The sequence below is a fragment of the Dyadobacter sp. genome (assembly GCF_039919315.1).
GTDB lineage: Bacteria > Bacteroidota > Bacteroidia > Cytophagales > Spirosomataceae > Dyadobacter.
Window position 1 is genome coordinate 1 of the sequence record NZ_JBDSFX010000086.1, and the last position, 53627, is coordinate 53627.

Genomic DNA, 53627 nt, shown 5'->3' on the forward strand with positions numbered 1-53627 from the left:
AAATTGGGTGTATTGGTTGCATTTGAAGGTGTAAATGGTAGCGATGTAAATGAATTAGGCAAAGATGTGGCTATGCAAATTGCTGCAATGAAACCTATCGCATTGGATAAAGACGAAGTTGATTCTGCAACGATCGAACGCGAAATAGAAATTGGAAAAGAACAGGCAAGAGCCGAAGGAAAGCCGGAAGCTATGCTTGAAAGAATTGCTCAGGGTAAATTACAGAAGTTTTACAAAGACAATACACTTTTGAACCAGGAGTTTGTAAAAGATTCTTCTTTGACTATACGTCAATTGCTTGAAAAAACTGCGAAAGGATTAACCGTTAAGTCTTTTAAGCGTATTGCCATTGGAGGATAAGTAAATTCCGTAATAAAATAATATTGACAACGCCTGGTATCTATTTGTATACCAGGCGTTGTTTTTTAATATTTACAAAAAATTAAGAAATAGTTTAATTTTTTGCACACACTATCGGCGACATTTTGGAATACCAATGCTTGAAACATTAGTTAACAATTATGCACGGCATAATTCAACGGACGAAGAATTAGTTAAGCTTTTCCTGGAATCCAAAGACAACCGCTATTTTGAAAAACTGTATGAAAGGTATTCATTTAAGGTTTATCAGAAGTGTTTGTCGTTAACCAAAGATGCCTCCAAGGCAGAAGACCTCACCCACGACGTTTTTCTCAAACTGATGTTCAAGATGAACACATTTAAGAAAGATGCCAAATTCTCAACGTGGCTTTTCTCAATCACCTACAATCATTGCATGGATCTGCTAAGATCCGGCAAAAAGCAAATCGTGACGGTACACGGGAAAAAAGCTGATTTTGTAGATGACTTCGACATGTATGACATTTTTGAGGAAGAAGAGATCAATACTCGGAAACTCAAACTAGCGCTCAAACAGATGAATGTAGAAGAAAAGGCTATGCTCTACCTTAAATATATGGATAACCGTAGCATCCGCGACATTGCCAAAATTTTCATGTTGACAGAAAGTGCGGTTAAGATGCGCTTGATGCGTACGCGGGAAAAGCTCAGGAAGAGGTATCAGGAGTGCATTCTATTTGGCTGATTTCTTTTAATCGAATTTTAAAATTCGTTACTTTAAGCGGGCCCTCTTCAACTCGTTCAAATAAAATGGTGGAAACGGAATTAATTGATTCACTAAATATATTGAAAATGAGCGGAAAACTCCAAAACGTAACCTTTGTTGCCCTTGCCTTATTTGTATTATCAACCTTACCCACATTCTCTCAAAAAGTTGACCTGAGTAACTCGTTAAATGCCGGTAAACTGAAAACGCCGGGTGATACGACGTGGAAAAAAATTGAATTCGGGGCTAATTTGAACCAGGGATCTTTCAGTTCTAACTGGACCGGAGGCGGTGTAAATTCAGTAGCATTAGGCCTTTTTTTTAATGCATTGAGTGAAAAGAAAAAAGGTAAGAATTCCTGGCGTAACGACTTCCAATCGCAGTATGGTATTGTCCGTAACAAAGGCCAGCAAAGCCGCAAGAATGTTGACAGGATTTTCTTTGATACCAAATATAACCGCGAATTGACTGCTGTATGGAGCCTTTTTGCCAATATTAACTTTCTTTCACAATTCGGTTCTGGTTACGAATATTCATCAGACCCTGACTCTGCGGATGTGAAGAAAAAGGTTTCCGGTATCCTGTCACCTGCATATCTTACCGAGGCAATAGGTATTGAATACCGGCCTGTTCCCTACTTTTTCATTGATTTTGCGCCAGGCGCATTGCGTCAAACAATCGTGGTGGATAAAGAATTGTACGTGAATACGCCGGACCAGAAAAACTACGGTGTTCCGATCGGCAAGCGGGTGAGGACGGAAGCTGCGCTCGTTCAAATAGTCGCCAATTTTGATAAGGATATCGCAAAAAGTGTCAACCTGAAATTCAGGTATTTGCTATTCTCCAGTTTCAAACATCCTCTCAATATCGATAATCGCCTGGACGCGATGTTGACCGCCAAAGTGAACAAATTTGTGAATGTGAACCTGGGGGCCATCGTTGTCTATGATGAAGATCAAAGCAATAAAGTTCAGTTCGCCCAGGCGCTGAGCATCGGCTTTTTATACTCTTTTTAATTTTCTCCCAACTAACCTCAACTTGTTATGCTAAAGGAATTCAAAACGTTCATCGCCCAGGGAAATGTATTGGATCTGGCCGTCGGTGTTATCATTGGTGCCGCTTTTGGGAAAATCACTACGTCACTCGTGGAAGACATTATCAACCCTATTCTTGGATTGGTGATTGGCGGAGTAGACTTTACCCAGCTGAAAATCGTATTGAAAGAAGCGGTAGGGAAAACACCGGAAGTCGCTATCAAATACGGAAATTTTATTCAGGTACTCATTCAATTTGTGATCATTGCCTGGGTAATATTCCTGATCGTGAAAGCTGCTAACAGGCTGAGATTTTCTGAATCATTGAAAAAAGAGTAGGAAAAGTCATTGAATAAATGGGTACAGAGAGGCATATCTGATATGCCTCTCTTTTTATTAAGGTTAATGCCGGGAGAGTAAAAAAAATTTTCAGCAAAAGATTTACCTTCGTGCTCTATGCTGGTTGTTCAACGTTTAAAAGAAGTCTTGTGCAAAATAAGGTAGTTATTTTGGGTGGAGGAGAAAGTGGCGCGGGAGCTGCTATCCTTGCCAAATCCAAAGGTTTGGATGTTTTTTTATCGGATAAAGGCCAGCTTAATCAAAAATACAGCGATATTCTGATCGCTGAGAACATTCCTTTTGAACAAGGGCAACATACTGACGAGAAGATCCTGGACAGTCATTTGGTTGTCAAAAGCCCTGGTATTCCCGACACGGTTCCGTTGATTTTAGCACTGAAAGCAAAGGGCATACCAGTTATATCTGAAATCGAATTTGCATCGCGCTACACCGATGCACAGCTCATCGCCATTACAGGCAGCAACGGTAAAACTACTACGACACTTCTGACGTACCATATTCTGAAAAATGCCGGTTTGAATGTTGGACTGGCGGGGAATATAGGCGAAAGCTTCGCGTGGCAGGTTGCTGAGAAGAAGTTTGATTACTATGTGTTGGAAATCAGCAGTTTTCAATTGGACAACATCATCGAATTCAGGCCGCACATTTCGGTTTTGCTCAACATTACGCCCGACCACCTGGATCGTTATGGGTACAGCTTTCAGAATTACATCAATTCCAAATTCAATATAGTACGTAACCAGAAGCAGAACGACCATTTGATCTATTTTGAAGATAGTGAGGTGATTTCGGAGGAATTTGAGAAAAGGAACATTTTACCGCATCAATGGGGCATTTCATTGGAAGAGAAACTCGAATCCGGCTCGTACCTGAACGGAGGCAAACTCTTTTCCCAAATCAATGGTAAAACCTTTGAACAGGATTTTGATAAACTGCCAATAAAAGGCCCGCACAATGCGATCAATGCGATGGCAGCGATTTCGGTAGCGCAGCTTGTGGGCATAAATTCCGCTGAAATCAGTGAGGGATTATTATCATTCAGCAATGCACCGCACCGATTGGAGGAAGTAGAAGTGATCAATGGTGTTACTTATGTTAACGATTCCAAAGCCACCAATGTTGATTCGGTTTTTTATGCGTTGGGGAGCTTCAACCAACCCGTGATTTTGATCGCTGGTGGAGTGGATAAGGGCAACGATTACGGTCAGATAGAGGAGCTGGTGCGTAATAAAGTGAAGGGTTTAATAGTTTTAGGTAAAAGTTTTGAAAAGTTGCAGGACTATTTCTCCGGTAAAGTTCCTCAGATTTACACGACGCAGGATGTGCAGGACGCTGTAAATAAAGGACAGGAATGGGGTGTTCCGGGTGATATTGTCCTGCTTTCTCCTGCCTGCGCCAGTTTTGATCTTTTTAAAAACTACGAGGACAGGGGAGATAAATTCAAGGCCGCAGTCAGAAATCTTATCAGTCAATAATCAATAAACCATTATTAACCGGTAATCGATATGGATTTCTTGCAAAGGTCGAGAGAGGATACGCAGGCATGGTTTGGCAAAAATCTGAAAGGAGATCCCTGGATCTGGGGCATTTGCATTATCATGCTTTTGTGGAGCATTGTGGTCGTGTACAGTGCCAGCGTAAAAGATGCGTACAGCCAGATGGACGGGAATACGGAGTATTATCTGTATAAGCACGTCCTGCTTTGCGTCCTATCATTGATGGTCATGTATTTTGTCCATCGCATTCCCTATATCAAGTTTGTGTACGTCACAAGGCTCGCGGTATGGAGCTCAATTCTGCTGTTAATCTTCACTATGTTCTTCGGAACCTCTGTGAATGATGCGGCTAGGTGGATTGAAATTCCCGTGATCGGTCAGCGGTTTCAGCCTTCGGAATGGGCGAAAGTGGCTCTTATCGCGCATTTATCATTAATTCTGGCCCGGCACATCAAAGGCGGCTGGAATACCAGGGAACTGTTTATGGAGCCGCTGGCGCTGGTAGGAGTGGTGTGTGGATTGATATTTACCAGTAATGTTTCCACGGCGGTCATGTTGGCGGGAATTTGCTTTCTGCTGATGTTCGTGGGGAAAGTACCCATTCATTATTTGTTATTTACGGCAATGGGGTTGGTATTTTTCGCAACTATTGCCATTCTTCTCAATTCTACCCAAAGATCCGGAACAGCGCAAAGCAGGATCTCTACATTTTTTGATAAAGACGTTGTCGTTTATCAATCTCAGCAGTCGTACATGGCGATGGCGCGTGGCGGGCTGTATGGGGAAGGCGTCGCCAAAAGCCGGCAGAGACGTTTCCTTCCCGAACCTCAGAAAGACTTTATTTTCGCAGTAGCGGTGGAGGAATATGGAACATTAGGAGGCACCATTCTCATTGTTCTGTATCTGATCCTGCTATACCGGGGACTCAAAGCCATTGAAGCAACGAAGCGACCATTTGGAGGACTGTTGTCCGCCGGATTAACATTCATTGTAGTCAGCCAGGCATTTTCAGCGATGGCGGTAACCGTTGGGCTGGTGCCTGTTACAGGGCAAACATTACCTTTTTTCAGCCAGGGAGGGACATCGTTGTTATTTACGGGCATTGCCATGGGCATGATCCTGAGTGTGAGCCGCGGCGAGACGCTCGAAGAGAAACGCATTTAAAATGTCAAAAAGAGTTATTATTAGTGGAGGTGGTACTGGCGGACATATTTATCCGGCCATTGCCATAGCCAGCGCATTGCAGCAAAAACATCCCGATCTGGAAGTTCTTTTTGTGGGCGCGCTGGGAAAAATGGAAATGGAAAAAGTGCCTCGTGCCGGTTACAACATTATAGGATTACCGATTGTAGGGATAAAAAGGGAGCTTTCAGTATCCAATCTTGCATTTCCTTTTAAGCTGGTCGATAGCTTGTTGAAAGCTAAAAAGGTGATCAGGGACTTTAAACCTGACGTCGCTGTGGGAGTGGGTGGCTTTGCGAGCGGACCGCTGTTAATGATGGCTTCACTGGCAGGTATACCCACATTGATCCAGGAACAAAATTCTTATGCAGGCATTACGAATAAATTGCTTTCCCGAAAAGCCAGCACGATTTGTGTAGCTTATCCTGGTATGGAGTCTTTTTTTTCCAAGGAAAAGATTCGGTTGCTGGGAAACCCGGTAAGAAGCGACATTGTGAACGTGTCTTCCAAAAGGAAAGAAGCATTGCTGCATTTTAAATTAAATGAAGGCATGAAAACGCTTTTTGTAATGGGCGGAAGCCTGGGTGCAAGGTCGATCAATGAGAGTATCAATGCAGGGCTTAACCAATTAGTTGATGCGGGTTATCAGATATTGTGGCAAACCGGCAAGACTTACATTGATACTGCGCAGGCAACGATTGCGGGTTTAGGGACGGGTCTGGTTAAGGCTTTTGATTTTATATATACAATGGATCTTGCCTATGCGATAGCAGATGTAGTCGTGTCCCGCGCAGGCGCGTTATCGGTCTCAGAACTTTGTCTGGCAGCGAAACCATCCATATTAGTACCCTATCCCGCAGCCTCAGAAGATCATCAGACCAAGAATGCATTGACATTGGTGGAACAGGACGCGGCGATCTTGATCAAAGATTCCAAGGCAAAGCAGGAACTTGTTCCCGCTGCATTGGAGCTGCTGAATGATATAGCAAAACAGGAGGACCTCAAAATCAATATCAGGAAATTGGCCCGACCAACGGCAGCGGAAGATATCGCGGAAGAAGTTTTAAAATTAATCAGGTAACAAAGAATCACGAATAGCATGTCATCTTCTATGACGAATTGGAAATACATTTATTTTGTCGGAATCGGCGGAATCGGCATGAGCGCATTGGCCAGGTGGTTTAAAGCCAATGGTTTTAATGTGGCTGGCTATGATAAAACGTCGACCGTCCTCGTCAAAAAACTGGTGGAGGAAGGCATCGAAGTAACACTGGAGGACGAGATAGCAAGTATTCCCGCAGCATTTATTGAAGACCCTGAGCATACCCTGGTCATTTATACGCCAGCCGTGCCAGTTCAGCACAAGCAAATGATTTATTTCCGGGATCAAAATTTCCTGATCCTCAAAAGATCTCAGGTACTCGGCTTGCTGACCAAGAATTTACGGACGATCGGCGTGGCGGGTACGCATGGAAAAACCACTACCTCATCAATGGTAGCGCACATTCTTCGCCATGCGGAGGTGAATAGTACCGCATTTCTGGGTGGTATTACGCAGAATTATGGTACCAACCTGCTGCTGAATGAGCCCACGGAAAATCTGGAAGAAGTATTCTGTGTCGTAGAGGCAGATGAATTTGACCGGTCATTTTTGACGCTTTTTCCTGAAATCGGCATCGTGACTTCCACAGATGCTGACCATTTGGATATTTACGGAAAACATGAGAATGTGCTGGAATCTTTTCGTGACTATGTAAGCCAGATTGATGACAATGGTGCGCTTTTTATGCGGGATGGGTTGGAGTTAACGGAAAGTACGAAGGCAAAAGTCTTTACATACTCGCTGAATACCGGGGCTTATCACGCAGCTAATATTCATATTCAGAATGCACGTTTTGTGTTTGACCTGGTTTATCCTGACGGTGTCATTAAGGACATTGCCATGAAAATTCCTGGTTACCACAACATTGAAAATTCAGTAGCGGCCAGCGCAGTAGCACTTTACATTGGCGTCGCTGCGGATAAAATAAAGGAGGCGCTTGAAAGTTATGGCGGAGTAAAAAGGCGTTTTGAATACCAGGTGGAGGAGAAAAGTCATGTATACATAGATGACTATGCGCATCACCCGACCGAAATCGAAGCATTTTTGTCGTCTGTGAAAGGATTATACCCGGGAAGACATGTGACGGCGATATTCCAGCCGCATTTGTTTACCAGAACCCGTGATTTTGCAGACGGTTTTGCAGAGAGTCTGTCTATGGCCGACCGACTTCTTTTACTCGAAATTTACCCGGCCAGAGAGCTGCCGATTGAGGGTGTGAATTCAGAAATGTTACTGGAAAAAGTAACTGCGGCAGATAAACAATTGGTTGCTAAAGATAATGTTTTGAATGTTTTAGCGGGTTTAAATACCGATATTGTGGTTACAATCGGGGCCGGAGACATTGATACTTTGGTAGAGCCGGTGAAGAACTTGCTTAAAAATCCATTTGCGAATAATTAGTCAAAGCATTTTTAATATTACTAAGATGTTACGTAAATTTGACTATTCATGGCTTTTGTTGAAACGTAGTTTGTGGCTTATTCTGCCGATTGCCGGTATTGGTATGGCAGAAAGCAGGCTGGGGCAACAACGTTGTGAGAATCTTGTCATTTCCATTGAGGGAGATTCCGGCACGCGCTTTCTGAATCAGATGGACGTACAAATGCTGGTTACCGAAAACGGGGGAGATCCGTTGCTGGGCAGCAGATTAAAAGACGTAGCTTTAAATGATCTTGAAAACAGGGTCAGAAGGAACAAATTAATAAAGAAGTGTCAGGTTTTTCGTGACCTTAGAGGAAATATAGTTGTAGAGGTAGAACAGGAGAAACCGCTCGCGCGCTGGATTAATACGTCGGACAATGGGGAATTGCGGAATACGTCGGGATACTATATTAACGATGAGGGCGTTTTTTTCCCGCTATCAGATAGTTATTCAGCCAGAACATTATTGGTTTCAGGGTCCTATTTCAATGATCCTAAAAGATTACAGAGTGTAAAAGGAGCTTCTTTTATGGAATTGCTGCATTTTTTAAATACAGACCCATTTTGGAAAGCGCAGATTGCCCAGCTCAATGCTGATAAGTATGGAGAGATTTCTTTGATGACGGTTTTGGGTGATCAGAGAATTGAATTTGGTTTGGCCGAAGATTATCAGGCCAAATTTAAAAAGCTTAGAATTTTTTATGAAAAGGTACTAAGTCAGGACTGGGGCAGATATAAAAAGATTAGTATTAAGTTTCAAGATCAAATAGTTTGTGAATAATAATTCACCATCAGCATGGCACACGACAAAATTGTAGTAGGAGTAGATATAGGAAGCACGAAAATAACCGTGATTGCCGCGCAGGGTGCCGCATCCGGATCCCGACAGAATAACATCGAGATTTTAGGATTTAGTGAAATTCCAGTGCCTTCGGGTGCAGTAGTAAACGGATCAGTAGAAAATATAAAACAGGTTGGTACTGCCATTCGGGAAGCACTTGCAGAGGCGTCTTTGCGCTCTGACCTTGATATTGGGATTGTAAATGTCAGCTTTGGAGGAACCCATGTAAAAATAAGTGCCCAGAGTGACGGTGTGATCAGGCCTTCGGCTTCATCAGGCGAAGAAGTAACACAAAGAGATGTGGATCAGCTGGTAGACGATATGTATCGTGCCAAGATAGAGCCAAACTACGACGTACTGCATGTGTTGCCGATGGATTTTGTGGTTGATAATTCCCTCGGTGTGAAGGAGCCGGTAGGTAGAACCGGGATCAAGCTCGGCGGAAATTTTCTGATTATTTCGGCCAATAACCAATCGATCCTGCGTACAAAGAAAAGCCTCGCAGATGCAGACCAGAATCTGAAATGTGATAAAATGGTGTTTGGGCCGCTGGCAACAAGCCTTGCGGTTTTGACAGATAACGAGATCAAGGCGGGAATTGCTTTGGTGGATATTGGAGACCATACTACGGACCTGATCATTTACCAGGACCGGATCATTCGCCACATTGCTACCTTCCCGATCGGCGGACGACACATTACCAGCGATTTAGCCATTGGTTGCGGCATTCAGTTTGAAAATGCAGAACAACTGAAAAAGGAATACGGCGTTGCCGTTTCTGCGGATATTCCCCTGAACATCGAAATTCTGGTAAATTTCCTTGCCGGAAGAGCTCCTAAGCAGGTTTTGAAGAAAAACGTCGCGTTGATCATTGAAGAAAGACTGAAAGAGATCGCAGCCATGGTTTATGCGGAAATCATCAAATCAGGCTATCTGGATAAACTGATCGGTGGTATTGTACTGACAGGCGGATCTGCGAACATTGATGACATTGAAGTTTTATTTGAAAGAGTAACTGATATGTCGGTACGGGTAGGATATCCCGAGAACCTGGAAAGGACGGCGAAGGCTGATGCAGTGAGCAATTCATCATTCAGCACGGCGATCGGACTTGCCTGGGCGGGTCTTAAATCCATTGACCCAAGAGTAAAGTCAGTATGTAAGCCTGCGACGGGGTTTAACGCCGGTGCTGGCATTGTACAGAAAGAGAAACCAAAAGAAGTGAAAGAGCCTGTGAAGAAGAATGGTACGTTTTGGGATAACATTAACAGCATTATCGGCAAAAAAGATGATAGTCTCGACGACTATTAATCATAAAAGAAGTTGCACACTCAATCAACCCCGGAAGATATGAATACAAGCTTGTTGCACTCGTTAGACCAGGACTATATAGTGAACGAAATCATAAAAGACCAGCCAAATGGCGAAAACCGCAGCGAACCAGCAATCATTAAGGTGATCGGGGTTGGTGGTGGAGGTAGCAATGCGGTCAACTACATGTTTGAGAAAAAAATCAAAGATGTAGAATTTGCCGTTTGTAATACTGACAGGCAAGCGCTGGCCAATAGCCCTGTACCTACTAAAATCCAGCTTGGAGCGACATTGACGCAGGGACTTGGAGCAGGTACGGATGCGACCAAAGGTAAAGAGGCCGCATTAGAAACCATTGAAGAGCTTAAAGGATTACTTGGAGGCGCTACCCAAATGGTGTTTATCACCGCGGGTATGGGTGGAGGTACTGGTACCGGCGCAGCTCCCGTCATCGCGCAGCTTGCGAAGGAAATGGGCAAGCTTACGGTAGCGGTAGTGACTGCACCTTACACCTGGGAAGGACTTGATAAGAAAGAACAGGCATTGGAAGGTATCGAACAGCTGAAAGAGTTCAGCGATACCGTTCTGGTGGTGTTGAATGATAAGTTGGAAGAGCTTTACGAGGACATGACGCTCACGCAGGCATTTGCAGAGGCGGACGGAATTCTTCTGAATGCTGTAAAAAGTATTTCCGAGATCATTACGACCAATGGTAATATCAATACTGATTTCAAGGACGTTGAAAAAGTGCTCAAAAATGCCGGACAGTCGGTAATGGGAACTTCGGAGGCTACCGGCGCTGACCGTGCACAGCTTGCCATTAAGGAAGCATTGGATTCTCCGCTTTTGAATGATCGTGATATTCGGGGTGCGAAACGTATCCTGGTGACTTTGGCGACGAGTAAGAAGAAAGAAGCTACTATGAAAGAACAGCGCGACATTTGGCGCTATGTACTTTCGCAGGTTGGCGGTGAGGCAAGAATGTTTAAGCTCGGAACTATCACAGACGATTCGCTTGGTGATAAACTACGGGTTACCATTGTTGCAGCAGGTTTTGACAGCATTGAATCCCCAATTCCGGGAATTGAACTAAAAAGCGCTCTGAAAGGAAAGCAGCCAGAGCCAGTTGTAGTAGTATATGAGGAGAAAGTGGAGGAAGTGGAATTTGAAGACGATCCTGAGCTTGTACTGACTGGTGAACTGGAAGAAAATACACCGACCGGCGCAATTGATCTGGTAATAGAAAAGGACATTGTTTCGCCCGGCTTCCAATCATTGCAAGGATCCATTACCGATATGGTCGAAAGCAGCGACTGGTCGAATGAAGAAACAGAAAAGCTAGAATTGATGATTTTATCATTCAAAGACGGGCTTGTCAAATACGCCGATCTGGAAGGCCCGGCATTCCGTCGTAACAGGGTAGAGCTCTGGAAAAGACCCGGGATTCCGGCCAGCGAAATGGAACAACATTGGTTGAAATAAGAGATAAAGAGGAGCAATTCGCTCCTCTTTATTTTTGAATGCTATATCCTAAAAATGAATGATCTGTCCAGCCTGAATCTCCAATAGTTCTTTGTACAAAGCATTGGAAATGATTTTGTCGCTATAATGGGAACGGATCTGCGCGAGCTTCACCCGTAGCGCTAATGTGTTCATTCCCAGGTAGCTGAATACATCATTCAAATGGCTCAATGCAATCGCTGCACCCTGCATATTGGAAGATAATCCGACCAAGGCGGCCTTTTTGTTGGCAAAGCTGTTGGGATAAGGCAGGCCGTCGATGAATGCTTTGAGGACGCCAGGATAGGAGCCATTGTATTCGGGAACCACGAACACAAATTTGTCGGTTTTTTCGAGCAATGATTTCAGGTCATTGAAAACTTCATTTTTGCCAGTGTTTTCATACAATGCGGAAACTGTAAAATCATTGGGCAGATTAACCAGATCGAGAATGATGCTGGAAGCATTCAACTGAGTTAGTATATCCTGATAATATTCGGCAATTTTTCGTGACATAGAATTGGGTCTGTTGGTTCCAACTATAATCACTATCGGAGAAGATTGTGTTGTCATTTGTGAGCAATGAATAAGTCCCGGGTTGTCAATTTTGCCGGTTCGGTATTAAGCTGATTATGTAACAAATTATGATCGGAATTGTTCATGCAAAGGGATTAGCCGTAGCCAAAACTACTGATCAATAAAATACGATACCAGGCTTGATTTCAGGATAGATGACAATTATTGTTATATTTGAGCCTAATATTCATCATAAAAATACCATAAACTGCTGTTATACAGTATTTTATTTAGATATTAACCCACTTACAAATATGTCCTGGTTTATTCGGAAAGAAAAAGGTATCAATACGCCCACCGAAATGAAGCGTGAAGCTCCGGACGGATTATGGTATCAGTGCCCCAATTGTAAAAAAATTACACCTACCAGAGAACATAAGCAGAATGCTTTTACCTGTCCCCATTGCAATTACCACGAAAAGGTAGGATCGGATGTGTATTTTAATCTTTTATTTGACGACAACGAATTCGTAGAGCTGGATCCTAATCTGACTTCCGGCGACCCATTGCATTTTGTGGATACCAAAGCTTATCCCGACAGGATTAAGTCTACTATGCAGAAAACTGGTTTGAAAGATGCTGTTCGCACCGGTCATGGCAAAATGAATGAGGTGGACATTGTCATCGCTTGTATGGATTTCAATTTCATAGGTGGCTCTATGGGATCAGTAGTTGGTGAAAAAATCGCGCGGGCCATTTCTTATGCACTCGACTATAAGATTCCATTTTTGATGATTTCCAAATCAGGTGGCGCGCGGATGATGGAGGCGGGTTTTTCACTCATGCAAATGGCCAAAACCTCAGCTCGTTTAGCGCAACTTTCAGAAGCGAAAATTCCATATATCTCACTTTTGACCGATCCTACAACAGGTGGTGTAACAGCTTCCTATGCGATGCTGGGAGACTTCAATATCTCAGAACCGGAAGCATTGATCGGATTTGCCGGTCCAAGGGTAATCAGAGAAACGATTGGTAAGGACCTTCCAAAAGGATTTCAGAGCGCAGAATTTGTGCTGGAACACGGGTTCCTTGATTTTATCGTTGACAGAAAAGACTTGAAAGATAAGTTGACCAGTCTCCTTTTTATGCTTCGTTAATATACTTATTCATCTGATATTGAAATGAGTAAGTAAGGAAAGAAAGCTTTACGGACAAGCCTCTTTCCTTCTCGTATCCGTTATATCATTGATCTTCCAGCCCGTTTTGGTTTGTATCAATGTGATCACATTCACACCGCAGTGTGAGAATTTTTCTCCGAGATGAAATTTATATGGTGCCCAGGCAATGGCCATGGGGCCATCAATGGAAATCTTCACATCGTAGATCGTTTCGTTCCAAACTTCCTTGTGTGGAGTTCCCACGGCTTTGATAAATCCACCGATGGCGCTTTTATGAATAACGACGGAATCAGCGCTGTTTTTAGAAATCGAGGTGAGTGAGCATTCATTGGTGAAAACACTTCTCAGCTTGGTAGAATCCCCCATTTTCATTCCTTCAAACAAACGGTCCACGACCTGGCGGACCGAAGCTGAGGCCTCCTGGGCGTAAGTACCGGTAGTGCCTAGCACACACACGAACAAGCTCATCAAAACACTTCGAACGGAATGATGGTTAACTTTCATTTGTTGGTATAGTTTTAACAAAAACTTAATTTTGATGCTCTTTGCTAATTCGGAGAATTAATATGTCAGAAAAAATAGTCAAAAAAGTAGATATAAAGAACAGGCGAGCATCATTTGAATACTTTTTCCTGGAAGATTTCACGGCTGGTATTTCCCTTACCGGTACCGAGATTAAATCGATCAGGCAGGGCAAAGTCAATTTCCAGGACGCTTATTGTCTGTTTATGGATGGAGAGTTGTTTATACGAAGTCTGCATATTTCACCTTATACAGAAGGTACGCATTATAATCACGACCCCATGCGTGACCGGAAATTGCTGATTACCAAGAGAGAACGCAAGAAATTGATAGAAGGCCTTAAAGATCAGGGACAAACCATTATTCCGGTGAGGTTATTCACCAGTGAGAGGGGATTTGCGAAGTTACATATCGCATTGGCCAAAGGTAAGAAGCTCTATGATAAACGCGACACGATCAAGGAGAGGGATATAAAGCGTGAAACAGACCGCATTAGCTACTAGTGATCAGTGCTTTGTAAAAATATTAAACCTGCGATATAACGCCTTTTTTGAGAAAAATCTTTCGCAATATTTGGAATAAATAGAGCGTTAATTTTGGTAAAAAATTCCTATATTGTCGGAATTAACTACCACAGGGCACATGGGTAAAGTACTGGTTCTTAATCAAGATTATAGTGCGTTAAGTGTTTGCACAGTTCCAAAGGCGTTTTTGTTAGTCTACATGAATAAGGCCGAAATGTTGGCCGAATCTCCACGACATTACCTTCGGACCGTCAACGACCAATTCCCTATGCCCGTCGTTATCCGTTTACATCGCTACATACATATCCCTTATAAAGGCGTGGTTATGACCAGGCAGAACCTGTTCAAGCGGGACGGCAACCGATGTCAGTACTGCGGAACGCATGATAATCTCACATTGGACCATGTGATCCCAAAGTCAAAAGGAGGGAAAACGACCTGGGATAACCTTGCCACCGCCTGTAAAAGGTGTAATTCAAGAAAAGGTGATCATACGCCGGAGGAGGTAGATATGCCATTGCGGCAGCGCCCTTTCCGGCCTTCTTTTTTAATGTTCATTCGTGATTTTTCCGGTTTGGCCGACGATGAATGGATGCCGTACCTCGGCGTGAAGGAAAGAAGTTATTAATCCTGTCCAATATTTTTCCTTCCTAATACGTGCTCAGGCTGCCGATAGCCTTATTCTCCACTTGTTTTCAAATTAATTCCCTGCGTTCATGGAATTGCGTTTGAAAAACCATAATTTTGCGCTCTCATTTTTCAAAAAATACTTGTTTAACTAATTTTCAGCTATTTAGCTCGATAGCCGATGTACTTCCAGAGCAATAATTCCTATTTATGTCTAAGGAAAAACAAAATCAACCACTTCCTGATTTCGATTGGGATAAAGCAGCAGACAAAGGTTTCGGTACAGGTTATTCAGTTGCCGACCGTGACCGTCTGGAACAAATGTATGAGACTACGATTTCTCCTGTACAGGAAAAAGAAGTAGTAAAAGGTATTGTAGTTGGAATTACAGACCGTGAGGTGATTCTTAACATCGGTTTCAAATCTGATGGTATCGTTTCATCCAATGAATTCCGCGATTTGCCGGGTATGAAAATCGGTGACGAAGTGGAAGTGTACGTAGAGAATCAGGAAGACGCTCAGGGTCAGCTTGTTCTTTCACGTAAAAAAGCAAAAGTAATTACTGCATGGGATAACATTCAGAAATCGTTTGACGAGGATGTGGTTATCGATGCAAATGTGAAGAGAAGAACCAAAGGTGGTCTTATCGTTGATATATTTGGTATTGAGGCTTTCTTGCCAGGTTCACAGATTGACGTGAAACCAATTCGTGATTTCGACATTTTTGTTGGAAAGCGTATGGAAGTGAAAGTTGTGAAGATCAACTACGCAAATGATAACGTTGTAGTTTCTCACAAAATATTGATTGAAAAGGATCTTGAAGCACAACGTCAGCAGATCCTGAATAACCTTGAAAAAGGTCAGGTACTGGAAGGCGTTATCAAGAACATGACAAACTTCGGTGTGTTCATCGATCTTGGTGGTGTAGATGGTCTGTTGCACATTACTGATATTTCATGGGGACGTATCAACCACCCATCTGATCTGCTTGCATTGGATCAGAAATTGAACGTGGTTGTTCTTGATTTCGACGAGGAGAAAAAACGTATCTCTCTTGGTTTGAAGCAACTTCAGTCTCACCCATGGGATTCTCTTGCAGAAGAAATCCAGGTTGGGTCGAAAGTTACAGGTCGTATCGTTAATGTTGCTGATTACGGCGCATTCCTTGAAATCAAACCAGGTGTTGAAGGTTTGATTCACGTTTCTGAAATGTCATGGTCTCAGCACCTGCGCAATCCTCAGGAATTCATGAACGTAAATGACGAGATCAGTGCAGTAGTATTGACACTGGATCGTAACGAGCGCAAAATGTCTCTTGGTATTAAGCAATTGACTGAGGATCCTTGGACACAAGCTTCATTGAAAGAGAAGTATGCGATCGGAACACGTCACAAAGGTGTTGTTCGTAACCTTACTAACTTCGGTTTGTTCATCGAACTAGAAGAAGGTATTGACGGTCTTGTACACGTTTCAGATCTTTCATGGACTAAGAAAATCAAACATCCTTCTGACTTCGTAAAAGTAAGTGACGAATTGGAAGTTGTTGTTCTTGAATTGGACGCTGACAACCGTCGTCTGGCTCTTGGTCACAAACAATTGGAAGAAAACCCATGGGATACTTTCGAAAGCATCTTTGAAGTGGGTTCTGTTCATAAATCCACGATCGTTGCGAAAGGCGACAAGTTTGCGACTCTTGAACTTCCTTACGGAATCGAGGGCGTTGCAGCTATCAAAAACCTGACGAAGGAAGACGGAACATTTGCGGAAGTAGGCGAAAGTCTTGACTTCACAGTTCTTGAATTCCTGAAAGACGAGAAAAAGATCGTTTTGACTCACTCCAAAGTGAAAGCTGCTCCGGCTTCGGAAGAAAAGAAGGAAGACAGGCCTGCGAAAGCACCTTCTACTCCTAAGGCAGCTGCTACCACTGAGACATCATCATCATCTGGCAAGGATGCCGAGAAATCCACATTTGGAGATCTTAGCGTTCTGTCTGCGTTGAAGGAACAGATGGAAGAAAGTGAAAAGAAAGGAAAAAAATAAGTAAAAGTGCGAAGTAGAGAGTTTTTTTTGATACTTTTGCACCCGGATTAGCTGTCAGCCTAATGGACGGCAGCTAATCCAAATTTGGTTCCGTGGCCGAGTGGCTAGGCAGAGGTCTGCAAAACCTCGTACAGCGGTTCGAATCCGCTCGGAACCTCCCTAACTCGAGCTGCGCTTTTGAATATTTCGGCGCACAAATAAATACTAAAAAAATACCATTTGGCAGAAACTTTAAGAAGGGTTTCCAAATGGTATTTTTTTTGTTAAATATCTGAAAATCAACCTCTGATCACGAACATATTAAATTAAGATTAAGGCTACAAATTAGACAAATTATAAATAAGAAGGCGGTTTAAAATATCCCTGAAATACTTTTGTGGATAAAAAATCGTGAACTAGTTTTGTCTGTTGAAGAATAATGAATAGTTGATTATGAATATACCATTCCGAAAGGACGCTAAGTTTTGTTCCTTCTTTAGTTACTCAAAATTTTTTGTAGCTATCGTCATAGCTCTCTTATTAAGTGTACCCAACTTAGTATTTGCACAAGATAGCACCGCCGCGGCGGCCCCTGCCGGTGGAGGTGATGCTGCTAAAGGCGAAACGATTTTCAAAAACAATTGTGCGCAATGCCACGCTCCTACTGACGAGCGTATTGTTGGTCCTGGTCTTAAAGGCGCCAGTGCCCGTCACGATTTTGCATGGCTTTCCAAATGGGTACGTAATTCGCAAGCTGTGATCGCTTCGGGTGATCCTTATGCCGTTAAAATTTACAATGAGTATTCCAAAGCTCAGATGACAAGCTTTCCCAACCTATCAGATGATGATATCAAGGGAATTTTTGCATATGTGGATAAAGCCGCAACCGCCGCTCCTGCCGCGGCGCCTGCTGGTGGTGGTGGAGCTACCGCTGCTTCTGGTGATGCAAAAGGTGGTGCACCATCTGATCTGTTCGTGATTGTTCTGGCGGCACTAGTCGTTGTGATGGTATTGGTACTCGGTGTCTTGCTGGTGATCGTATCATTGCTGTCGAAAGCTGTTTCGGGAGAAGCGGAAGAAGCTGGCAAGCCGGATTTCATGGCGCGACTTGGAGCATCATTGAAAAAAATATCTGTTGATCCTGCAATCAGGTCAGCTACGCTTTGGATTTTTGTTCTTTTAGTATTGAAAGCCACTATTGACGGTGCGTATAGTGTAGGTGTTCAGCAGGGATATGCTCCTAAGCAGCCTATCACATTCTCTCACAAATTGCACGCAGGCGAATACAAGATCGATTGTAACTATTGCCATACAGGTGTTAACCGTGGTAAGTCAGCGCACATTCCTTCTGCCAACATTTGTATGAACTGCCACGGCGTCATCAAAAAGGAATCTCCTGAAATTCAGAAAATTTACACTTCCATTGAAAACAATCAGCCTATTGAATGGGTAAGGGTTCATAACCTTCCTGATCTGGCTTATTTTAACCACGCTCAACACGTCAATGTAGGCGGATTAGAATGCCAGAACTGCCACGGTGAAGTTGAGAAAATGGAAGTGATACAGCAACGTTCGTCCTTGACGATGGGATGGTGTATTGATTGTCACCGTAAAACGGAGGTTAATACCAAGGACAACAAGTACTACGATAAGTTAGTACAATTGCACGCTGGCGAAAGCAAAGAAGCATTGAAAGTAGCTGATATAGGTGGTTTGGAATGCTCTAAATGCCACTATTAATCAATAGAAATTTAATACCAGAATACAACTCATTTGTATTGAATAAGTTTTATGGAAAATACTAATAAAAGATACTGGCGGGGACTTGAAGAGCTACGAAACGATGAAAAGTTTGTAAAGGATGCAAGCTCGGAGTTCGCAGGAGCACCCACTGAAAACCAGTATGAAAGTCTGGTGGATGGTGCAGGTACTCATCGTCGTGATTTTTTGAAAGTACTAGGCTTTGGAATGGCAGCAGTATCTTTGGCTGCCTGCGAAACGCCGGTTAAAAAAGCAATACCCTACATTAATAAGCCAGAAGGGGAGTTTCCAACCATTGCAAACTGGTACGCTTCGACTTACGCCGAAGGTGGTGACTATGCAAGCATTCTGGTAAAAACACGGGAAGGCCGACCCATTAAGATCGAAGCCAATTCACTTGCAAAATTTTCAAATGGTGTGAGTGCTCGTGCTCATGCGTCTTTGCTGGGGTTATATGATAATGAAAAATTAAAAGGCCCTAAAAAGGGAGACGATACAAAAGTTAGCTGGGATGCAGTTGACAAAGAAATATTAGAGCAACTTACGTCTATCTCTTCAAAAGGAGGAGCTATCCGGATTGTTTCTCCAACCATTTTAAGCCCTTCGACAAAAACGGTTATCGCTGATTTTACGGCGAAGTATCCTACTACAAAGCATATCGTTTATGATGCGAATTCCTCTGCTGCAATAGTAAAAGGGAATGAGCTTTCATTCGGAAAGGCAGTGTTGCCTTCCTACGATTTCAGTAAAGCGAAGCTTGTTGTTGGTATTGATGCGGATTTCCTGGGAACCTGGATTGCGCCTGAAACATATTCCGCTCAATTTGCTGCCACACGTGTTTTGAGCAGCGAGAAGGAAGGTAAAAAAGAAATGTCCCGCCATTACCAGTTCGAGGCGATTTTGTCATTGACTGGATCAAATGCAGATTATCGTACCGCTGTTAAACCTTCCCAATTAGGGTTGGTTGTTACTGCGTTGTATAATAAAGTAGCTGCAAAATTAGGCGGGAAAAGTATAGCGTCTGCTTCGATTGAGGTTGCAAACCTTGACAAAGCCGCTGCCGACCTGGTGGCTGCAAAAGGACAAGCTTTGGTTGTGAGCGGTATCAATGATCCTTCGGTTCAGGTTGTGGTAAATGCGCTGAACAGTTTGCTTGGGAGCTACGGATCTACCATTGACATTGACAATCCGGTTTATTTCCGTCAGGGAAATGACGTCGCGATGAATGAATTCATTGACGAAGTGAAAGGAGGAAAAGTAGCTGCTGTTATCGTTTACGGTTCTAACCCTGTGTACGATCACCCTCGTGGCGCTGAGCTTGTTTCGGCGTTACCGAAAGTAGCGTTAGGGATTTCTTTCAATGATCGTGCTGATGAAACTTCATCACTTCTGAAATATATCTGCCCTGCACCTCATTACCTGGAAGCATGGAGTGATGCAGAGCCGAAAGCAGGATTTTACAGCTTAGGTCAGCCGACTATCAGCTTGATATTCAGCACTCGTCAAGCTCAGTCAAGTTTGTTGAAATGGGCAGGATTGAAATCTGATTTTCAAGAATACATTAAATCGTACTGGAAACAGAATATTTATACACAAGGCGGTTCCGGGGATTATGAGAAATTCTGGGTGCAGTCTTTGCATGACGGTGTTTTTACAAGCAATCGTGCGGTAACAGCATCGGCGGCAACGTTCACCGGCAGTGTAGATGCGGCGGCGTCGAGTATAGCTAAGAAATATAAGGCAAGCTCGTCAGGTATTGAGTTAGCGATTTTCGAAAACGTAGGTATAGGTAATGGATCGGCAGCTAATAATCCTTGGTTGCAGGAGCTTCCAGAACCTGTCACAAAAGCATGCTGGGACAACCATGCAGGCCTTTCGCAGAAAACAGCTACCGAGCTCGGTGTAGTTCAGGGGGATGTTGTTAAAGTTGAATTGAAAGGTAAGTCAATTGAAGTGCCGGTAATTGTTCAACCTGGTCTTGCTCACGGTACAGTCGCAGTAGCGATAGGGTACGGTCGTGAGAAGGCTGGAAAATCTGCGAACGGAGTAGGTAAGAATGTTTATCCATTCGCATCATTCTCGGAAGGATTTTTGTCATTTGCTCCCGGCGAAGTGACAATATCTAAAACTGGCGATACCAGAGAAATTGCTCAAACACAAACACATAGTACTGTAATGAACCGTAAATCGGTGTTACAGGAAACCGTGCTTGCTCATTTCCAGAAGGATCCTCTTGCAGGCAGGTTTATTCCTCAAATCCAGACCTCAGAAGGAACGGTAGAAGCGACGGATCTGTCACTTTGGAATGGCCATCAATATAAAAACCATTCATGGGGTCTTGTAATCGACCTGAACACATGTTTTGGTTGTGGATCTTGCGTGGTTAGTTGCCAGGCAGAAAATAATATTCCGGTTGTAGGACGTCAGGAAATTATCAATAGCCGCGAAATGCACTGGCTGCGTATCGACAGATATTATAGCAGTGATGCTGATGTTGAAGATTTGAGAGGACTGGAAATAGCTTCGGAAAATCCTGAGGTAACATTCCAGCCAATGATGTGTCAGCATTGTAACAATGCTCCCTGCGAAACTGTATGTCCGGTACTGGCAACAACTCACAGCTCTGAGGGGTTGAACCAAATGGCGTATAACCGTTGTGTTGGTACAAGGTATTGTGCAAATAACTGTCCATATAAAGTACGTCGTTTCAACTGGTTCAAATATTTTGATAACGATAACTTCGATTACAACTTCAATAATGATCTTGGTAAAATGGCCATCAATCCTGATGTAACCGTAAGATCACGTGGAGTTATCGAGAAGTGCTCAATGTGCGTCCATAGAATACAGGATGCTAAATTGACTGCTAAAAAAGAGAGAAGACGTATTGTGGATGGAGAGGTAAATGTAGCTTGTGCATCGTCTTGCCCTACCAATGCCATCACTTTTGGAGATATGAATGATCCTGAAAGTAAGATCACCAAACTTCTGGCGGTAGAGCGTGAAGGGCGTGCCTTCCATATGCTGGAAGAGATCAATGTTCGTCCACAGGTTTCTTACCTTACCAAGGTTCGGAATAAGGATGTTGCGGCCAAAGCAGCAGACAAAAAAGAACACGCTTAATTTCCAGGAGATAGAATTTTTTGAAGATTAAATCATTATAAATAATAGTAGTATGCATGTTACTTCACCTGTAAGAGAACCGCTGATTCAAGGTGGGAAAACGTACGCAGACGTAACGGAAGATATATGCCGCCATGTAGAAGGCCCTCCCACCAAAGAGTGGAAGATTGCTTTTGGAATTTCTCTCTTGGTTTTGGCTTATGGCTCTGTTTGTCTAGCATGGACCTGGTGGGAAGGCCTTGGAGTATGGGGGCTAAATAAAACTGTGGGCTGGGCCTGGGATATTACCAACTTCGTGTGGTGGGTAGGTATTGGTCACGCAGGAACACTTATCTCTGCTATCTTGCTCCTGTTCCGTCAGAAATGGAGAACATCTATCAACCGTGCAGCGGAAGCGATGACGATTTTCGCGGTTCTTTGTGCTGCTTCATTTATCCTGATGCACATGGGCCGTCCATGGATGGCTTATTGGGCGCTGCCTTTGCCGAATGCATTCGGTTCACTTTGGGTTAACTTTAACTCTCCTCTTGTTTGGGACGTTTTTGCGATCAGTACATATTTCTCCGTTTCCCTCGTATTCTGGTACATTGGTCTGATTCCTGACCTTGCTACAATCCGTGACCGCGCTACGAGCAAAGTTTCGAGATTGATGTATGGTACCTTTGCAATGGGCTGGGACGGTTCAGCAAAAACCTGGTCACGCTACGAATATATTAGCTTAATTCTGGCCGGTTTGTCAACTCCACTTGTACTTTCGGTTCACACGATTGTAAGTATGGACTTTGCAACGTCGGTAATTCCAGGATGGCATACGACAATCTTCCCTCCTTACTTCGTTGCAGGGGCGATTTTCTCAGGATTTGCAATGGTTCAAAACCTGATGCTAATCACCAGGGTTGTATACAAACTGGAAGATTACATTACGCTGGAACACATTGAAACCATGAATAAGGTAATCACACTGACAGGTTCTGTGGTGGGTGTTGCCTACATCACGGAGTTCTTTATTGCATGGTATAGCGGTGTTGAATACGAATATTATGCATTCTTCAACCGTATGACCGGACCTTACTGGTGGGCATACTGGGCGATGATGACTTGTAACGTAATTTCTCCACAGCTTTTCTGGTCAAGAAAATTACGTCGCAGCATTACTTTTACATTCTTCATCTCAGTAGTGGTAAACATTGGAATGTGGTTTGAGCGATTTGTTATTATCGTGACATCTCTTCACCGTGACTATGTTCCGTCAAGTTGGGCAATGTTCTCTCCTACCAGATATGATATCGGTGACTATATCTTCTCATTTGGTCTGTTCTTCACATTGTTCCTGCTGTTTTCAAAGTATTTACCAGTTGTGAACATGGCAGAGGTGAAAGCGGTTATCCGTTCTACTTCGGCTAATCTTCCTGGCAAGATTGCAGGTGTGGCGAAGGTAAGACAACGCGGAGCTGCAGAGCCGGCTTTCAACAAGGATCAAGAGTAAAAGTAATTTCGTAAGAGCGATTACAGGCATTTAATATAAGTAGTAGTATGGCAGAATTATCTGGTAAATATTTAGTCGGAGTTTATGACGATGACGATACTGTTCTTCACGCAGTGCCAAGGCTTAGAAAGGCCGGGGTAAAAATAAAGGAAGTGTATTCTCCTTTTCCGATTCACGGATTGGATGAAGCATTAGGCCATCCGAGAACAAGAATCGGGATTGCCGCCTTTATGTTTGGTGTAACAGGATGCTGCGTTGCATTAACATTGATGATCTGGACGATGGGTATTGACTGGCCGATGATTGTCGGTGGAAAGGACCCCATTTCGATTCCTAACTATATTCCGATCACGTTCGAGTTAACTGTATTGTTTACAGCATTCGGAATGGTTACAACATTCTTTATCTCAAATGGACTGGGGCCGGGTACTCATTTTCATCCAAGATTTGACGTTCGTTCTACAGATAACAAATTTGTGATGGCGATTGACCTTGGCAGAAACTCCATGAGTGTAGAGGAAATATCACGTGCTTTAAAGGACAGTGGAGCGGAGGAAGTCAATATCAAGCAATTTTAATGGAGTTTAGAAAATGAAATTCAAAAGTTTATATAGATATCTGTTAGTTGCCGGAGTATTACTTACTGCCGCTGCTGGTTGTAAAAAGGACCCAAATAATCCGGGTACTGAATACGCGCCAAACATGTATTTGCCGGTAGGTTATGAACCTTATAAGCAAGAAAAGGCGAATCCAATCAATCCAATGGGATTGACAATGCGCCTGCCGGTGGCGGGTACAGTGGCAAGAAGAAACTACAAAACTTCTTTTGGTACTGCGGATTCGGCATTGGTAGATCTAATGGTTTACAACATTCCTGCGGACAGCATTGGAATCGCGGAGAGAGTTCTGAAAAACCCGGTTCCTTTGAATGAAAAATCATTGGCCGAGGGGAAAGTTTTATATGACCGTTATTGCCAGCATTGCCACGGAGCAACCGGAGCGGGTGATGGTAAAGTGGGAGCTATGTACAAAGGGGTACCTAACTACGCCAGCGACGCATACAAGAACTTGAATGAAGGGCATATTTTCCATGTCATTACACACGGAAAAGCGCGCATGTGGCCTCACGGCTCTCAGATTAATCCTGAGGAACGCTGGAAAATTGTACACTATGTACAAAAACTACAGAAAGGGGCTTAATTACAATTTTAATAACAGAGAAATTAAATTAGATAATGGCATCAGCACATTCGATTCCTTCTATTGAAGAACGGTTTGAATTTACATCGGGAGCTAAGCGAAATTTACTCATTGGCGGTGGCGTAGGACTGGCTCTTGTTTTGTTGGGAGTATACCTTGCAGCAAACGGCGGTGGCGGACATGAGGCAGCTGCCCACGGAGCAGAGCATGCCGCAAGCGCTGTTGGACACGCAACAACCGAGCATGCAGCCGCATCAGGACATGAGGCAGCCGCAGCAGGCGCACATCATGAAAAAGGTTGGATGACTCGTGTATGGGCAAATCTTTGGGTGAATGCCGTTTATTTTACCGGACTTTCAGTAGTAGGGATGTTCTTTATCTCATATAACTATCTGGCTCAGGCGGGATGGTCAGCAGTATTTAAAAGAATTCCCGAAGCACTTCCTGCATTCCTGCCTTTCACAGGTATTGTCATGCTGGTAACGTTTTTTCTGGGAGGCCATGACTTGTTTCACTGGACACATGAAGGACTTTATGAAGTGGGCGGACCCGAATATGATCCTATTATCGCAGGCAAAAGAGGCTTTTTGAATACACCATTCTTTGTAGGCCGTTTGATATTTTACTTCGCAGTATGGTACGGGATGTGGAGAGTAATACGAAACCTGTCATTGCAGGAAGATGAAATCGGCGGAACTGAATTTTACGAAAAGTCGATTCGTTTTGGAACTGCGTTTTTGGTAGTTTTTGGAGTAACATCATCTACATCTGCCTGGGACTTTGTAATGTCGATTGACACACACTGGTTCAGTACTATGTTTGGATGGTATACGCTGGCAAGCTGGCACGTAGCAGGTTTGGCTGTGATTACATTGACCATCGTCATGCTGAGAGAAAGAGGTTATTTGAGAGCGGTCAATTCAAGCCATTTACGTGACCTTGGAAAATTCATTTTTGCTTTCAGTATTTTCTGGACATATGTATGGTTTGCACAGTTCCTTTTGATCTACTATGCCAACCTTCCGGAGGAAACCATTTACTTCATTGAGCGTTTCAGAGGTTACGGAGGATATTACAAGGCTCCGTTCTTTATCACATTGTTTCTGAATTTCTTTTTCCCATTCCTGGTTTTAATGACCAGGGACGCGAAGTTCACACATTCAATTCTTAAGGTTGCTTGCTGGAGTGTGATCATCGGACATTATATGGATTTTTACACCAATATAATGCCAGGTTCAGTAGGAGCAGGCGCCGGATTCGGTCCGTTGGAATGGGGATTTTTCCTGATATTCCTTTGTGCGTTTGGTTATTCAATTGCTAGTCAGTTAGAAAAGGCGAATTTGATACCAAGAAATCACCCGATGTTGGAGGAATCATTGCATCACGATATCGCCTAATTGCAAAACCAGTTTATCATTATGTATATTATTATCGCATTAGTTGCTCTTGTTTTCGTGGTTCTCACAGGTGTTGTGATTTCCAGACTTCAGACTGTACTTAAAAGTGTCAATAAATCGGATTCTCCGGATGCGGAGCCATCGGGCAACAAATGGAATGGAGCGATGTTTATCGTGATTCTTATTGGTGGCGCGGTTAGCATTACCTGGTCATATCTTCACGCTCGTGAATTTTTCCTGCCTGAGGCGTCTTCGATCCATGGTCGCAGAACGGACGACCTGTTCTGGTTTTCAATGGGTATTCTGACGATCCCTTTCATCTTTGTTAACTTCCTGATTTTCTTTTTCGCTTGGAAATACCAACATAAGAAGAACCATCGCGCGTCTTTTTATCCTGAAAACCATAAGCTTGAGTTGATCTGGACCATTGTTCCGGCGATTGTAATGGCGTTACTGGTTTTTACGGGTTGGAAAGCATGGTCTGACATTACATCAGACGCTCCTAGGGACGCAGAAGTTATCGAGATCACTGGAAAGCAGTTTAACTGGATAGTTCGTTATGCGGGGGTTCATGATAACAAGCTTGGAGATTACAATTACAAACTGATTGATGCACAAAATGAAGTCGGTATCGATTTGTCAGATGAGAACTCGTTTGACGACTTTACGAACCCAAGTGAAATGCACATTCCGGTAGGGCGTCCTGTACTTTTGAAAATTCGTGCCCGTGACGTCTTGCATAGTGTGTTCATACCTCACATGCGTGTGAAAATGGATGCAGTGCCAGGTATGCCTACCAAGTTCTGGTTTGTGCCGGACAAAACTACTGCGGATATGCGCTCTGAGCTAAATAATCCAAAGTTTGACTACGAAATAGCTTGTACTGAAGTTTGCGGACAGGGTCACTTTTCTATGAAAATGAGATTGATCGTAGAAGATGAAGCTTCATATAAGAAATGGAGCGCTGAACAGGCAACATTCTTGCAGACTTATCCGGAATATCTTGCGAAAGTACCTGAGAATTTGAAAGTAAAGGCAATGAAATACTTGCCTGCCGAGGCCGCGTCACCAGCTGATAGCTCGTCCACATCTGCGGGCGGTGCAGGAGCAAGTACTAGTTTACGCTAATTTGTTAATTTAAATACATTAAAAGTATATGTCAGCTATTGAAGGATTGGAAACAGCTCATCACCACGAAACTGAGCATGAACACCACCATGAAGCACAAAACTTTTGGCAGAAATATATATTTTGTGAAGATCACAAGGTTATAGCGAAGCAGTATCTGATCACCGGGATTTTATGGGCTGTAATTGGCATTACAATGTCCGTGATCTTCCGTATCCAGTTAGGTCTGCCAGATTCTAATTTGTCATGGCTTAAACCTATTTTGGGAGGATGGATTAGTGAGTCGGGCAAATTGGATCCCAATTTTTACCTGGCTTTGGTGACTATGCACGGTACCATCATGGTATTTTTTGTATTGACTGCCGGTTTGAGTGGTACGTTCAGTAACTTCCTTATTCCATTGCAGATCGGTGCTCGTGATATGGCGTCTGGTTTCATGAACATGTTATCTTACTGGTTCTTCTTCCTGGCCAGTGTTATCATGTTTGTTTCCCTGTTTTTACAAACCGGTCCCGCCGCCGGAGGTTGGGTTATTTATCCGCCATTGAGCGCGCTACCACAGGCACACCCTGGTTCTGGAATGGGTATGACACTCTGGTTGGCAAGTATGGCATTGTTTATCGTATCTCAGTTGCTAGGAGGTATCAATTACATTACTACTGTCATCAACCTTCGTACACGGGGAATGTCATTTGACCGTCTTCCATTGACGATCTGGTCATTTTTGATCACTGCTGTTCTGGGTCTTATTTCTTTCCCGGTTCTTCTTTCATCTGTATTGCTGCTGATTTTTGACCGTCACTTCGGAACAAGTTTTTATCTGTCTGATATTTACATCAATGGTGAGGCTTTGCCAAACGTAGGGGGTAGCCCGATTTTGTTCCAACATTTGTTCTGGTTCCTCGGACACCCTGAGGTTTACATCGTTTTGTTACCTGGTTTGGGTATTACTTCGGAAGTTATCGCGACAAACTCACGTAAGCCTATCTTTGGTTACCGTGCGATGATCGCGTCCATGTTGGGTATCGCGTTCCTTGCGTTCATTGTTTGGGCTCACCACATGTTCGTAACCGGTATGAATCCATTCCTTGGATCAGTATTCATGTTCCTTACATTGATCATCGCGGTTCCGTCTGCAGTTAAAGGTTTCAACTACATCACTACGCTCTGGAAGGGAAATATCATTTTCACACCAGGTATGTTATTCTCTATCGGTCTTGTTTCTCTATTCGTTTCAGGAGGTTTGACAGGTATTATTTTGGGTAACAGTGCGTTGGATATTCAACTTCATGATACTTATTTCGTAGTAGCTCACTTTCACCTTGTAATGGGTGCGGCTTCTGCCTTCGGACTTTTTGCGGGGGTTTACCACTGGTTCCCTAAAATGTTCGGAAGAATGATGAATACGACATTGGGACAAATTCACTTCTGGTTCACATTCATTGGTATTTACCTGATATTTATTCCAATGCACTATGTAGGTATCGCTGGTTTCCCACGTCGTTACTACCAGTTTACCAGCTACGACTTTACGCATAAGTTTATGGACATGAATATGTTCATCTCAGTTGCGGCGATATTCTCGTTCCTTGCGCAGTTCATTTTCCTTTGGAACTTCTTTTACAGTATTTTCAAAGGTCGCAGAGCACCTCAAAATCCATGGAATTCGAATACTCTTGAATGGACGGCACCGATTCACCCGGGCCATGGAAACTGGGAAGGAGAAATACCAGCAGTATACCGCTGGTCTTACGATTACAGCAAACCAGGAGCTAAGGAAGATTTTATTCCTCAAAATATACCGTATTCTCAAACGCCAGAATCCAACTTCCCTCATGAAAATGAGTTGATCGCTACGGAAAAAGCAATTGAGTCACAAAACTTCAATGACCAGTTCAAAGCCTCGCATTGATTTTAAGGCCAATCGCCGGTTCCGGCGATTGGCCTTAAATACTGTCATTACACTCTATTTTCTAATTATCGCGGGTGGAGTAGTCAGGAGTACAGGTGCAGGTATGGGGTGCCCCGACTGGCCTAAATGCTTTGGTACCTGGGTGCCTCCGACAGAAGCGTCGCAATTGCCATCGAATTATAAGGAGATTTACGGTGCTAAATTAAAAGGGGAAGTGGAATTCAATCCGGTCAAAACCTGGATTGAGTATGTCAATCGCCTCCTGGGAGCCTTTACGGGAATAATGATTTTTCTTACCCTGCTGGCATCTACACCTTTTTTGAAATCTCGGAATAGGCACATTTTTCTTTTCAGTCTTGCCGCATTCATTTTGGTGGGTGTACAAGGCTGGCTCGGTGCTAAGGTAGTTTCCTTTGAATTATTGCCGGCAGTAGTGACATTACACATGTTATTGGCCATCGTAATTGTCTTCATGTTGTTATACCTGTACACATGGGCGGAGTACGCTGAGAGTAGCTTGAAATTGAATTCCGATAGCAAGAAAGGAATCAGCAGAATTGGACTAGCGGTAATGACATTGTCGCTGTTACAGATTTTATTAGGCACGCAGGTTCGTGAAGTAATGGATGAGGTGATTGCAAAGCTCGGTTACGGAGCAAGAAGCGAATGGATAGATTCTTTGGGGACCAAGTTCTACATTCACCGTTCTTTTTCAATTGTCGTCTTCGCATTGAACATTTGGTGGATTACGAAGATCATTAAATCAGAAGCCAAAGAATCGGTAACTGTGAAAATTGCGAAAGCGTGCTTTTGGATACTAGCAGCGGAGATAGCGACAGGAGTTATAATGGCTTACATGGGAGTTCCTCCTTTTGCACAGCCTTTGCATTTGACTTTTGCCATCTTACTAATAGGCCTTCAGTTTGTAGTATGGCTGGTGGTAAATGGAACGAAATATCTTAAATACAAAGAGAGTTTTCAAATCGGGTTATAAACCATTTGAAAGTAAATAATTGAGTAAAATGATTTCAGCGGAAGAAGGAGTAGGAGGTTTTGGAAGGATCAGAGAGGTAGCGGGAGTTTTATTTGAATTGCTAAAATTCAGATTGGCTTCCCTGATAGCGTTTTCGGGCGCGATGGGATATTGCCTGGGTACTGATCATGTGAAGACATCGGATCTTGTTCTTTTCGTTATCGCATCAATTGGTATAACCGGTGCAGCAAACATTATTAATCAAATTCTGGAAAAAGACTTTGATAAATTGATGAAAAGAACTGCTTCCCGACCATTGCCTAGCGGACGAATTACCAGTGAGCAAGCTGCATTGTGGGCCGTTTTTCTGGGAGTTTCATCGTTATTGATCTTTGTGTTGGTATTCAATCTGAGTACAGGACTGATATCGCTGCTTTCGCTGGTTCTGTATGGTTTTGTGTATACTCCTTTGAAAAGAGTAGGGCCAATAGCGGTTTTTGTAGGAGCATTTCCAGGAGCATTTCCTCCAATGATCGGCTGGGTGGCCGCAACGAATCATTTCGGACTGGAACCGGGGATTTTGTTTGCGATTCAGTTTTTCTGGCAATTCCCGCATTTTTGGGCCATTGCCTGGGTTTTGGATGAAGACTATAAAAGAGCAGGTTTCAAACTTTTGCCGGCTAACGGATTGAAAGACTCTGATACAACTTTGCAGATCATGATTTATACATTGTTTCTGCTGCCCATTGGCTGGTTACCGTATAAATTGGGAATGACGGGAATCAATTCGGCGTTCATCGCAACGATTTTTGGCGTATTATTTTTGGCGCAGACGTTTCATTTAATGAGAACTTGTACCGATAAAACTGCGCGTCAGTTGATGTTTGGGTCATTTATATATTTACCGATCGTGCAGATAGCATTCCTTTTGGATAAATTGTGAAATTGAAATAGTAGGTAAAATGGAGAATGTTCAAGAATATAAAATAGAAAAAGGGCCGAGGGAAACCTTGGCGATGGATCCAAAGAAGTTTATTCTCTGGCTATTTCTGGTGAGTATCATTATGCTATTCGCTTCTCAAACAAGTGCATATCTGGTTCGGAGAGCGGAAGGAAACTGGTTGGAATTTGAGATGCCGAAGATTTTCTGGTACAGTACAGCAGTATTGTTAATCAGCAGTATGGCCATGCAATGGGCTTATTTTTCGGCAAAAAAAGATCAGTTCAAACAATTGAAAATAGCAATTTCTATTACTTTTGTGCTAGGTCTGATTTTCCTCTGGATGCAGTTTGAAGGATGGAAACAGCTTGTTGCAATGAATGTATATTTTGTTGGAAATCCGTCAGGCTCGTTTTTCTATGTATTTACCGGTCTGCATGGTTTTCACCTCATTAGCGGACTCATTGTTTTATTAGTATCATTGGCTTCTGCTTTTCGTTTTAAAGTACATGCCAAGAATTTGAGAAGAATTCAGATCTGCGCCACCTATTGGCATTTTTTAGATATACTCTGGTTATACCTTTTTGTTTTTTTATTGACCTTTAATTAATAATTTTTACCAATGGCTGCAAATGTAACAACACCTGGCGCGGTAGAACCCAAATTGTGGATGGGGGGTATCGAGCCTATGAAAGCAAGTTACGGAAAACTGATGATGTGGTTTTTCCTCATCTCAGATACGTTTACTTTCTCCGCCCTGCTGGTGGCATATGGCACAGCCCGGTTCAGTTTCCCTGCATTTACGGGGGAACATTCGGAATTTACATTTTCAAATATGTACTGGCCTGTTCCAGAACGGGTATATGAGTCGGTACCATTCCTGCATGGAGTGTCCCTGCCATTGGTTTTTGTCGGTATCATGACATTCATTCTTATCGCGAGTAGTGTGACAATGGTACTTGCCGTAGAAGCGGGTCATCGTATGGACCGTGCGAATGTTGAGAAATATATGCTTTGGACGATTTTAGGAGGATTTACTTTTCTTGGATGTCAGGCTTGGGAATGGTCTCACTTTATCCACGGAACGGAAGCAGGTAGTGTGATGAAGGTGATTGAAAACGGTACTTGGATTGAGAAGACTATATTTGGCGCGAATCTGACGGAAAACCAATATGGCCCTCCTGCATTTGCAGACTTCTTCTTCTTTATTACAGGCTTCCACGGAACGCACGTTTTTAGTGGTGTGATTTTGAATATCCTTATTTTCTTCCGTTCAGCTACTGGTTTTTATGACAAAAGAGGAAGCTATGAAATGGTAGAGAAAGTAGGTCTTTATTGGCACTTTGTGGATTTGGTGTGGGTGTTCGTTTTTACATTCTTTTACCTGGTTTAAGTTACTGAACAATATAATCTTTAAGTAAAAATGGCAGAAGTACATCATATTCACAATCAGGATCCTAATGCGGGTGCGGAACAACGCAAAGCAATTTGGAAAACGTTTTGGATTCTATTGGTCCTGACAACGCTTGAATTCGTGATCGCTTTTACAGTTCCTCACGGTGTTTTGAAAATCAGTATTTTCATTGTAATGACCATCGTGAAGGCATTCTATATTGTTGGCGAGTTTATGCACTTAAAACATGAAACAAAGTCATTGATCTGGTCCATCATGGTACCGATTATCTTTGTTGCCTGGTTGATACTTGCATTAATGCTGGAAGGCAATGCTATTTTCGAGGCTATTTTCGATTAAGAAGTATACATGAAAAATTTTCCCAAGGCCGGATTACTGATTGTCACATTAGTAATTCCGGCTTTGATTTTTGCTTTTCTGAGGTTCTTTGCGACCAACCACTACGATCTTTCCTATTTCAATCCGGAACTGGATGCAAATGGAAAGGTAGTTGTCCAAAACGGAGATACGCTTTTTCGTAAAGTCTCTGGTTTATGTGCAGACACTGACAATAGCGGTATAAAGGGATTAACCGTAGTGAGTTATTTGCCAGAGATACGCGATGATAGTTCCAGTTTGGCATTGTCTCAGCTTCAAAGAATATTTGATATAAGAAGCGATATTACGGATCTGAGCATTGTTTCCGTTGGTATAAAAGCAAACGATAACAAGCAGGATTTACCCGAGCAAATAGGAAAACCGGGCTGGGCTTTGATCACTGCTACAAGGGAACAGATTGATACTTGTTTCGTTAAAGAACTTGGATTTAACCTGAATCCGGTAAGCAAATTCAAACCAAATAGTCTGGTACTGATTGACAGGCAAGGATATGTCAGGGGATATTATAATGGTGCGGATGTGAAGGAAACGGATCGTCTGATGGCCGAAATTAAGATTCTTGATTATGAAAGTAAAACGAGTGCACGTTAATAATTATGGCAACATTAGTAATAGAAAAGAAACCAAAATACGAGCGCATCATCAATGTACTTGCGATTGCAATTCCGGTAGCTGTTGCGGTCCTGCTTGGCATACGCCAGAAGATTGACTTGGGTGAATGGACAAAGGTTTTACCACATGTGATTGGGGTAATCAATTCTCTAACCGCCGTTTTGTTGTTATTGGGATACTATTTTATCAGAAACAATAACCTCACGGCGCATAGGCAGATGATGACAGCTGCTTTTTTACTAGGCGCGGTGTTTTTGGTTTGCTACATTTTGTACCACGTTTCGAATGAATCGACTCCTTACGGCGGACAAGGTGCTATCAGGCCTGTTTACTATTTTTTACTGATTTCGCATATTTTGTTGTCGATTGTGGTCGTTTGGTTTGTGTTGCGTGCAGTTTATTTTGGCTATACCAATCAGATTACGCAGCATAGGAAAGCAGTGAAATGGGCGCTACCTATTTGGCTGTATGTGAGTATAAGTGGTGTTATCGTTTATTTGATGATTAGTCCTTATTACGTATGAAAAAATTTGCAGTGATATTCGGTTTAATGTTGCTATTCGTGATGGTGGGAGCAGACAGCTGGGCGCAATGCGCAATGTGCCGCGGATCAGTTGAAAGTTCAATGGGCAATGGGCGGAACAATGTTGGGGTTGGCTTGAATACCGGCATTATGTTTTTGTTTGTCATGCCTTATTTGCTGGTTGGTGTCATCGGATATTTGTGGTATCGTAATAGCAAGCAAAATCAAAGGGAGAGAGAATTTATATCGTCCCGCGTGAATCAGGCTTTTCACAACTAGGATCTTTATTCATATCGAAGAAGCGAAATCAGTCAACGGTTTCGCTTTTTTTATGCCTAATCGGTAATCAGAAATACCAGGTACACAAGGTAGAAAAGTGATTTGAAGCCTTTAATCAAAAACTTTCCTATGCGGCCTATCCTATTAATTCTGTTATTATTAAAATGTTTTTTGCTCAATGCACAAGATATTTCGACTGCCAAACCATGGACTTTCTGGTGGTGGATGGGTAGTGCGGTTAACAAGCCCGACATTACGAAGCAGCTGGAATATTTTGCAAAATCAGGAATCGGCGGAGTCCATATTATACCGATCTACGGAGTAAAGGGGTACGAAACTCAGTCTATTTCATTTCTGAGCAAAGAGTGGCTGGAAGTGATGGAGCATACGGTACGGGAAGGGAAACGACTCGGGTTAGGTGTGGATATGACGACCGGAACCGGCTGGCCTTTTGGGGGGCCGAATGTGTCCGTTGAATCCGCTGCGAAGAATATGACGGTTCTGAATGGTAAACTTGTTGTAACTCCTACCAAGCAAAAAGTAAAGCGTGCTGCTCCGGGAGGAGATGGATTTGTGCTGGATCCATTCAATGCAACGGCAATGGAAAAATACTTATCGAGGTTTGATTCCGCTTTTACCAAAACCAAGGATTTACCAAGATCAATGTATAATGACTCTTATGAGGCGTATGGAGCGAACTGGACAGACGATTTTGCAGCCCAATTTAAAAAAAGAAGAGGATACGATCTTGAAAAGAATTTGACACTTTTGGCGGATACGACTAATCAAAGCGATGGAGTACTAGTCAGAATAGATTATCACCAAACCATCGCTGAGCTGCTATTGGAACGGTATGCTTTGCCTTGGACCAAATGGAGCACGGCGCATGGTTTCCTGACCAGGTACCAAGCTCACGGCTCACCCGGTAACCTACTGGATCTTTATGACGCTGCCGACATACCCGAGACAGAATCATTCGGAACGAGCCGCTTTCGAATTCCAGGACTGAGAGTGGATCCGGATTATTCCATTGACCAGTTTGGAACTCCCAATGTGCTGGCTATGAAGTTTGCGTCTTCGGCTGCTAATTTTTCCGGAAAGAAACTGGTCAGTTCAGAAACAGGAACCTGGCTTGCGAATCATTTCAAAGTTTCATTGTCCCAGATCAAACCACAGATTGACGAACTTTTTACGGCAGGTATCAATCACATTTTCTATCATGGAACCACCTATTCTCCGGAAAATGAGCCTTATCCGGGATGGTTATTCTATGCGTCTACCAACTTTGGGAAGAGCTCACATTTCGCTGAGCACTTTTCTCTATTAAACAGATACGTACAGCGCTGCCAGGAGCTTCTTCAAAATAGCACACCAGACAATGATGTACTGGTCTATTTTCCGGTTCATGATCTTTGGTCTACCCCTGCAAAGTCTTCGGGTAATGTGCATTTACTGGAAGTCCATCACGTAGATCGCTGGCTACTCGATTTGCCATTTGGAAAACTCACACAATGGCTTTGGAAAGAAGGATACGCATTCGACTACGTATCGGATCTACAATTGACCAAATTGAAAACCGACAATAACGGTGACCTTAATTCGGGAAGTACTTCTTATAAAACATTGCTCATTCCCGCTAGCACTTATATGCCGGCGGAAACAGTTGCAGAATTAAAGCGTCTGGCTGCGGCGGGTGCGAAGATTGTCTTTGAAAAACAGTTACCATTGAAAGTTACCGGGTATGCTGAACACGCAACCAGACAAAATGAGTTTTCCGCAGAATTGGAAAAGCTTATGGGAACTCCCAGCGTACTTGTTTCAAATAATCTTGAAAAAGACTTGAAAACAAATGGTGCGATTGCAGAGGAATTTTCGAAAAAGGGCCTAACATTCATTCGTAAAAAGCAAGGTAGCAGCGTGCTGTATTTCGTTGCCAATCTAGGGAATACCTTTCAAGAGGGTTGGGTTCAAATCGGAAAGGGGCCAATGGTTTCAAAAAATCACCCTATCCATGGAGAATCATTAATGCATGGTCGCGATACCAAAGAAGGTGTGGAGATATACCTAGTATTACCTCCGGGCGAGTCCTGTTTTTTAGAGGGCGGATCAGACGGCTCGGAGTTTCGTTTTATAGAATCGAAAGAAAAGCGATATCCTATTGCAGGAGAATGGCAGATCAAGTTTGAAAAAGGTAAGCCATCTCTACCGGCCTCAGCCAAAGTTAAAGAATTGAAATCGTGGACGACATTGCCAGACTCTGCGGAATATTTTTCAGGAACTGCTACCTATCAAATCAGATTTGATGTACCGGCCAATGTACTTAAAAGAGGGGCTTACGGATTGGATCTGGGTGATGTGAGAGAGGTAGCAAATGTCAAATTGAATGGTAAGCCGCTTGGTACTGCCTGGCATATTCCCTTTCAAGTCAGAATTTTCGAAAAATTAAAATTAAAAGGGAATATTCTGGAAATAGAAGTAACCAATCTGTCAGCCAATTATATGCGGCTCCGTGACCAGCAGAAGCCTGACTGGAAGAAATTTTATGATATCAATATCGTAGACATTACGTATAAAAAATTCGATGCTTCCAAATGGGTCCCGATGCCTTCGGGTTTGCTGGGACCGGTGACATTGATTTATAATTAATCTATTCCCACAAAGGATAGTGCTCCAACTGAATCTGCCTGCCAAAAAAGATATTGGTCGACTGCTCAAAGGAAAGGGTGTAATCGGATACATAAAATTGTCTCTTTCCTGATCCTTTTTCATTGACGAGATAATGTTGTTCCAGCCAGGCTTTTAATGATCTGGCAACAATTTCAGACGTATCCAATATTTCCACTTTATCTCCGTAAAAACTACTGATCTGGTTCTTAATCAGCGGATAATGCGTGCAGCCAAGGATAAGGGCTTCAATAGATGCAATGGATTGATCGGATAAATAGCTTGCTATAATGCTTTCACTGATGTTGTTATCAAAAAAACCTTCCTCGATCATGGGCGCCAGCAACGGAGTAGCAAGCGATTTTAGATTGATATTTTTGCCCAGCGCGTCTACTTTCTTTTTGTAAACATTGGAAAGAACTGTCTGCTTTGTCCCGATCAAACCAATCGTCTTGCCGTCGTAATGCTCCTTAATGTAGTCAACCACTGGATCTATCACATTCATAACCCTGGCTTTGCTTCCAACATATTCTTTTACTAATTCATAAGCTGCTGCGGAAGCTGAATTACAGGCGATTAGAATTAGTTTACAATTTTGCTGCAAAAGCATATTGCAAATTTTAATAGAGTAGGCCTGAATAGCAGCTGTGGATTTGTCTCCGTATGGAAGATGGGCGGTGTCGCCGAAATAAATCGTGTTTTCCTGAGGTAAAAGTCTTGTGACTGCACTGGCAACGGTCATACCGCCGATACCACTATCAAAAATTCCTATCGGAGCCGAAGAGTCAAGCATGGGAGAATGTAAAGCGGGTGCTTTACCTGTTAAATGGATATTTACCCAAAGCTAAAAAAAATCTGAAAAAACTTTTTAGATAGATGCAACCTCATGGTCAGGAATACGCATCTTGTAGTTGAAACCACCAAAAAGAATGGGTAGAATTCTATCACTATTTAGCCAGGAAGCACAGCTTGTCAAAGCGCTACGGAAGGAAGATCCGAAAGCTCAGCGACAAGTCTATGATAAATACAGCACTCGCATGCTGGGTTTATGCTTTCGCTACATCTGTGATGATATGGCTGCTGAGGATGTGATGGTGGAGGGGTTTTTGAAGGTATTCGGGAAGATTGAGCAGTTCAATAGTGACGGAAGTTTTGAGGGATGGATCCGGAGAATAATGGTTAATGAAGCGCTGGGCTATCTGAGAAAACAAAAGAAGGTATTGGAAGACACATTGTCTGACGAGGCGAATAATATACCGGACTATGCCCATGCAGACCAGAATTTGGAGACACAGGAATTGTTGAACCTGATCGAAGGATTGCCTGTCGGATACAGGACAGTTTTTAACTTGTACGCAATCGAAGGGTATGCCCACAGCGAAATCGCTCAAATGTTGAATATTACAGAAAGCACTTCCAAGTCACAGCTGCACCGCGCAAGGGCGCTTTTGCAACGAATGGTTTCTGATTGGGAAAATGATTTTAAAAAAAAAGTAGATTATGAAAAAGCATCCGGTTGATGATCTTTTCAAACGCAGGCTAACGGAATTGGAGAAAAAACCATCTTCGGATGCCTGGCTCAAAATACAAGAAAGAAGTAAAACGCAACGGCGAAATGTCGGATGGATATGGTACGCTGCGGCCAGTGTTCTGATTGTGCTGTTGGGGGGATACCTAGTTTGGAGAAGTGACGTCAATGGTTTGATACAGCCAGACAATAATCAGGAGGTAGTTGCGAAAGTCAATTCGAAGGAGCAGGCTGCACCGATAAGGAAAATTGAGCGAGAGGAGAATGCTCAAACTCAGATTGCTGTGGTGGAAATCGAGAAGAAGCATATCATTTCGAAGAGCATTCCAGCCACCAACCATGAAAAGAGTTACAGAACTGAAAAAGCACAACCGGAAAGGATTGCAAATACGCAAAAGCAAATAGCTGTCGCAGCACTTGAAAAGAATGAGTTCGCTGATATCGACCAGTCAGATCATCATAAAAGCCCTTCAATCACCCCTAACATTGAAGAAGTAAAAATATTACCTGATGAGCCAGCTGTTAGTCGGGTAAGTAAGCAAGATGCAGAACCCACACGAACTATTATTGTGGCCGTTGAACCGAGCGGGGATGAATTGGACGGTAAACCTAAAAATTCCAGATTATCAAGAGTATTTCGTCAGCTTAAAAATGCGAGAGCGGGCGAACGGGTAGACTGGGAAGAAGTGGGTTTTAATCCCAAAACATTGGTAGCGAAGGTAGACGACCGCTTGCATGGCCGCGATGAGAAAGCATCAGAAAAAGATCAAACCCCAAAAGAAAGAACAAAATTATAATCTGTTATGCCATGAAAACTAAAATAGGTGCCGCGATAATCTTAATATTTTCATTTGTGAGTGCGGGCGCAAATCATTTGAGCAGGCCGAGTGAAAAAAATAGTTCTGAGAAGGACTCGATCATTGTAACATTTGGCGACAAGACTCGCCTGATTATCTACGGTGAAAACCGAAAGGAGCTGGAAAAGATTATGAAGTACGATCTGAATGCGCTTCTCAAAGACTTAAAGGTGCGCCTTGATAGTACCGATGCTGATACGACCTATCTTAAAGAAGAATTTGAGGGTAACACTTATCTGAAAAGCAAAGAGGATAAAAGTGAGAAGGATTACGTCCGGATCGGCCTGAGGGGGATTCACATCAAAGACGGGGATACGCAGGTTACCATTGATTCGAAAGGTGTCGAAGTCAAAGACGAAGATAGCTCCGATTCGTCAGACTCTACTTATCGAAGAACCGGAAAGCGTTTTTACAAATCCAATCGAAATTCCAGCCCGCGTAAAGGATTCAATATCGCAGTTGGTCTTAATGCTTATGGCACTAACGAAGCCACAGCGGGTTATAACAAATCCGACTATGATCTAAAACCTTTCGGATCAAGGTTTATAAGTTTGGGATACATCGCGAGTACCACCTTGGCAAGAGGAGAAAATGCAAGATTTCACCTGGATTTTGGAGTGGACTTTTCATGGTACAATTTAATGTTTGACGGTAACAATACCATTTCGAAAACCGATAACCGTGTTGAATTTCCCCTGGTGACCGATGATGCGGGAAAAGAGGTTGAGATGAAAAAAAGCAAGTTGGTCGTTCCTTATGTTAATCTATCTTTCATGCCGACCATTAGTTTTCCGCATTCATTCATTTCTTATCTCAGTGCAGGAGTGTATGGAGGTTACAGGATCGGCAGCTATACCAAATTGCGTAGAGAAGGCAGTAAGGATAAAGATCATGTACGGAAGAATTTTTATCTGGAAGAGATGAGGTATGGCTTAGCAGCGGAAATAGGCATCAGAAATTTCCCGGATCTGTTTGTTAACTACGACCTCAACAACCTCTACCTGGCAAACCGCGGACCTTCGGTTAGAATGCTGAGCTTCGGTGTAAGGTTATTTTAAAATTAAAAAAAGTGTGAATAGTGGCTGGATTCGATGGTTTTCGAGTCGGCCACTATTTTTATTTATTTTTTTTTCAAAACAATTTGAGAATTTAAGAAAAGGGTATAATTTTGCGACTCCAAAAAGTGAGACAAACGGTTTTCACGGTTGTGTTGAAATGTTGAATGGGGGTGTACCAGAGTGGCCAAATGGGGCAGACTGTAAATCTGCTGGTGTACGCCTACGGTGGTTCGAATCCATCCGCCCCCACAGTTTATGCCAAAATTTGCTCTTGAAATACCAGTCAGGAACAGGCAAAAACAATGCGGAAGTAGCTCAGCTGGTAGAGCGATAGCCTTCCAAGCTATAGGTCGCGAGTTCGAACCTCGTCTTCCGCTCAATAGAAAACACCATCGAAGCGATTAGCGAAAACATTCAACTGAAACTTTTTCGCTAATCGCTTTTTGGTTGTTAAATAAATTTTGCCGTTGTAGCTCAGGGGTAGAGCACTTCCTTGGTAAGGAAGAGGTCAGGGGTTCAAATCCCCTCAATGGCTCAGGAAGATAATAGAGCATTTCCTTGGTGAGGAAGAGGTCAGGGACGGTCCGCCGCGCGGTTCAAATCCCCTCAATGGCTCAGGGAATGTTTTTAAAACGTTCTTTCGCTTTTAGTTGTTAGTACTTGATTGGCAGTTATAAGTGAAGATTTTGATCCTTGTATTTGTTTAATTGGTTTTGAAGAGCTTGGTATTGTAAGCTAATACAGGATCAATCATTAGTGTTTAATAAATTCGTAATAACTTTTAATTTTAAGCGTACTTAAGTCATGGCAAAAGAGACGTTTGACCGCTCGAAACCCCACGTAAATATTGGTACTATCGGGCACGTTGACCACGGTAAAACTACCCTTACTGCAGCTATCACAACTGTGTTGGCTAAAAAGGGTCTAGCTGTACTACGTGATTTCTCATCAATTGATAATGCTCCTGAAGAGAAAGAACGTGGTATCACAATTAACACATCCCACGTTGAGTACTCGACAGCAAACCGTCACTATGCTCACGTTGACTGTCCAGGTCACGCGGATTATGTAAAGAACATGGTAACTGGTGCTGCCCAGATGGACGGTGCTATCATCGTAGTTGCTGCTACTGATGGACCAATGCCACAAACTCGTGAGCACATTCTTTTGGCACGCCAGGTAGGTGTTCCTCAGCTTGTTGTATTCATGAACAAAGTGGATATGGTTGATGATCCAGAACTTCTTGAACTTGTTGAAATGGAAATCCGTGAGCTTTTAAGCTTCTATGATTACGATGGAGACAACATTCCTGTAATCCAAGGCTCTGCTTTGGGTGGTTTGAATGGAGAAGAAAAATGGGTTAAAACAATCGAAGAATTGATGGATGCTGTTGACAGCTACATTCCAATTCCTCCACGTATGACTGATCTTCCTTTCTTGATGCCTGTTGAAGACGTATTCTCGATCACTGGTCGTGGTACTGTTGCAACTGGTCGTATCGAACGCGGTATCATCAACTCAGGAGAAGCAGTTGATATCCTTGGTATGGGTGCAGAAGGTCTTAAATCAGTTGTGACTGGTGTTGAGATGTTCCGTAAGATCCTTGACCGTGGTGAAGCTGGTGATAACGTTGGTCTTCTTCTTCGTGGTATTAACAAAGAAGATATCCGTCGCGGAATGGTAATCTGCAAACCAGGTTCTGTGAAACCTCACGCTGCATTTAAAGGCGAGGTTTACGTTCTTTCGAAAGAAGAAGGTGGACGTCACACTCCATTCTTTAACAAATACCGTCCTCAGTTTTACTTCCGTACCACGGATGTAACTGGTGAAATTACCCTTCCAGCTGGTGTTGAAATGGTAATGCCAGGTGATAACATCACAATTGAAGTGAAATTGATCAACAAAATTGCTATGGAAAAAGGTCTTCGTTTCGCGATTCGTGAAGGTGGACGTACCGTAGGTGCTGGTCAGGTTACAGAAATTGTTGATTAATCAACATAAAGAATACTAAAACAAGTGCATTTCTTCATGAGATGCACTTGTTTTTTGTAAATAAATTGTATCTTTGCAGCCCGAAAGAAACGGTTGCGTGATAAACGGGTGTAGTTCAAGGGTAGAATAGCGGTCTCCAAAACCGTTGATGGGAGTTCGAATCTCTCCACCCGTGCATAATCAAAAGGACAAATGGAAAAATTTACTTCTTTTTTGAAAGCGTCTTGGGAAGAAATAACCCAACATGTAACATGGCCTCCTTTTAATGAGCTTCAGGCCAACACAACTCTAGTGCTCGTCGGCTCCCTCATTTTTGCCTTTGTGGTAGGTGTGATGGATTTCGTCTTTGAGAATGCACTGAAACTGTTTTATCAGTCTTTCTAAGGCTATTTTATTATCGCGGCACAACCCCTTAATGGTATGAGTAGTCTAAATTGGTTTGTATTAAGAGCAGTGTCCGGACAAGAGAAAAAAATCAAGTCCTACATTGAAAACGAAATAACACGTCAGAAGCTTAATGAATTCGTTCCTCAAATACTTATTCCTTCGGAAAAGATATATGAGATGCGTAATGGAAAGAAGCGTGTTAGGGAAAAGAACTTCTTCCCAGGATACATAATCATTTCGGCTGACTTGTCTAAGGGTGAAGTATTGCACATTATCACTAGTATTCCAGGTGTGATTGGTTTCTTAGGAAATGCGGAAGGCAATTCAAAAGTTCCGGTACCGCTGCGTCAATCCGAGATCAACAGGATTTTGGGTAAAGTTGATGAAGCCGAACAACACGAGGAAGCGCCGAGCATGTCATTCATTAGGGGTGAAACTGTGAAGGTGGTAGATGGTCCTTTCAGTGGATTCATCGGACTGGTGGAAGAAGTATTTGATGAGAAGAAAAAACTCAATGTAGTTGTAAAAATATTCGGGCGTAATACACCCGTGGAACTCAGTTACGCACAAGTAGAAAAGGATAGTTGAGCGAATAGCGGGCAGGGTAAGCTTCCACTTGCATGTGAGCCGTTAATCAAACAATGAACCGACAAATTCCAAAACAATGGCAAAAGAAATAGGTGGATACGTCAAACTTCAGGTAAAAGGTGGCCAAGCCAATCCTTCACCTCCGATTGGACCTGCATTAGGTTCCAAGGGTTTGAATATCATGGAGTTTTGCAAGCAATTCAATGGCCGTACCCAGGATAAAATGGGTGTGGTATTGCCGGTAGTTATTACATACTATAAGGATAAGTCTTTTGACTTCGTCATTAAGACCCCCCCGGCCGCGATTCTGCTTCTGGAAGCATCAAAAGTAAAAGTTGGTTCGGCTCAGCCAAACCGTTTGAAGGTAGGTTCAGTATCATGGGATCAGGTTCGTACGATCGCTGAGACTAAGATGCCAGATCTTAACTGCTTTACAATTGATTCTGCTATGAAAATGATTGCGGGAACGGCTCGTAGTATGGGTATTACCGTAGCAGGCAAAGCCCCGTGGGAAGAAAACAACTGAGCGTAGATTAATTAATACGCCAAAGAAACAAAGAACATGGGAAAACTGACCAAAAAGCAAAAAGAAGCTCTTTCGAAATTCGACGCAAATCAGGCTTACTCACTAGAGGCAGCAGCGGACGTACTTAAGACGATTTCTTATACCAAATTTGATTCTTCCGTAGATATCGACGTCCGTCTGGGTGTTGATCCTCGTAAGGCTGATCAAATGGTGCGTGGCGTGGTAACATTGCCACACGGAACCGGAAAAGAAGTTCGTGTATTGGTTTTGTGTACTCCGGATAAGGAGGCAGAAGCGAAAGAAGCAGGAGCAGATTTTGTTGGTCTTGACGAGTATATCACTAAGATAGAACAAGGCTGGACTGACATTGACGTAATTATCACAATGCCGAGTGTAATGGCAAAGGTGGGACGGTTAGGTAAAGTATTGGGTCCTCGCGGTCTGATGCCAAACCCTAAATCAGGAACGGTAACTCCGGACGTAGCGAAAGCTGTTAAAGAAGTAAAAGCAGGTAAGATTGATTTCAAGGTTGATAAAACAGGAATCATTCATACAAGCGTTGGAAAAGTTTCATTTGGAATCGACCAGCTTACACAGAACGCTCAGGAAGTTATCAATACCTTGGTTCGCCTGAAACCATCTTCGGCAAAAGGTACTTACGTAAAGAGCATTCACTTGTCAAGCACGATGAGCCCGGGTGTTACTATTGATAAAAACACGATTCCAGGATTATAATATGACACGGGAAGAGAAAGCAGTAATTATAGACGAATTAAGTCAAAAATTCGCTAGCACTCCATACTTCTATATAACTAACGCAACCGGCATGTCCGTTGGCGAAGTTAACACACTAAGAGGCCTATGCTTTGAACGTGGAATTGAGTATCGTGTTGTGAAGAATACATTGATTAAAAAAGCATTAGAAGCATTAGATACAGATTATTCCTCTTTTGACGAAGTCTTGAAAGGAATGTCGGGAGTAATGTTTCACCCGGAGTCAGGTAAAGTACCTGCGCAATTGATTAAAGAATTCAAGAAAAAATCAGGTAGCGACAAGCTTAAATTTAAAGGAGCTTCTGTTGACACTGCGATTTTTGTTGGTGAAAGCCAGCTTGATGTTCTGATCTCTCTGAAATCGAAACAAGAAATGATTGGAGAGATTATCGGATTGCTGCAATCGCCTGCTAAAAATGTTATCGGCGCTCTTCAAAGCGGAGGAAACAAATTGGCTGGCATTCTCAAAACTTTATCTGAGAAAGAAGACTAATTAAATAGCCAGGCTTAGCTCCCCGGGTAATTAAAAATGGAGCTTTTAAAATCATCTTATTGTATAATCAAAAAATCTAAATAAAAATGGCAGATTTGAAAGCTTTCGCAGAACAGCTTGTTAACCTAACGGTTAAAGAAGTGAACGAATTGGCTACAATTCTTAAAGACGAGTACGGTATTGAGCCTGCAGCTGCTGGTGCAGTTATGGTAGCAGGTCCTGCTGGTGGTGCTGGTGCTGATGCTCCTGTTGTTGAAGAGAAAACATCTTTTGATGTAATCTTGAAAGCTGCTGGTGCAAGCAAACTAGCTGTTGTGAAATTGGTTAAAGACCTTACTGGTCTTGGACTGAAAGAAGCAAAAGAACTAGTTGACGGTGCTCCAAAACCTGTTAAAGAAGGAGTTGCGAAAGACGAAGCAGAAGCTTTGAAAAAACAACTTGAAGAAGCAGGTGCAGAAGTTGAAGTGAAGTAATTTGCTTTTCAACAACAACCTATAATTCTAAGGAAATAGGCCTGGCTAGCGTCAGGTCTTTTCCTATTTTGCCTATTACCAAACGAAAAGATTCTTTTTGACGTTTGGATTAAGGGTGTACCATCAAGATTCTCAGGTACCCATCTTCTTTCCAAATAATTTGCCCGAAACACTTCTTTACTCGTAGAAAAGATAGAAAAGGGGCGATTATTAATTCTCTACGAGGCATTAGATTAGGTTAAAACTAATTAATACCATGCGTGCTGTAAAGGTTACTTGTCCGCATTAGTTTTTCTGCTAACCCAAATCAAACATAGCCTTGGCTACAATTAAAGCAACACCTAGAAAAAATTTCTCAAGGATTAATCAGATTATCGATTATCCGGATCTTTTAGGAATCCAGGTACAATCGTTCCGTGATTTCTTCAGTCTGGATACTTCTGTAGAAGATCGTTCAGGAGAAGGTTTGTACAAAGTTTTCGCTGAAAACTTTCCAATTGCTGATTCACGCGACAATTTCGTGCTGGAGTTCATTGATTATCTTCTTGAACCGCCGAAATATTCAGTCGATGAATCCATTGACCGCGGGCTGACTTATGCAGTACCGTTGAAAGCAAAGTTACGGTTGATCTGTAATGATGCGGATCATGAAGAATTCGAAACCATTGAGCAAGAAGTGTTCCTAGGAAATATTCCTTACATGACTGAGCGTGGTTCATTCGTAATCAATGGTGCAGAGCGCGTAATCGTTTCTCAATTGCACCGTTCACCAGGCGTGTTCTTCTCTATGAGCAAGCACACCAACGGTTCGAAATTGTATTCAGCTCGTATTATCCCATTCAAAGGTTCATGGATCGAATTCTCAACGGATGTGAATAATGTCATGTATGCATACATCGACCGTAAGAAGAAATTCCCAGTCACAACACTTCTGAGAGCAATCGGATTTGGTTCTGATAAAGACATTCTTGACCTGTTCGGATTGTCGGAAGAAATCAGCGCTACTCCTGCAAACCTTAAAAAGGCAGTGGGCCGTCGTTTGGCTGCAAGGGTTTTGAGAACCTGGACAGAAGATTTCGTGGATGAGGATACAGGTGAGGTTGTTTCGATTCAGCGTAACGAGGTATTGTTGGAGCGTGATTCAACGATCTCTGCTGAAGATATCGAAGTGATCGTGGAGTCAGGACAGAAATCTGTCATTCTGCATAAAGAGGATATGAATGTTGCGGATTATAACATCATTTATAATACGCTGCAAAAAGATAGCTCAAACTCGGACAAAGAAGCCGTTGAGCAAATTTACCGCCAATTGCGTAACGCAGAGGCACCAGACGAGCAAACAGCGAGAGACGTTATTCAAAGCTTGTTCTTCAGTGATAAGCGTTATGACCTTGGGGATGTTGGCCGTTACAGGATCAACAAAAAGCTAGGTTCTGACACTAGTCTTGACGTTCGTGTTCTGACAACAGGGGATATCGTTTCTATCGTTAAGTACTTGATCGGTCTGATCAATGCTAAGGCAGTAGTCGATGATATTGATCACTTGTCAAACCGTCGTGTTCGAACCGTTGGAGAGCAGCTTTATGCGCAATTTGGAGTAGGTCTTGCCCGTATGGCGCGTACCATTAAAGAACGTATGAATGTGCGTGATAATGAAGATTTCAAGCCTGTTGATTTGATCAACGCGCGTACGTTGTCTTCGGTAATCAACTCATTCTTTGGTACAAACCAGTTGTCACAGTTTATGGATCAAACCAATCCATTGGCTGAGATTACCCACAAGCGTCGTATGTCCGCACTTGGGCCTGGTGGTCTTTCGCGCGAAAGAGCCGGCTTTGAGGTTCGTGACGTTCACTACACCCACTACGGTCGTCTATGTACGATTGAGACTCCGGAAGGACCTAACATTGGTTTGATTTCATCACTTTGCGTTTTTGCCAAAGTAAATGGAATGGGCTTTATCGAAACGCCTTACCGTGTTATCGATGGCTCTGGTAAACTGACCAATGAGCTTATATACATGACTGCCGAAGAAGAGGACTCCAAGTACATTGCACAGGCAAATGCCTCTGTGGATGACAAAGGAAACTTCACGGTAGATAAAATCAAGACACGTTTTGAAGGTGACTTCCCAATGGTTGATCCTTCTCAAGCGTCGTTTATGGATGTTGCAGCCAACCAGATCGTATCTGTGGCAGCTTCTCTTATTCCATTCCTTGAGCACGATGATGCTAACCGGGCATTGATGGGATCTAACATGCAGCGCCAAGGCGTTCCATTGTTGCGCCCACAAGCGCCAATCGTTGGAACAGGTCTTGAAAAGCGTGTTGCAATGGATTCACGTGCATTGGTTGTTGCAGAAGGAGACGGGGTTATCGAATTTGTTGATGCCAAGAAAATTGTTGTTAAATATGACAGAACAGATGCAGAACGTCTGGTAAGTTTTATCGAGGACAGCGTTTCTTACGATCTTGTTAAATTCCGTCGTACCAACCAGGATACTTGCCTTAACCTTCAACCAATGGTTCTTAAAGGACAAAAGGTGAAGAAAGGCGAAGCACTTTGCCAGGGTTACGGAACTCAGGGTGGAGAACTTGCATTGGGTCGCAACTTGTTGGTAGCATTCATGCCTTGGCAGGGATACAACTTTGAGGATGCGATTGTAATTTCTGAGAAAGTAGTTCGTGAAGATATTTTCACTTCGATTCACATTGAAGAATTCGAATTGGAAGTTCGTGATACAAAACGCGGAGAAGAAGAATTGACAGCTGAAATTCCAAACGTAAGCGAGGAAACTGTTAAAAATCTTGACGAAAATGGTATCGTTCAGGTTGGTACTGAGGTAAAAGAAGGAGATATATTAATTGGTAAGATCACTCCAAAAGGAGAATCAGATCCAACTCCTGAAGAAAAACTACTTCGTGCGATCTTTGGTGATAAAGCCGGTGATGTGAAGGATGCTTCCAAAAAAGCACCGCCATCAATGAAAGGTGTGGTTATCGATACCAAACTTTTCTCCCGTCCTACCAAGGAAGAGCGTGCTAAACATAAGGATGAGCTTCGTCTGTTAATGAAAAAATACGGCCGTGAGCTGACTGCGCTTCGTGGTCGTATCATCGACAAACTGGTTTCTCTGGTTGACGGAAAAACCAGCCAGGGCGTTAAGCATAAATTTGGTGATGAGTTGATCAGCAAAGGAATGAAGTTCAATGTGAGAAATATCTCAGAAAACTTGTTCCCTGCCAACAACCCATACCGTGACGAAAGCCAGTATGCAGTTGTTGAAGAAGTTAACCTTATCGGTGACGTCCTAACAGACTCTTGGACTGAGGATAGCGATACCAACGGCCAGGTTTCATTGGTTTTGAAAAACTACCTGAATTCACGTAGCGAATTGATGGGCCGTTTCAAGCGCGATCGTTTTGCACTTGAAGTAGGTGACGAACTTCCTGCTGGAATTGTGAAATTGGCGAAAGTATATATTGCCAAGAAACGTAAGTTGAAAGTTGGAGATAAGATGGCGGGTCGTCACGGTAACAAAGGGGTAGTAGCCCGTATAGTTCGTGATGAAGATATGCCATTCCTTGAAGACGGAACACCAATGGATATCGTGTTGAACCCGCTTGGGGTACCTTCACGTATGAACATCGGTCAGATATATGAAACCATTCTTGCATGGGCAGGTCTGAAACTAGGTCGTCGCTATGCCACTCCGATCTTCGATGGAGCTACTGAAGCAGAAGTTGCGGCTGAATTGAAAGAAGCCGGCTTGCCAGATTGGGGACGTACATTCCTGTATAATGGATTGAGTGGAGAGCGTTTCGATCAGCAGATTACAGTTGGATTGATGTACATGATGAAGCTGGGTCACTTGGTTGACGATAAAATGCACGCGCGTTCTATCGGGCCTTACTCGCTTATTACGCAGCAACCATTGGGTGGTAAAGCACAATTTGGAGGTCAGCGTTTTGGAGAAATGGAAGTGTGGGCATTGGAAGCATTCGGTGCATCCCACATTTTGCAGGAAATCCTGACGGTCAAATCCGATGACGTGGTTGGCCGTGCCAAAGCATACGAAGCAATCGTGAAAGGTGAAAACCTTCCGAAACCAAATATTCCGGAGTCATTCAACGTACTTGTTCACGAGCTTCGTGGACTAGCATTGGAAATTACGCTGGACTAATTTTTAGTCGTAAGCGGTGCACTTTTCAATGCACCGCTTAGAAATGCAATCAAAATTGAGTTTCGACTAACAGACAAACGACTTTTTAATTATGTCTTTCAAAAAGAACAAAAAACTTAATAGTGATTTTTCCAGAATGACCATCAGTCTGGCTTCACCTGAGTCTATCCTTGAGAGCTCATTCGGTGAAGTAACCCAGCCTGAAACCATTAACTATCGGACTTATAAGCCGGAAATGGGTGGTTTATTCTGCGAACGTATTTTCGGGCCCGTAAAGGACTGGGAATGTCACTGTGGGAAATACAAACGTATTCGTTATAAAGGTATCATCTGCGACCGTTGCGGTGTAGAAGTTACTGAGAAAAAGGTACGTCGTGAGCGTATGGGACACATTGAGCTTGTGGTTCCTGTTGCGCACATCTGGTACTTCCGCAGCTTGCCGAACAAAATCGGTTACCTGCTTGGATTGTCTACCAAAAAATTGGATCAAATTATCTACTACGAGCGATATGCCGTAGTTCAGCCTGGTATCAAAGAAGAGGATGGCGTTAGCTACCTTGACTTCCTTACTGAGGATGAGTACCTGGATATCATTGACAAGCTTCCTCGCGAAAACCAAATGCTTCCGGATGCGGATCCAAATAAGTTTATCGCGAAAATGGGTGCTGACGCGCTTGAAATGCTTCTGAACAGGATCAAACTGGATGAGCTTTCATACGAACTTCGTCACCAGGCAGCAACAGATACTTCTCAGCAGCGTAAAGCAGAAGCTTTGAAGCGTCTTAAAGTTGTGGAAGCTTTCCGTGATGCGAACACCCGTATCGAAAACCGTCCTGAGTGGATGGTGATCAAAATGGTACCTGTTATTCCACCAGAACTTCGTCCGCTTGTGCCTCTGGATGGTGGTCGTTTTGCGACTTCCGATTTGAATGACCTTTATCGCCGCGTAATCATCCGGAACAACCGTTTGAAACGTCTGATAGAGATCAAGGCACCCGAGGTAATTTTGCGTAACGAAAAACGTATGTTGCAGGAAGCTGTTGATTCGCTTTTCGATAACAGCCGTAAAGTAAACGCGGTACGTTCAGAAGGTAACCGTGCATTGAAATCACTTTCTGATATGCTGAAAGGTAAGCAAGGACGTTTCCGTCAAAACTTGCTCGGTAAGCGTGTCGATTATTCAGGTCGTTCGGTAATCGTCGTTGGACCTGAATTGAAACTGCACGAGTGCGGTTTGCCGAAAGATATGGCTGCTGAATTATTCAAGCCGTTTATCATTCGTAAGCTGATCGAACGCGGAATCGTTAAAACTGTAAAATCAGCTAAGAAGATCGTAGACCGCAAGGATCCAGTGATTTGGGATATTTTGGAAAACGTATTGAAAGGACACCCTGTTCTGCTTAACCGTGCTCCAACGCTTCACCGTTTGGGTATCCAGGCGTTCCAGCCAAAGCTGATCGAAGGAAAAGCGATCCAGTTGCACCCATTGGTGTGTACTGCATTCAACGCTGACTTTGACGGTGACCAGATGGCCGTTCACGTGCCATTGGGTCAAGAAGCCGTTTTGGAAGCTTCGATGTTGATGCTTTCGTCACATAACATTCTGAACCCTGCCAACGGTGCACCGATTACGGTACCATCACAAGACATGGTTTTGGGTCTGTATTATGTAACAAAAGGTCGCATTAGCACTCCTGAGTATCCTATTATTGGAGAAGGAATGATTTTCTATGGTCCTGATGAAGTAATTATCGCGATCAACGAAGGCAAACTTTCGAAACATGCTAACATCAAATGCCGTCTGAGAGTACGGAATGATGATGGTACTTTTGAAATTAAGCTGATAGACACCGTTGCCGGACGTATCCTGTTCAACCAGGCCGTTCCAGCAGAAGTAGGTTATATCAATGAACTGTTGACCAAGAAAAAATTACAACAGATCATTGGTTTGGTATTCAAACTGGCGGGTGTTGCCCGTACAGCTCAATTCCTTGATGAAATCAAAGAACTTGGTTTCCAAATGGCCTTCAAAGGTGGTTTGTCAATGGGATTGAATGACGTAATGGTACCAGACGAAAAGGTGAAACTGATCGAGCAGGCGAAACTGGACGTTGAAAACGTTTGGAGCAACTACTTGATGGGTCTTATCACTGAAAACGAACGTTACAACCAGGTTATCGATATCTGGACACGTGTTAACTCACGTATCACAGAGACTTTGATGAAACAACTGGAAACAGATCAGGGTGGTTTTAACTCTATCTATATGATGATGCACTCTGGTGCGCGTGGATCACGTGAGCAGATTCGTCAGCTGGGTGGAATGAGGGGTTTGATGGCCAAGCCTCAGAAGAACATCGCTGGTGGTGCAGGTGAAATCATCGAGAACCCGATCCTTTCTAACTTTAAAGAAGGTCTTGACGTTCTTGAATACTTTATCTCAACACACGGTGCTCGTAAAGGTCTTGCCGATACTGCCTTGAAAACTGCGGATGCTGGTTACCTGACCCGTCGTTTGCATGATGTGGCGCAGGATGTAGTGGTTATCGAAACGGATTGCGGATCACTTCGTGGTATTGCGATCTCCGCTTTGAAAGACAACGAAGACATCGTTGAGCCATTGTCAGAGCGTATCCTGGGTCGTGTGAGTGTTCACGATGTATTTGATCCTTTGTCCAACGAAATGATTCTGGCTTCCGGTCAGGAAATTACGGAGGAAATCGCTTCCTACATTGACGAAACGAGCATTGAAACCGTTGAAATTCGTTCAGTACTGACTTGCGAAACGCGTAATGGTGTTTGTGCGAAATGCTACGGACGTTCTCTGGCTTCGGCATACATGGTTAACATCGGAGAAGCTGTGGGTGTAATTGCATCGCAGTCAATCGGGGAGCCTGGTACGCAGCTTACACTTCGTACATTCCACGTCGGTGGTACTGCTTCCAACATTTCTGTTGAAGCAAACATCAAGGCGAAGTTTGACGGAACCATACAATTTGAAGAATTACGTTTGGTTGAATCTGTTAACTCCGAAGGCGATGCGATTACAGTAGTAATGGGCCGTTCAGGTGAAGTTAAAATTGTTAACGTAGAAACAGGTCAGCTTCTGATCTCTAACAACGTTCCTTACGGTGCTCAGCTTTTGGTAAAAGAAGGCGATAAGGTATTCAAAGGACAGGAACTTTGTACATGGGATCCATATCACGCAGTTATTCTTTCAGAATTCACCGGTGTTGTTTCATTCGACGCTATTGAAGAAGGAATTACATACCGTGAAGAATTTGATGAGCAAACAGGCTTCCAGGAATCAGTGATCATTGAAACACGTGATAAAACCAAAAACCCTGCATTAGTGGTAAAAGGTAAGAGCACGCTGTTGAAAGATCAGAGTGAAAAAGGGTATAACCTTCCTGTTGGAGCTCGTTTGGTTGTGAAAAACGGTACAGCGATTAAAGCTGGTCAGCCATTGGCGAAAATCCCTCGTGTCGTTGGAAAAACCCGCGATATTACGGGAGGTCTGCCACGTGTAACGGAATTGTTCGAAGCGCGTAACCCATCCAACCCAGCAACGGTTTCTGAAATCGATGGTGTGGTATCATATGGTGGTGTGAAACGTGGTAACCGCGAGATTCATATCGAATCAAGAGATGGTACGCAGCGTCGTTACATGGTAGCTCTTTCGAAACACATTCTGGTTCAGGATGGTGATTTCGTAAAAGCAGGTGATCCGTTATCTGACGGAGCCATCACGCCAGCTGATATCTTGTCTATCAAAGGACCAACTGCTGTTCAGGAATATCTTGTGAATGAAATTCAGGAGGTATACCGTCTGCAAGGTGTGAAGATCAATGATAAGCACATTGAGTGTATTGTACGCCAAATGATGCAGAAAGTAGAGATTCTCGATGCAGGTGATACCAACTTCCTTGAAATGCAACCTGTTGACCGTGTTGTGTTCCGTGAAGAGAATGATAAGATCCTGGATATGAAAGTGGTTGAAGACTCTGGTAGCTCTGAAACATTGAAACCGGGTATGATCATTTCAGTACGTCGTTTGCGTGATGAAAATTCAAGCTTGAAACGTCGTGACTTGAAACTGGTTACTGCCCGTGATGCGCAGGCTGCTGTTGCGAAACCTACTTTGATGGGTATCACACAAGCTTCACTAGGTACTGAAAGTTTTGTTTCTGCGGCTTCGTTCCAGGAAACAACCAAAGTATTGAGCGAAGCGGCGGTTCG

46 protein-coding genes, 5 tRNA genes and 1 pseudogene are annotated in these 53627 nt (G+C 43.1%); 49 read left to right on the forward strand and 3 right to left on the reverse strand.

Going from position 1 to position 53627, the window contains the following annotated elements; genetic code table 11:
- The 11 genes and pseudogenes from ABIO93_RS23585 to ftsZ form a co-directional block, all read left to right on the forward strand.
- Positions 1-360 (forward strand): annotated as a pseudogene (locus tag ABIO93_RS23585) (elongation factor Ts); the annotation flags it as partial.
- A 136-nt stretch (positions 361-496) separates the two neighbouring features.
- Positions 497-1084, forward strand: coding sequence for a sigma-70 family RNA polymerase sigma factor (locus ABIO93_RS23590; protein ID WP_348072293.1), 588 nt, complete (start codon positions 497-499; stop codon positions 1082-1084).
- A gap of 107 nt (positions 1085-1191) precedes the next feature.
- The gene (locus ABIO93_RS23595; protein WP_348072295.1) at positions 1192-2121 is read left to right on the forward strand and encodes a DUF3078 domain-containing protein; all 930 of its coding nucleotides are present in this window, start codon (positions 1192-1194) and stop codon (positions 2119-2121) included.
- Positions 2122-2148: 27 nt separating this feature from the next.
- A complete protein-coding gene (mscL, locus tag ABIO93_RS23600; protein WP_348072297.1) occupies positions 2149-2478 on the forward strand; it encodes a large-conductance mechanosensitive channel protein MscL in 330 nt (109 codons plus the stop codon).
- Between the two features lie 149 nt (positions 2479-2627).
- Positions 2628-3974, forward strand: a complete 1347-nt coding sequence (gene murD, locus ABIO93_RS23605) for a UDP-N-acetylmuramoyl-L-alanine--D-glutamate ligase (protein ID WP_348072299.1) — start codon at positions 2628-2630, stop codon at positions 3972-3974.
- 30 nt (positions 3975-4004) lie between these two features.
- Positions 4005-5159 carry an FtsW/RodA/SpoVE family cell cycle protein gene (locus ABIO93_RS23610; RefSeq protein WP_348072301.1) on the forward strand — a complete coding sequence of 385 codons (1155 nt, stop codon included), beginning with the start codon at positions 4005-4007 and terminating at the stop codon, positions 5157-5159.
- Between the two features lies 1 nt (position 5160).
- Entirely contained in the window at positions 5161-6258 is a 1098-nt protein-coding gene (gene murG / locus ABIO93_RS23615) for an undecaprenyldiphospho-muramoylpentapeptide beta-N-acetylglucosaminyltransferase (RefSeq protein ID WP_348072303.1), read from the forward strand.
- A gap of 30 nt (positions 6259-6288) precedes the next feature.
- Positions 6289-7680 (forward strand): UDP-N-acetylmuramate--L-alanine ligase, encoded by a 1392-nt coding sequence (murC, locus tag ABIO93_RS23620; RefSeq protein ID WP_348072305.1) that lies wholly within the window; start codon positions 6289-6291, stop codon positions 7678-7680.
- Between the two features lie 25 nt (positions 7681-7705).
- Positions 7706-8482: a hypothetical protein gene (locus ABIO93_RS23625; protein WP_348072307.1), complete on the forward strand. Its 777-nt coding sequence runs from the start codon at positions 7706-7708 to the stop codon at positions 8480-8482.
- Between the two features lie 15 nt (positions 8483-8497).
- Positions 8498-9853, forward strand: a complete 1356-nt coding sequence (ftsA, locus tag ABIO93_RS23630; RefSeq protein WP_348072309.1) for a cell division protein FtsA — start codon at positions 8498-8500, stop codon at positions 9851-9853.
- A gap of 39 nt (positions 9854-9892) precedes the next feature.
- Positions 9893-11335: a cell division protein FtsZ gene (gene ftsZ / locus ABIO93_RS23635; protein ID WP_348072311.1), complete on the forward strand. Its 1443-nt coding sequence runs from the start codon at positions 9893-9895 to the stop codon at positions 11333-11335.
- Positions 11336-11383: 48 nt separating this feature from the next.
- Here ftsZ and ABIO93_RS23640 read toward each other — a convergent pair whose 3' ends face one another.
- Positions 11384-11926 (reverse strand): NAD(P)H-dependent oxidoreductase, encoded by a 543-nt coding sequence (locus ABIO93_RS23640; RefSeq protein ID WP_348072313.1) that lies wholly within the window; start codon positions 11924-11926, stop codon positions 11384-11386.
- Positions 11927-12183: 257 nt separating this feature from the next.
- On the opposite strand from ABIO93_RS23640, the gene accD reads away from it, so the two are divergent.
- Positions 12184-13026, forward strand: a complete 843-nt coding sequence (gene accD, locus ABIO93_RS23645) for an acetyl-CoA carboxylase, carboxyltransferase subunit beta (protein ID WP_348072315.1) — start codon at positions 12184-12186, stop codon at positions 13024-13026.
- Between the two features lie 48 nt (positions 13027-13074).
- Here accD and ABIO93_RS23650 read toward each other — a convergent pair whose 3' ends face one another.
- Positions 13075-13551, reverse strand: a complete 477-nt coding sequence (locus tag ABIO93_RS23650; protein WP_348072317.1) for a nuclear transport factor 2 family protein — start codon at positions 13549-13551, stop codon at positions 13075-13077.
- Positions 13552-13613: 62 nt separating this feature from the next.
- Between ABIO93_RS23650 and smpB the strand changes: the two genes are divergently transcribed.
- The 21 genes from smpB (at position 13614) to ABIO93_RS23755 (ending at position 36511) form a co-directional block, all read left to right on the forward strand.
- Complete coding sequence (gene smpB, locus ABIO93_RS23655) at positions 13614-14072, forward strand: SsrA-binding protein SmpB (RefSeq protein WP_348072319.1); 459 nt, start codon at positions 13614-13616, stop codon at positions 14070-14072.
- A gap of 139 nt (positions 14073-14211) precedes the next feature.
- Complete coding sequence (locus ABIO93_RS23660) at positions 14212-14721, forward strand: HNH endonuclease (RefSeq protein WP_348072321.1); 510 nt, start codon at positions 14212-14214, stop codon at positions 14719-14721.
- 209 nt (positions 14722-14930) lie between these two features.
- Positions 14931-16760 (forward strand): 30S ribosomal protein S1, encoded by a 1830-nt coding sequence (rpsA, locus tag ABIO93_RS23665; protein ID WP_348072323.1) that lies wholly within the window; start codon positions 14931-14933, stop codon positions 16758-16760.
- Positions 16761-16846: 86 nt separating this feature from the next.
- Positions 16847-16917 (forward strand) — tRNA-Cys (locus tag ABIO93_RS23670).
- Positions 16918-17192: 275 nt separating this feature from the next.
- The gene (locus tag ABIO93_RS23675) at positions 17193-18479 is read left to right on the forward strand and encodes a c-type cytochrome (RefSeq protein WP_348072325.1); all 1287 of its coding nucleotides are present in this window, start codon (positions 17193-17195) and stop codon (positions 18477-18479) included.
- 51 nt (positions 18480-18530) lie between these two features.
- Positions 18531-21623 (forward strand): TAT-variant-translocated molybdopterin oxidoreductase, encoded by a 3093-nt coding sequence (locus ABIO93_RS23680; protein ID WP_348072327.1) that lies wholly within the window; start codon positions 18531-18533, stop codon positions 21621-21623.
- Between the two features lie 52 nt (positions 21624-21675).
- Entirely contained in the window at positions 21676-23109 is a 1434-nt protein-coding gene (nrfD, locus tag ABIO93_RS23685) for an NrfD/PsrC family molybdoenzyme membrane anchor subunit (RefSeq protein WP_348072329.1), read from the forward strand.
- A gap of 47 nt (positions 23110-23156) precedes the next feature.
- Complete coding sequence (locus ABIO93_RS23690) at positions 23157-23687, forward strand: DUF3341 domain-containing protein (protein ID WP_348072331.1); 531 nt, start codon at positions 23157-23159, stop codon at positions 23685-23687.
- Positions 23688-23700: 13 nt separating this feature from the next.
- Positions 23701-24309: a cytochrome c gene (locus tag ABIO93_RS23695; RefSeq protein ID WP_348072333.1), complete on the forward strand. Its 609-nt coding sequence runs from the start codon at positions 23701-23703 to the stop codon at positions 24307-24309.
- A gap of 35 nt (positions 24310-24344) precedes the next feature.
- On the forward strand, positions 24345-25706 hold the full coding sequence (locus ABIO93_RS23700; protein ID WP_348072335.1) for a quinol:cytochrome C oxidoreductase: 1362 nt from the start codon (positions 24345-24347) through the stop codon (positions 25704-25706).
- 21 nt (positions 25707-25727) lie between these two features.
- The gene (locus tag ABIO93_RS23705) at positions 25728-26834 is read left to right on the forward strand and encodes a cytochrome c oxidase subunit II (RefSeq protein ID WP_348072337.1); all 1107 of its coding nucleotides are present in this window, start codon (positions 25728-25730) and stop codon (positions 26832-26834) included.
- Between the two features lie 28 nt (positions 26835-26862).
- A complete protein-coding gene (locus ABIO93_RS23710) occupies positions 26863-28746 on the forward strand; it encodes a cbb3-type cytochrome c oxidase subunit I (protein WP_348072339.1) in 1884 nt (627 codons plus the stop codon).
- A complete protein-coding gene (locus ABIO93_RS23715; protein ID WP_348072341.1) occupies positions 28721-29740 on the forward strand; it encodes a COX15/CtaA family protein in 1020 nt (339 codons plus the stop codon). Before ABIO93_RS23710 ends, ABIO93_RS23715 begins: the two co-directional genes overlap by 26 nt.
- A 28-nt stretch (positions 29741-29768) precedes the next feature.
- Entirely contained in the window at positions 29769-30662 is an 894-nt protein-coding gene (gene cyoE / locus ABIO93_RS23720; protein ID WP_348072343.1) for a heme o synthase, read from the forward strand.
- A gap of 19 nt (positions 30663-30681) precedes the next feature.
- Entirely contained in the window at positions 30682-31269 is a 588-nt protein-coding gene (locus tag ABIO93_RS23725; protein WP_348072345.1) for a cytochrome c oxidase subunit 3, read from the forward strand.
- 12 nt (positions 31270-31281) lie between these two features.
- On the forward strand, positions 31282-32052 hold the full coding sequence (locus ABIO93_RS23730; protein ID WP_348072347.1) for a cytochrome c oxidase subunit 3: 771 nt from the start codon (positions 31282-31284) through the stop codon (positions 32050-32052).
- Between the two features lie 30 nt (positions 32053-32082).
- Positions 32083-32412 carry a cytochrome C oxidase subunit IV family protein gene (locus tag ABIO93_RS23735; RefSeq protein WP_348072349.1) on the forward strand — a complete coding sequence of 110 codons (330 nt, stop codon included), beginning with the start codon at positions 32083-32085 and terminating at the stop codon, positions 32410-32412.
- A 9-nt stretch (positions 32413-32421) separates the two neighbouring features.
- A complete protein-coding gene (locus ABIO93_RS23740) occupies positions 32422-33042 on the forward strand; it encodes a hypothetical protein (protein ID WP_348072351.1) in 621 nt (206 codons plus the stop codon).
- 5 nt (positions 33043-33047) lie between these two features.
- Complete coding sequence (locus ABIO93_RS23745; RefSeq protein ID WP_348072353.1) at positions 33048-33587, forward strand: DUF420 domain-containing protein; 540 nt, start codon at positions 33048-33050, stop codon at positions 33585-33587.
- Positions 33584-33865, forward strand: a complete 282-nt coding sequence (locus ABIO93_RS23750; protein WP_348072355.1) for a hypothetical protein — start codon at positions 33584-33586, stop codon at positions 33863-33865. Before ABIO93_RS23745 ends, ABIO93_RS23750 begins: the two co-directional genes overlap by 4 nt.
- A gap of 171 nt (positions 33866-34036) precedes the next feature.
- Positions 34037-36511, forward strand: coding sequence for a glycosyl hydrolase (locus ABIO93_RS23755; RefSeq protein ID WP_348072357.1), 2475 nt, complete (start codon positions 34037-34039; stop codon positions 36509-36511).
- A gap of 1 nt (position 36512) precedes the next feature.
- Here ABIO93_RS23755 and murI read toward each other — a convergent pair whose 3' ends face one another.
- Positions 36513-37322, reverse strand: coding sequence for a glutamate racemase (gene murI, locus ABIO93_RS23760; RefSeq protein ID WP_348072359.1), 810 nt, complete (start codon positions 37320-37322; stop codon positions 36513-36515).
- A 136-nt stretch (positions 37323-37458) separates the two neighbouring features.
- On the opposite strand from murI, the gene ABIO93_RS23765 reads away from it, so the two are divergent.
- The 16 genes from ABIO93_RS23765 to rpoC form a co-directional block, all read left to right on the forward strand.
- Positions 37459-38049: a sigma-70 family RNA polymerase sigma factor gene (locus tag ABIO93_RS23765; protein ID WP_348072361.1), complete on the forward strand. Its 591-nt coding sequence runs from the start codon at positions 37459-37461 to the stop codon at positions 38047-38049.
- Positions 38030-38854, forward strand: a complete 825-nt coding sequence (locus ABIO93_RS23770) for a hypothetical protein (RefSeq protein ID WP_348072362.1) — start codon at positions 38030-38032, stop codon at positions 38852-38854. The genes ABIO93_RS23765 and ABIO93_RS23770 overlap by 20 nt, the downstream gene beginning before the upstream one ends.
- Before the next feature lie 11 nt (positions 38855-38865).
- Positions 38866-39972, forward strand: coding sequence for a hypothetical protein (locus tag ABIO93_RS23775; RefSeq protein ID WP_348072364.1), 1107 nt, complete (start codon positions 38866-38868; stop codon positions 39970-39972).
- Positions 39973-40138: 166 nt separating this feature from the next.
- Positions 40139-40221, forward strand: a tRNA-Tyr gene (locus ABIO93_RS23780).
- 55 nt (positions 40222-40276) lie between these two features.
- Positions 40277-40349: transfer RNA gene (locus ABIO93_RS23785), tRNA-Gly, on the forward strand.
- Positions 40350-40435: 86 nt separating this feature from the next.
- A tRNA-Thr gene (locus ABIO93_RS23790) sits at positions 40436-40507 on the forward strand.
- A gap of 269 nt (positions 40508-40776) precedes the next feature.
- The gene (gene tuf / locus ABIO93_RS23795; RefSeq protein WP_348072366.1) at positions 40777-41964 is read left to right on the forward strand and encodes an elongation factor Tu; all 1188 of its coding nucleotides are present in this window, start codon (positions 40777-40779) and stop codon (positions 41962-41964) included.
- Between the two features lie 104 nt (positions 41965-42068).
- A tRNA-Trp gene (locus ABIO93_RS23800) sits at positions 42069-42139 on the forward strand.
- Positions 42140-42156: 17 nt separating this feature from the next.
- Positions 42157-42348, forward strand: a complete 192-nt coding sequence (gene secE / locus ABIO93_RS23805) for a preprotein translocase subunit SecE (RefSeq protein WP_031528323.1) — start codon at positions 42157-42159, stop codon at positions 42346-42348.
- A 36-nt stretch (positions 42349-42384) separates the two neighbouring features.
- Positions 42385-42939: a transcription termination/antitermination protein NusG gene (nusG, locus tag ABIO93_RS23810; RefSeq protein ID WP_348072369.1), complete on the forward strand. Its 555-nt coding sequence runs from the start codon at positions 42385-42387 to the stop codon at positions 42937-42939.
- Between the two features lie 76 nt (positions 42940-43015).
- The gene (gene rplK, locus ABIO93_RS23815) at positions 43016-43465 is read left to right on the forward strand and encodes a 50S ribosomal protein L11 (RefSeq protein WP_138368218.1); all 450 of its coding nucleotides are present in this window, start codon (positions 43016-43018) and stop codon (positions 43463-43465) included.
- 36 nt (positions 43466-43501) lie between these two features.
- Positions 43502-44200 carry a 50S ribosomal protein L1 gene (gene rplA, locus ABIO93_RS23820; RefSeq protein WP_244822402.1) on the forward strand — a complete coding sequence of 233 codons (699 nt, stop codon included), beginning with the start codon at positions 43502-43504 and terminating at the stop codon, positions 44198-44200.
- A gap of 1 nt (position 44201) precedes the next feature.
- On the forward strand, positions 44202-44732 hold the full coding sequence (gene rplJ / locus ABIO93_RS23825) for a 50S ribosomal protein L10 (protein WP_348072372.1): 531 nt from the start codon (positions 44202-44204) through the stop codon (positions 44730-44732).
- Between the two features lie 86 nt (positions 44733-44818).
- Positions 44819-45205 (forward strand): 50S ribosomal protein L7/L12, encoded by a 387-nt coding sequence (rplL, locus tag ABIO93_RS23830; protein WP_149240891.1) that lies wholly within the window; start codon positions 44819-44821, stop codon positions 45203-45205.
- A gap of 319 nt (positions 45206-45524) precedes the next feature.
- Positions 45525-49388, forward strand: a complete 3864-nt coding sequence (rpoB, locus tag ABIO93_RS23835) for a DNA-directed RNA polymerase subunit beta (protein ID WP_348072374.1) — start codon at positions 45525-45527, stop codon at positions 49386-49388.
- 91 nt (positions 49389-49479) lie between these two features.
- Positions 49480-53627, forward strand: a 4148-nt coding sequence (gene rpoC, locus ABIO93_RS23840; RefSeq protein ID WP_348072376.1) for a DNA-directed RNA polymerase subunit beta', incomplete at its 3' end; no start/stop codon positions are given.

Coding starts and splice junctions, on each gene's coding strand:
- ABIO93_RS23590 (WP_348072293.1), top strand. CDS start 497: ATGCTTGAAACATTAGTTAACAATTATGCACGGCATAATTCAACGGAC.
- ABIO93_RS23595 (WP_348072295.1), top strand. CDS start 1,192: ATGAGCGGAAAACTCCAAAACGTAACCTTTGTTGCCCTTGCCTTATTT.
- mscL (WP_348072297.1), top strand. CDS start 2,149: ATGCTAAAGGAATTCAAAACGTTCATCGCCCAGGGAAATGTATTGGAT.
- ABIO93_RS23610 (WP_348072301.1), top strand. CDS start 4,005: ATGGATTTCTTGCAAAGGTCGAGAGAGGATACGCAGGCATGGTTTGGC.
- murG (WP_348072303.1), top strand. CDS start 5,161: ATGTCAAAAAGAGTTATTATTAGTGGAGGTGGTACTGGCGGACATATT.
- murC (WP_348072305.1), top strand. CDS start 6,289: ATGACGAATTGGAAATACATTTATTTTGTCGGAATCGGCGGAATCGGC.
- ABIO93_RS23625 (WP_348072307.1), top strand. CDS start 7,706: ATGTTACGTAAATTTGACTATTCATGGCTTTTGTTGAAACGTAGTTTG.
- ftsA (WP_348072309.1), top strand. CDS start 8,498: ATGGCACACGACAAAATTGTAGTAGGAGTAGATATAGGAAGCACGAAA.
- ftsZ (WP_348072311.1), top strand. CDS start 9,893: ATGAATACAAGCTTGTTGCACTCGTTAGACCAGGACTATATAGTGAAC.
- ABIO93_RS23640 (WP_348072313.1), bottom strand. CDS start 11,926: ATGACAACACAATCTTCTCCGATAGTGATTATAGTTGGAACCAACAGA.
- accD (WP_348072315.1), top strand. CDS start 12,184: ATGTCCTGGTTTATTCGGAAAGAAAAAGGTATCAATACGCCCACCGAA.
- ABIO93_RS23650 (WP_348072317.1), bottom strand. CDS start 13,551: ATGAAAGTTAACCATCATTCCGTTCGAAGTGTTTTGATGAGCTTGTTC.
- smpB (WP_348072319.1), top strand. CDS start 13,614: ATGTCAGAAAAAATAGTCAAAAAAGTAGATATAAAGAACAGGCGAGCA.
- ABIO93_RS23660 (WP_348072321.1), top strand. CDS start 14,212: ATGGGTAAAGTACTGGTTCTTAATCAAGATTATAGTGCGTTAAGTGTT.
- rpsA (WP_348072323.1), top strand. CDS start 14,931: ATGTCTAAGGAAAAACAAAATCAACCACTTCCTGATTTCGATTGGGAT.
- ABIO93_RS23675 (WP_348072325.1), top strand. CDS start 17,193: ATGAATATACCATTCCGAAAGGACGCTAAGTTTTGTTCCTTCTTTAGT.
- ABIO93_RS23680 (WP_348072327.1), top strand. CDS start 18,531: ATGGAAAATACTAATAAAAGATACTGGCGGGGACTTGAAGAGCTACGA.
- nrfD (WP_348072329.1), top strand. CDS start 21,676: ATGCATGTTACTTCACCTGTAAGAGAACCGCTGATTCAAGGTGGGAAA.
- ABIO93_RS23690 (WP_348072331.1), top strand. CDS start 23,157: ATGGCAGAATTATCTGGTAAATATTTAGTCGGAGTTTATGACGATGAC.
- ABIO93_RS23695 (WP_348072333.1), top strand. CDS start 23,701: ATGAAATTCAAAAGTTTATATAGATATCTGTTAGTTGCCGGAGTATTA.
- ABIO93_RS23700 (WP_348072335.1), top strand. CDS start 24,345: ATGGCATCAGCACATTCGATTCCTTCTATTGAAGAACGGTTTGAATTT.
- ABIO93_RS23705 (WP_348072337.1), top strand. CDS start 25,728: ATGTATATTATTATCGCATTAGTTGCTCTTGTTTTCGTGGTTCTCACA.
- ABIO93_RS23710 (WP_348072339.1), top strand. CDS start 26,863: ATGTCAGCTATTGAAGGATTGGAAACAGCTCATCACCACGAAACTGAG.
- ABIO93_RS23715 (WP_348072341.1), top strand. CDS start 28,721: ATGACCAGTTCAAAGCCTCGCATTGATTTTAAGGCCAATCGCCGGTTC.
- cyoE (WP_348072343.1), top strand. CDS start 29,769: ATGATTTCAGCGGAAGAAGGAGTAGGAGGTTTTGGAAGGATCAGAGAG.
- ABIO93_RS23725 (WP_348072345.1), top strand. CDS start 30,682: ATGGAGAATGTTCAAGAATATAAAATAGAAAAAGGGCCGAGGGAAACC.
- ABIO93_RS23730 (WP_348072347.1), top strand. CDS start 31,282: ATGGCTGCAAATGTAACAACACCTGGCGCGGTAGAACCCAAATTGTGG.
- ABIO93_RS23735 (WP_348072349.1), top strand. CDS start 32,083: ATGGCAGAAGTACATCATATTCACAATCAGGATCCTAATGCGGGTGCG.
- ABIO93_RS23740 (WP_348072351.1), top strand. CDS start 32,422: ATGAAAAATTTTCCCAAGGCCGGATTACTGATTGTCACATTAGTAATT.
- ABIO93_RS23745 (WP_348072353.1), top strand. CDS start 33,048: ATGGCAACATTAGTAATAGAAAAGAAACCAAAATACGAGCGCATCATC.
- ABIO93_RS23750 (WP_348072355.1), top strand. CDS start 33,584: ATGAAAAAATTTGCAGTGATATTCGGTTTAATGTTGCTATTCGTGATG.
- murI (WP_348072359.1), bottom strand. CDS start 37,322: ATGCTTGACTCTTCGGCTCCGATAGGAATTTTTGATAGTGGTATCGGC.
- ABIO93_RS23765 (WP_348072361.1), top strand. CDS start 37,459: ATGGGTAGAATTCTATCACTATTTAGCCAGGAAGCACAGCTTGTCAAA.
- ABIO93_RS23770 (WP_348072362.1), top strand. CDS start 38,030: ATGAAAAAGCATCCGGTTGATGATCTTTTCAAACGCAGGCTAACGGAA.
- ABIO93_RS23775 (WP_348072364.1), top strand. CDS start 38,866: ATGAAAACTAAAATAGGTGCCGCGATAATCTTAATATTTTCATTTGTG.
- tuf (WP_348072366.1), top strand. CDS start 40,777: ATGGCAAAAGAGACGTTTGACCGCTCGAAACCCCACGTAAATATTGGT.
- secE (WP_031528323.1), top strand. CDS start 42,157: ATGGAAAAATTTACTTCTTTTTTGAAAGCGTCTTGGGAAGAAATAACC.
- nusG (WP_348072369.1), top strand. CDS start 42,385: ATGAGTAGTCTAAATTGGTTTGTATTAAGAGCAGTGTCCGGACAAGAG.
- rplK (WP_138368218.1), top strand. CDS start 43,016: ATGGCAAAAGAAATAGGTGGATACGTCAAACTTCAGGTAAAAGGTGGC.
- rplA (WP_244822402.1), top strand. CDS start 43,502: ATGGGAAAACTGACCAAAAAGCAAAAAGAAGCTCTTTCGAAATTCGAC.
- rplJ (WP_348072372.1), top strand. CDS start 44,202: ATGACACGGGAAGAGAAAGCAGTAATTATAGACGAATTAAGTCAAAAA.
- rplL (WP_149240891.1), top strand. CDS start 44,819: ATGGCAGATTTGAAAGCTTTCGCAGAACAGCTTGTTAACCTAACGGTT.